This is a genomic window from Nocardioides sp. (assembly GCF_041393715.1).
GTDB lineage: Bacteria > Actinomycetota > Actinomycetes > Propionibacteriales > Nocardioidaceae > Nocardioides.
The window spans coordinates 1-57,209 of the sequence record NZ_JAWKJQ010000004.1 but is presented as its reverse complement, the minus strand read 5'-3'; the positions used below and the strand labels follow the sequence as shown (position 1 = coordinate 57,209).

Here is a 57,209-nt window from a genome sequence, read left to right as displayed (position 1 = left end):
AGCGCCGCCCGGTCGGCTCGCGACGGTGCCGAGCCGGTGGCGTCGGAGCGGCCGAGGTCGGACAACGGGCCGCCGCCCAGCGCGATGCCGGCGGCCAGCGCCAGGAACACCGCCACCAGGGAGACGACATGGAAACGAACGGGGATCACGGAAGCAGGCCTCGCAGCTGGTCGACGACGGACTGGAGCACGGGAACGGCGGCGTCGACCCACTCCTGGCCGACCGGGGTCACCGCGACCGCCGCGCCCAGGGCGGCCAGGCCGGCGAGCAGCACGGCGGCGAGGTGACGGGGCCGCACGGAGCCGGCGTACAGCTGCGGACGGCGGTCGCCGGCACCAGCCGGTGACCCACCCGCAGCCGGGTGAGGTAGGTGCTCGCCAGCCCGGGCCGGCGCCGGTCGAGCAGCTCCTCCAGGCCGGCGCCCATCCCCGCCGCCACGATCAGCGACGCGCCGGCGACGTCGGCCAGCACCAGGGCGGCGTCCTCCGGGGAGGTGCCGGTCTCGAGCCGGAGCGGGCGGACGCCGCGCCGCTCGAGGTGGTCGAGCGTGGTGCGGCTGGCGCCCCGCTCGACGCAGGCCACCACGTCGCGGGCGGCCTTGAGCGCCTTGGCCGAGGGGCCATCGGGGTCGGCCGGACCAGGGGCCAGGACCACGACCTCCGGGGCGGCGGCGACCTCGCGGACCACCTCGGCGGCGGTGCCCACGCCGATGACGACGGGTCGCTGCTCACGAAGGAACGGCCGGAGCGCCTTCAGCTCGGCGGCCAGGTCGGGACCGGCGGCGGCCACCACGACCGGGCGCCCCTGGAGGCGGGTCCGCAACGTGGGTAGCCCGAGGCCGTGCAGGAAGAGGTCCTGCTCGCGTCGCAGCAGCGCGCCGCTGTTGGCGACGAAGGTCTCGAGCTGCGTGGTCATGCCCGACCGGGCGTCCTCGAGCTCGGCGTCGACCGTCTCGGCGTCGACGACCCGCCCGGTGGCCAGCAGCAGGTCGCGGTCGTAGACGAGCCCGTCGAGGAGGCGCACCGTCTGCCCGTCGCGGAGGGCGGTGAAGCCCTCCCGGCCGAGACCGTCGACCACCGGGATGCCGGCCTCGATGAGGACCTGTGGCCCCAGGCTCGGGAACCGGCCGGAGAGCATCGGGGAGGCGTTGAGCACCGCGGCGACGCCGGCATCGACGAGGGCCACCGCGGTGGCTCGGTCCAGGTCGGCATGGTCGATCAGGGCGAGGTCGCCGGGTCGCACTCGCGCCAGCAGCGGAGAGGTACGGCGGTCGGCGCGGACCACGCCGACGAGACCGGGCGCGCCCGTGTCGGGGCGCGTGCGCAGGGGAAGCTTCATGACCGGTCCATGGTGGCACCGGGCGCCCTCCGGTCCGGGCAACCTCGTCGTGTCCGCGCGTCGTCGGCGCTGGGACCGGGCTCAGGCGTCGCGCGCCGACTCGAGGAGCTCACGGGCGTGCGCCACGGCGCTCTCGGACTCCTCCACCCCGGCCAGCATCCGGGACAGCTCACGGACCCGGGCCTCGTCATCGAGCACGGACAGCCCCGAGCTGGTCACCGAGCCGTCGGTGGCCTTCTCGACCACGACGTGACGGTCGGCGTAGGCCGCCACCTGGGGCAGATGGGTGACGACCAGCACCTGGGCGCTCCTGGCCAGCTGGGCGAGCCGGCGTCCGACCTCGATGGCCGCGCGGCCGCCGACGCCGGCGTCGACCTCGTCGAAGACGAAGATGGGCACCGGGCTGGTCTCGGCCAGCGACACCTCGAGGGCGAGCATCACCCGGCTCAGCTCTCCACCCGAGGCCCCCTTGGCCAGCGGGCGCGGGTCGGCGCCGGTGTTGGCCGCGAGCAGCAGCTCGACCTCATCGACCCCGGAGCTGCCGAACCGCAGCCACCGCTCCCCCACCTGGAGCGGGCCGCCGCCGTCTGCGTCGGCCGGTGCGGGCTGCTCCTGCTGTCGCACCTCCACCGTGAGCCGGGCGTGCGGCATGGCCAGCAGCCCGAGCTCGTCGGTCACCTGGTCACCCAGCCGGACAGCCGCGGCCACGCGGGTCGCGCTGAGGGCGGCCGCCCGGGCGGCCAGCTCCTCGCGAAGGGCCACCCGCCGGCCGCGCAGCTCCTCGATGCGGTCGTCGGTGCCGTCGAGGTCGAGCAGCCTGGCGGCGGCCTCGGCGGCCCAGGCCAGCACCTCGTCGACGGTCTGGCCGTACTTCCGGGTCAGTGCGACCAGCGCCGCGCGTCGCGCGGACACCGCCGCCAGCCGCGCCGGGTCGGACTCCAGGCCGGAGGCGTACGACGACACGTCGGCCGCGAGGTCGGACAGCAGATAGCTGATCTCGGCCAGCCGGTCGGCGAGCCCGGCGGCCTCCGGGTCGTGCTCGCGCACCCCCTCGAGCAGCGAGCGGGCCGTCGAGGCCGTCGCCAGCGCATCGGGTGCCCCCTCCTCGCTGGACAGCGCCTCGCGGGCCTGGAGCGCGGCGGTGCGCAACGTGTCGGCGTAGCCGAGGCGGGACTCCTCGGCCGCGAGCTCGGCCTCCTCGCCGGGCTGCGGGTCGACGGCCTCGACCTCGGCGAGACCGAACCGCAGCAGGTCGGCCTCGCGAGCCCGCTCCCGGGCCGAGGCGGTCACCTCGGCCAGCTCCTCCTCGACCGACGCCAGCTCGGCATGGAGGAGGCGATAGGACTCCACCCGCTGCTGGTGGTCAGGACCGGCGAACCGGTCGAGCGCCTCACGCTGCGCGCGTGGCGCCAGGAGGCGGTGCTGGTCGGACTGTCCGTGGACCGCGACCAGCGGCTCGGCGACGGTGGCCAGCGTGGACACCGGCACGGCGGCGCCGCCGACGAACGCCCGGGAGCGTCCCTCCGCGGAGATCGACCGGGCCAGCACGACCCGGTCGTCGTCGGCCTCCCCACCGCAGTCGTCCACGGCGTCGAGGAACCCCGGCAGCGACTCGGCACCCACGATGCCCTCGATGCGCGCCGACCGGGCGCCCGAGCGCACCGCGCCGCTGTCGGCCCGTCCCCCGAGCAGCAGGCCGAGCGCCGTCACCACCATCGTCTTGCCGGCGCCGGTCTCGCCGGTGATCACGGTCAGGCCGGGGCCGAGCTCGAGGACCGAGCTGTCGATGACCCCCAGCGAGGAGATGCGGATCTCCTCAAGCATCGACACCTCCCTGCCGCCGCCGCTCGGCGGCGCCCCGCCAGCCCTCCACCCGGAGCCCGAACTTGGCCACCAGCCGGTCGGTGAAGGGGCGCTGGTGCAGCCGGATCAGGCGGACCGGCTGGGCGGCGCGGCGTACCTCCACCTGCGCCCCGGCCGGCAGGTCGACCATCCGACGCCCGTCGCACCACAGCACGCCGGGGTAGGGGCTCGGGTGCCCGCTCTCGAGCAGCTCCACGGCCATGGAGGAGTCGGGGTTGACCACCATCGGCCGGGCGAACAGCGCGTGCGCGCTCAGGGGGACCATCAACAGCGCCTCGACGTTGGGCCACACGACGGGGCCGCCCGCGGAGAAGTTGTAGGCGGTCGAGCCGGTCGGGGTCGCGAACACGACGCCGTCGCATCCCCACCGCGACAGCGGGCGTCCGTCGATGCCGACCACGACCTCGAGCATCCGCTGGCGGGCGCCCTTCTCCACGCTCGCCTCGTTGAGCGCGAAGGTGCGCAGCAGCAGCTCGCGGCGGTGGGTCACGGTCACGTCGAGCGTCAGCCGGTCTTCGGCGACGTAGCGCCGGTCGACGACCGCGTCGATGACCGCCTCGGCGTGCTCGGGCTCGGCCTCCGCCAGGAACCCCACATGGCCGAGGTTGACGCCCAGCAGCGGGGTCGCGCTCTCGCGGGTCAGCTCGGCCGCCCGCAGGATGGTGCCGTCGCCTCCGAGGACGATGGCGAGCTCGCAGTCGCGCCCGGCGTCGTCGAGGGAGTCGGTGACCTCCACGTGGCCGCTGGTCTCCTGGCTGACGTCGACGGCGTCCTCACGGGGCAGGCGGACCCGGAGGCCCTGCGCGGTGAGCGCCGCCACGAACACGCCGGCGAGGTCGCGCACCTCGGGCTTGCCGAGGTGGGCGACCAGCAGCACGCGACGGCCGTCGACGTCGGGCTCGAGAGTCACGACTCCACCCTCTCACCCGCCGCCCCCCAGCCGGCGCTCCGCTCCACCTCGGTGTGGAGGGACGCCCGATCGAGCGCCACCGGGCCGTGCCGCAGCCACAGGAAGTACTCGATGTTGCCCGACGGCCCGGGCAGCGGGCTGGTGGTGACCGCCTGCGCCCCCCAGCCGCGCTCGGCGGCCGCCTCGACCACCGCGGCGACCGCCTCCTCCCGCAGCGCCGGGTCACGGACCACCCCGCCACGCCCCACCCGGTCCTTGCCCACCTCGAACTGCGGCTTGACCATCAGCGCCCAGTCACCGTCGGGCGCGGTCACCCGGGCGAACGCGTCCAGCACCAGCGACAGCGAGATGAAGGACAGGTCGGCGACGACCACCTCCACCGGCCCGTCGATCACCTCCGGCGTCAGCTCCCGGACGTTGCAGCGGTCATGGACCCGCACCCGAACGTGTTGGCGCAGCGACCAGGCGAGCTGTCCGTAGCCCACGTCGACCGCGACCACCTCCGCCGCCCCGGCGCGCACCAGGACGTCGGTGAAGCCGCCGGTGGACGCGCCCGCGTCCAGACAGCGCCGGCCTTCGACCCGCAGTCCCCGCGGACCGAAGGCCTCCAACGCCCCCGCCAGCTTGTGCCCGCCCCGGGAGACGTAGTCGGGTCGGTCGGGATCGGCCACCACGACCAGCGCGACGTCGGTGGTCACCGCCGTGGCCGGCTTGGTGGCCACCGCGCCGGCCACCTTCACCCGGCCGGCGGCGACCAGCTCGCTGGCCTGCTCACGCGAGCGCGCCAGCCCCCGGCGTACCAGCTCGGCATCGAGCCGCAGGCGACGCGGCGGCACCGGCGGGCCCTCAGGCGGGTGCCGCGTCGTCGGCGGGCGGCTCGTCGGCGGGTGCGTCGAGCGCCGCGCGGAGCTCCTCGTGGGCGCGCTCGAAGATCGGGACGTGCGTCTCCACCGGTGCCTCCCGGAGACCGTCCAGGGAGTCGAGCACCGCGTCGACGCGGGCCTCCCCGGTGCGCGGCTCGGCCTCCGCCCCTGGCGTGGCGCCGGCGTCGTCGAGGTGATCCTCGGCGGGCTCGGCGGCAGGGTCGGCGCTGGCGTCGGCGGGCTCGGGGAGGTCGGGCGGCTCCGGCAGCTCGGTCATGGACGTGAGACTAGCCGTCCGGTGGGCCGGCTCAGGCCCGTGGAGGGGTCAGGCCGGCCACGTCGGCCACCGTCCCCTCGGCGTCGAGGTGTGCCCACGACGCCGCGGCCGCGGCTCGCCACCAGTCGTCCGCTTCGCCGCCACCCCGCACCGTCAACGCTCCGGACGACACCTCGGCCACCCAACCACCACACCGGGCCGCCGGCCCCTCCACCGTCGGCGCGGGGTGCGGCCGGCCCAGCCCCTCGAGCGTCACCGAGAGGTACGTCGGTCGCTGCCCCGGTGCGGCCGCCACCAGCGCGGTCAGGTCGGTGACCCCGGTGAGGACCAGGAGCGAGTCCATCCCCGCGGCGTGCGCGCCCTCGATGTCGGTGTCCAGGCGGTCCCCGACCATCAGCGGGTGCCGGCCACCGGCCCGGCGCACGGCCTCGTCGAGCAGCGGCCGGTGCGGCTTGCCGGCCACCTCGGGCTCGACGCCGCTGAACTGGCTCAGCATCCGCACCATCACCCCGTGCCCCGGGGCCACGCCGTAGGACGTCGGCAACGACATGTCCGTGTTGGTCGCCACCCACGGCAGGCCCTCGCGCACCCGGACTGCGACCCGCATGACGTCGCGCCAGACCACGTCCGGCCCGAAGCCGGTCACCACGGCCCGCACCTCGGGATCGTCGGCCGCGGTCACCGGCACCAGCGCCTCCTCGACCAACGCGGTCGCCAGGCCCTCGGCACCGAGCATCAGCACCCTGCTCTCGACCGGGTGCGCGGCCGCCAGCATCCGGGCCGCCGCCTGGCTCGAGGTGACCACCTGGTCAGCGGTGGCGCCGACCCCGAGCCGCACCAGGTTCCCGGCCACCACCTCCGGCGTGCGTGAGGCGTTGTTGGTGACGAAGGCGACCCGGGCGCCGGCCTGACGCGCGGCGTCGATCGCCTCCGTGGCCCGCGGGACCGCATGGCCGCCGATGTAGACCACGCCGTCGAGGTCGAGCAGGACCAGGTCGTGAGCGGCCGTGAGGGGGCTCGGGGACTCCCTCAGCGTCGCCCCAGGGGCGGCCTCGTCGCCCATCGCGGTCTCCGTTCAGTCCGGCAGCGTTGGCCCAGGGGCCTACGATGCATCCGATGGACGAGCCCGCCGTCGTGACGCCGCCCCATCTCGGCCGGCCGCTGCGACTGACACCGTTCCGCGGGCTGACGCTGGCCCCCCGGTGGATCGGCGGTCCCGCAACGGCGCGGACCTTCGCCAGACCCTATCGCGAGGTCGCGCGCCGACTGACCCGATGGGAGCGAGCGGGCCGGGTCAGCGCCGACGTGGAACCCGCGGTCTACCTCCACGAGTACACCGTGGGTGACACGACGGTCCGCGGACTGGTCGGAGCCCTCGACCTCACCCACCGCTCCGAGGACCCCGGCCAACGCGCGGTGCTCCCCCACGAGGGAGTGCACCTCGGACAGGTCCAGGACCTCGCGGAGCGGATGCTGGAGATGCAGCTGAACCCGGCGCCGATCCTGCTCGTCCACCGTGGCCCCGCCGAGGTGCGCGGGCTGGTCACGGAGGTGGCCGGCCGACCTCCCACCCGCGCGTTCCTGGACGCGGCCGGCACTCGGCACCGACTCTGGGCGATCCGCGAGGCGGGCGAGCTGACGCGGTTGGCGGCCGGCCTCGCGGACGCCACCCCCGTGATCGCCGACGGGCACCACCGCTACGCGGCCTACCTCCGCCTGCAGGACGCGCACCCCGGCAGCCCCTGGGACCGCGGTCTGACGATGCTGGTCGACCAGGACGACACCCCGCTGCGGCTGGGCGCCATCCACCGGGTGGTGCCGCGGATGCGGATGGACGAGCTGGCCGCCCTCGCCGGCCGGGCGCCCGGCGGCCGCTGGCGCGAGCTGGCCGGCGCCGCGGAGGGCCGAGCGCTGGTCACCGGCCGTGACGGTGACGTCGCGAGCGTGGCCGTCACCGACGGGGGCGAGCGTTGGGTCGCGTGGGACCTGCCGCACCCCGCCGACGCCGCCACCGTCGAAGTCCTGCACCAGTCCGTGATGGCGGATCTGCCGCGTCGCCGGCGGGTGCGGTATGAGCACAGCGCGGACGACGCCTGCACCCGAGCCCGCGAGACCGTGGGGCTGGCGCTGCTGCTGCCGACCCCGTCGTTCGACCTCGTCGCGGCCGTCGTACGGGCCGACCGGCTGCTGCCGGAGAAGGCCACCTCCTTCCAGCCCAAGCCGGCGGTCGGGGTGCTCATGCGGTCGTTGCGCGACGAATCAGCCGACCCGAGCTGACCTCCACCTCGACCCTGGAGGCGGCCCCGGCCGGGGTCCGGAAGAAGCGGCGCCGGATCGCGCCGGTCACCTCCACCAGGTCACCCTCCCGCCAGACCTGCACCGAACGGCGCACTCGCCCGCCCCACACCGCGCAGTCCAGGGCGTCCACCTGCCCGGACCGTCCACGACCGACCGGGCGCGGCACCACGACGCGGAACGTCCACAGGCGGTCTCCGCTCGGCAGCACCCGCTCGGCCGGCGCCCGCGACACCTTCCCGACCAGCGTCACCTCGTTGACCGGCTCCGACTCGACCAGCTCCATCCACCTCACCTCCGACCACCAGCGTCGCCGGAAGACCGAGAGAGACCCAGGCTCAGCTGGCAGCCTGTGGAGAACGGCGCGCGGAGACGCACCCGGGATGAATCCCGGCACAGCCGACGTGGGTCATGACGCGCGGCCACTCGCCAACCGGCACACCGGGCCCGCGAAAGACGTGGTAAATGGCCGAGAGAGGCCACGGTGGGTGGCCTCTCTCGGGTGTGGTGTGTGTTCGGCGGCGTCCTACTCTCCCACAGCCTCTCGGTTGCAGTACCATCGGCGCTGGCAGGCTTAACTTCCGGGTTCGGGATGGGTCCGGGTGTTTCCCTGTCGCTATGGCCGCCGTAACTCTTGTGACCTGTTACTACCTGTCCCACACACTCTCTCGCGTGTGTGGGTGGTGTTTGTGGTCTCAGTTTTGCATGTGGACGCGGGCGTTCTCTTTGTGTGTGGCTTGTCGTGGGTTTTGGGTTCTGTTGTGTGGTGACAAGCCCTCGGCCTATTAGTACCGGTCGGCTGGGCATTGCTGCTGTACACCTCCGGCCTATCAACCCCATGTTCTGTGGGGGGCCTTACCCCATTGCTGGGTGGGAAACCTTATCTTGAAATGTGCTTCCCGCTTAGATGCATTCAGCGGTTATCACGTCCGAACGTAGCTAACCAGCGGTGCCCCGGGCGGGACAACTGGCACACCAGAGGTTCGTCCATCCCGGTCCTCTCGTACTAGGGACAGCTTTTCTCAAGTTTCCTGCGCGCGCGGCGGATAGGGACCGAACTGTCTCACGACGTTCTAAACCCAGCTCGCGTGCCGCTTTAATGGGCGAACAGCCCAACCCTTGGGACCTACTCCAGCCCCAGGATGCGACGAGCCGACATCGAGGTGCCAAACCATCCCGTCGATATGGACTCTTGGGGAAGATCAGCCTGTTATCCCCGGGGTACCTTTTATCCGTTGAGCGACCACGCTTCCACTTGCCGTGGCCGGATCACTAGTTCCGACTTTCGTCCCTGCTCGACATGTCTGTCTCACAGTCAAGCTCCCTTGTGCACTTACACTCGTCACCTGATTGCCAACCAGGCTGAGGGAACCTTTGAGCGCCTCCGTTACATTTTAGGAGGCAACCGCCCCAGTTAAACTACCCATCAGGCACTGTTCCTGATCCAGATCATGGACCTAGGTTAGATGTCTAGGACGACCAGAGTGGTATTTCAACGTTGACTCCACCCCCACTGGCGTGAGGGTTTCACAGTCTCCCACCTATCCTACACAAGCCGAACCAAACACCAATACCAAACTATAGTAAAGGTCCCGGGGTCTTTCCGTCCTGCCGCGCGTAACGAGCATCTTTACTCGTAGTGCAATTTCGCCGAGTCCATGGTTGAGACAGCGCCCAAGTCGTTACTCCATTCGTGCAGGTCGGAACTTACCCGACAAGGAATTTCGCTACCTTAGGATGGTTATAGTTACCACCGCCGTTTACTGGGGCTTAAATTCTCCGCTTCGAACTTGCGTTCTAACAGGTCCTCTTAACCTTCCAGCACCGGGCAGGAGTCAGTCCGTATACATCGTCTTACGACTTCGCACGGACCTGTGTTTTTAGTAAACAGTCGCTTGGGCCTGGTCTCTGCGACCCTCCCCGCTACCCACCGCAAGGGTGTTCACGGGTCGGGTCCCCCTTCTCCCGAAGTTACGGGGGCATTTTGCCGAGTTCCTTAACCATGGTTTGCTCGATCGCCTTGGTATTCTCTACCTGATCACCTGAGTCGGTTTGGGGTACGGGCGGCGCATAGCTCGCTAGAGGTTTTTCTCGACAGCATAGGATCACCCACTTCACCAAAAGTTGGCTCGGCATCAGATCTCACACTCCCCACTCAAGGGGGATGGCCCGGATTTGCCTAGGCCACGTGCTACATCCTTACCCGTGGACAACCATCGCCACGGTTGGGCTACCTTCCTGCGTCACCCCATCGCTTGACTACTACCCGGTCGGGTCCCACGCTCCACCACCAGCCCCACACCCCTCCGAAGAGGCATGCGGGTTGAAAGGTGGCTTCGGGTGGTTAGCATCACGGACCTCGTCAGGGTCGCTACGTTGCCGGTACCAGAATATCAACTGGTTGTCCATCGACTACGCCTGTCGGCCTCGCCTTAGGTCCCGACTTACCCAGGGCAGATTAGCTTGACCCTGGAACCCTTGATCATTCGGCGGAAGAGTTTCTCACTCTTCATTCGCTACTCATGCCTGCATTCTCACTCGTGTCGCCTCCACACCTGGATCACTCCGGCGCTTCACCGGCGACACGACGCTCCCCTACCCACCCACACACCTGAACCAGCCGGCAAACCGACTGACTGGGCTTACATGTGAGTGCCATAGCTTCGGCGGATGACTTGAGCCCCGCTACATTGTCGGCGCGGAATCACTTGACCAGTGAGCTATTACGCACTCTTTCAAGGGTGGCTGCTTCCAAGCCAACCTCCTGGTTGTCACTGCGACTCCACATCCTTTTCCACTTAGTCACCGCTTAGGGGCCTTAGCTGATGGTCTGGGCTGTTTCCCTCTCGACTACGGAGCTTATCCCCCGCAGTCTCACTGCTGCGCTCTCACTTACCGGCATTCGGAGTTTGGCTAACGTCAGTAACCTGGTCGGGCCCATCGGCTATCCAGTGCTCTACCTCCGGCAAGAAACACACAACGCTGCACCTAAATGCATTTCGGGAGAACCAGCTATCACGGAGTTTGATTGGCCTTTCACCCCTATCCACAGGTCATCCCCTCAGTTTTCAACCTAAGTGGGTTCGGTCCTCCACGCGGTCTTACCCGCGCTTCAACCTGCCCATGGATAGATCACTCCGCTTCGGGTCTTGATCATGCTACTCAACCGCCCTGTTCGGACTCGCTTTCGCTACGGCTACCCCACACGGGTTAACCTCGCAACACAACGCAAACTCGCAGGCTCATTCTTCAAAAGGCACGCCGTCACCCCACCCCAAAAGGCAAGGCTCCGACGGATTGTAGGCACACGGTTTCAGGTACTATTTCACTCCCCGCCAGGGGTACTTTTCACCTTTCCCTCACGGTACTGGTCCGCTATCGGTCATCAAGGAGTATTTAGGCTTAACGGGTGGTCCCGCCAGATTCACACAGAATTTCAGGAGTTCCGTGTTACTTGGGAAACACGATCACACAGCCACACACTTACACGTACGGGGCTCTCACCCTCTACGGCACCGCTTTCCAACGGACTTTCGCTTCATGCATGGTTTCTCACTGCGCACCCGCACGGCAGCACGGATAAAATCGCGTCCCACAACCCCACACCAACAACCCCTGCCGGGTATCACATCAGCGTGGTTTGGCCTCATCCGATTTCGCTCGCCACTACTCTCGGAATCACTATTGTTTTCTCTTCCTGTCGGTACTGAGATGTTTCACTTCCCGACGTTCCCTCCCAACACCCTATATATTCAGGTGCAGGTGACTGGACATGACTCCAGCCAGGTTTCCCCATTCGGACACCCCCGGATCACAGCTCGGTTGCCAACTCCCCAGGGCTTATCGCAGGCTCCAACGTCCTTCATCGGCTCTTGATGCCAAGGCATCCACCATGTGCCCTTCATAGCTTGTCACCAAACAACACAACTCAAACAAACACAACAAACTACAAAGATGCTCGCGTCCACTATGCAAAACTCAAACAACAAACCCCACCACCCCACACCACCCCACCACAGGAGCAGCACAGAGCCCAGGCCAAGACACCAACCCCACCCACCCCCACCCACCAGGCAAGGAACCCCACCCACAGGCAGGAACCCCACCCAGGGGGAACCCTGATCTCTCAGAACCCCAACAGCATGTGACCCCCACCAACCAGCCAGGCACCACCCTCACAGGCACTGCCCCGCCAACCGCCGGGGGACGTCGATGATTCCACTAGGACAGCAACCCACCCCCGACACCACATCCGGGCACCACCAGAACGGACCGCCCCACCACCCCCCCACGCCCACCCCACAGGGCAGGCACCAGAGCCAGCGGGTCAGATGAATTGCTCCTTAGAAAGGAGGTGATCCAGCCGCACCTTCCGGTACGGCTACCTTGTTACGACTTCGTCCCAATCGCCAGCCCCACCTTCGACAGCTCCCCCCACAAGGGTTAGGCCACCGGCTTCGGGTGTTGCCGACTTTCGTGACGTGACGGGCGGTGTGTACAAGGCCCGGGAACGTATTCACCGCAGCGTTGCTGATCTGCGATTACTAGCGACTCCGACTTCATGGGGTCGAGTTGCAGACCCCAATCCGAACTGAGACCGGCTTTTTCCGATTCGCTCCCCCTCACGGGATCGCAGCGGTCTGTACCGGCCATTGTAGCATGCGTGAAGCCCTGGACATAAGGGGCATGATGACTTGACGTCATCCCCACCTTCCTCCGAGTTGACCCCGGCAGTCTCCTATGAGTCCCCGGCATTACCCGCTGGCAACATAGGACGAGGGTTGCGCTCGTTGCGGGACTTAACCCAACATCTCACGACACGAGCTGACGACAGCCATGCACCACCTGTATAGGACCCTTACGGACCCCCCATCTCTGGAGGATTTCCCTATATGTCAAACCCAGGTAAGGTTCTTCGCGTTGCATCGAATTAAGCCGCATGCTCCGCCGCTTGTGCGGGCCCCCGTCAATTCCTTTGAGTTTTAGCCTTGCGGCCGTACTCCCCAGGCGGGGCGCTTAATGCGTTAGCTACGGCACGGAACCCGTGGAAAGGTCCCCACACCTAGCGCCCAACGTTTACGGCGTGGACTACCAGGGTATCTAATCCTGTTCGCTCCCCACACTTTCGCTCCTCAGCGTCAGGACATGCCCAGAGAACCGCCTTCGCCACCGGTGTTCCTCCTGATATCTGCGCATTTCACCGCTACACCAGGAATTCCATTCTCCCCTGCATGCCTCCAGTCTGCCCGTATCGAAAGCAAGCACCGAGTTAAGCCCGGTGTTTTCACTCCCGACGCAACAGACCGCCTACGAGCCCTTTACGCCCAATAATTCCGGACAACGCTCGCACCCTACGTATTACCGCGGCTGCTGGCACGTAGTTGGCCGGTGCTTCTTCTGCGCATACCGTCACCACCCAAAAGAGCAGCTTCGTCTGCGCTGAAAGAGGTTTACAACCCGAAGGCCGTCATCCCTCACGCGGCGTTGCTGGATCAGGCTTCCGCCCATTGTCCAATATTCCCCACTGCTGCCTCCCGTAGGAGTCTGGGCCGTGTCTCAGTCCCAGTGTGGCCGGTCACCCTCTCAGGCCGGCTACCCGTCAAAGCCATGGTAGGCCACTACCCCACCATCAAGCTGATAGGCCGCGAGCACATCCCACACCACCCAAAGGCTTTCCACCACACCCCATGCGGGGCAGTCCTATCCAGTATTAATCACCGTTTCCGGTGGCTATCCCAAAGTGCAGGGCAGATTACTCACGTGTTACTCACCCGTTCGCCGCTCGAGCACCCTCCGAAGAAGGCCTTTCCGCACGACTTGCATGTGTTAAGCACGCCGCCAGCGTTCGTCCTGAGCCAGGATCAAACTCTCCAAAGAAAATTCAAACCCTAACAACAAAACAAAAACCAACGATCAAACGTCAGTCCCAGAATCATTGCAAAACCACCAACCCAACCCCAAAACACAGGGAAAGATCGACAGGTAAACAAACAAATCAATTCATCGACTATCACACACTGTTGAGTTCTCAAAGATCAGACCGCACCGCGCAGAGCCTCTCGGCGCTGCCGCGGGGGCAACCTGAGAAAACTTACCGGGTGGGCGGGGGCGAGTCAACTTGGATCCGTGTGGGTGGCGTCACGTCAGCCCCGCGCGTCCGGGGCTCCACGCGGCGGCGCCGCCGGCCGGTACGCCGACACCCACGGCGACCCCGTCTCCCAGAACCTCCACGGCCGCTGCGCGGCGTGCCGGAGGCCGACCCGGGGTCCTCGGGAGACCCGCTCGTCGACCAGCCGCGTGGCGGGCAGCTCGAGGCGCAGCGACCCGCTCTCCAGCACGGCTCCGTCCTGGTCGCAGTCCAGCCCCAGCGCGGCGCACAGCCGGGCCGGCCCCCGGGCCAGGTCGCGGTCGCTGCTGCGGGGGCGCCGGGCCCGCGCGACGTCCAGCCCCGCGATCACCTCACCCGCACGCAGCAGCACCGCGCCGGCCTCGCCGACCGGTCCGCAGACCACGTTGGCGCAGTGATGCATGCCGTAGGTGAAGTAGACGTAGAGCCGGCCCGCGGGCCCGAACATCACCGCGTTGCGCGGCGTCCGGCCGCGGAACGCGTGCGAGCCAGGATCGTCGGCGCCGGCGTACGCCTCGACCTCGGTCAGCCGCACCGCCACGTCGTGGTGACGCAGCACCGCTCCCAGCAGCAGCGGCGCGACCTCGAGCGGCGACCCGCCGAGCAGTGCCTCCAGCTCAGCCGAGCCGCTCACCGTGCTCCCGCAGCCGGGTCCGCAGCTCGGCCAGCTGCTCGACGACCCGGTCCTGTGCGGTGCCGCCCCGGCCGGTGCGGGCGGCCACCGAGCCCTCCACCGTGAGCACCGACCGCACCTCCGGTCGCAAGGCGGGCGAGATCGCCGCGAGCTCCTCGTCGGGCAGCTCGTCGAGCTCACAGCCGAGCTCCTCGCACCGACGGACACAGGCTCCGGCCAGCTCGTGCGCCACCCGGAAGGGCACGCCGTCGCGGACCAGCCAGTCGGCCACGTCGGTGGCCAGCGAGAACCCCTGGGGGGCCAGGTCGGCCATCCGCGCGGTGTCGAACTCCAGCGTCGAGACCATGCCGGCGAGTGCGGGCAGCACCACCTCGAGGGTGTCGACGGAGTCGAAGGCCGGCTCCTTGTCCTCCTGGAGGTCGCGGTTGTAGGCCAGGGGCAGGCCCTTGAGCGTGGTGAGCACGGCGGTCAGGTTGCCGACCAGTCGCCCCGACTTGCCGCGAGCCAGCTCGGCGATGTCGGGGTTCTTCTTCTGCGGCATGATGCTCGACCCGGTCGACCACGAGTCGTGCAGCCGGACGAAGCCGAACTCCCGCGTCGACCACAGCACCAGCTCCTCGGCCAGCCGGCTCACGTCCACGCCCACCATCGCGGCGACGAAGGTCAGCTCGGCCACGAAGTCGCGCGCGGCGGTGCCGTCGATGGAGTTGGCCGCGGAGCCGTCGAAGCCCAGCTCGCGGGCCACCAGCTCGGGGTCCAGGCCCAGGCTGGAGCCGGCCAGCGCGCCGGCGCCGTACGGCGACTCCGAGGCGGTCCGCCGAGCCCACTCGGCCAGCCGGTCGAGGTCGCGCACCAACGGCCAGGCGTGCGCGAGGAGGTGGTGGGACAGCAGCACCGGCTGCGCGTGCTGCAGATGGGTGCGCCCCGGCATCACCGCGCCGAGATGCGCCTCGGCCTGCTCGGCCAGGGCGGTCGCCAGCCCCACGAGGGACCGACCGACGACGACGGCGCGGTCGAGGAGGTAGGCGCGCAGCAGCGTGGCGATCTGGTCGTTGCGGGACCGACCGGCGCGCAGCCGGCCGCCCACCTCGGGACCGACCTCCTCCAGCAGCAGCCGTTCGAGCGCGCCGTGGACGTCCTCGTCGGACGGATCGGGACGCAGCTCGCCCGACTCCAGACGCGCCCCCAACGCATCCAACCCGCGATGGAGCTCGGCCTCGTCGTCGGGGGTGAGGTAGCCCGCGGCGGCGAGCGCCTTGGCGTGCGCGTGCGAGCCCGCGAGATCGTAGGCCGCGAGCCGCCAGTCGAAGTGTGTGGAGCGGCTGAGCGCCTCGAGCTCGGGGCTCGGACCGCTGGCGAACCGGCCGCCCCACAGCGCGCCCGTGTTGGTCGTGCCCGAGGCATCCTCGGAGCTCATCAGACGTCACCCTCGGCCATCGCGACGAACCGCTGGGCCAGCGCGTCGCCTCCCGACGGGGCGCGCGAGATCACCAGCACGGTGTCGTCGCCGGCGATGGTGCCGAGGACGTCGGGCAGCTCGGCCTTGTCGAACGCGGAGGCCAGGAACTGGGCGGCTCCGGGCGGGGTGCGCAGCACCACCAGGTTGGCGCTCGCCTCGGCGCTCACCAGCAGCTCGGCGCAGAGCCGGCCGAGCCGCTGGGTGGCGGCGGCCGTCTCCCGGGGGGCGGCCGGCGAGCGGTCACCGCCCTCGCCGGGGACGGCGTACACCAGGGCGCCGGAGGCGCCGCGCACCTTGACCGCGTCGAGCTCGACCAGGTCGCGGGACAGGGTGGCCTGGGTGACGTGCAGGCCGCGCTCGGCGAGCAGGTCGGCCAGCTCGGTCTGGGACCGGAGCTCGTGGCTGGTCACCAGCTCGATGATCCGCTGCTGGCGAGCGTTCTTGGTGTGCGGCGCCGCGCCGAGGGGGACGTCCGTCATCGGTCCTCCTGCTGCCACAGCCAGGTCAGCACCGCCTTCTGGGCGTGCCGCCGGTTCTCCGCCTCGTCCCACACCACGCTCTGGGGGCCGTCGAGGACGTCGGCGGCGATCTCCTTGCCGCGGTAGGCCGGCAGGCAGTGCAGCACGATCGCCTCGGACGCGGCGAGAGCCAGCAGCTCGGCGGTGACCTGGTAGCCGATGAAGGCAGCGAGTCGCGCCTCCGCCTCGGTCTCCTTGCCCATCGACACCCAGGTGTCGGTGACCACGACGTCGGCACCGGCGACGGCCTCGCGCGGGTCGCGGACCAGCGCGGCGGAGCCGCCGGTGGCCGTGCCGATCGCCGCGGCCCGCTCCACCATGGCCCGCTCGGGCTCGTGCCCCTCGGGCGCGCTGACCCGCACGTGCATGCCGGCGGTCGCGCCGGCCAGCAGCCAGGAGTTGCCCATGTTGCAGGCGCCGTCGCCGACGAACGCCACGGTCAGCCCGGCCGTCCCCCCCTTGTGCTCGGCGACGGTCTGCAGGTCGGCCAGCAGCTGGCAGGGGTGGAACTCGTCGGTCAGCGCGTTGACGACCGGCACGCCGGAGAACTCCGCCATCAGCTCCAGGTTGGTCTGCGCATAGGTGCGCCAGACGATCATCGACGCCTGCCGGCCGAGCACCCGGGCGACGTCCTCGACGGACTCGCGCACGCCGATGCCGGCCAGCGACCCCTCGACCAGCATCGGGTGCCCACCGAGCTCGGCGATGCCGGCCGCGAAGGACGCCTGGGTGCGCAGGGTCGGCTTGTCGTAGATCGTGGCCACGGTGCGTGGGCCGGCCAGCGGCTTCGCCGAGTACGGCGACCGCTTCAGCTCGGCGGCCAGGGCGAGCACCTCGGCCTGCTCGGCGGGGCTCAGGTCGTCGTCGGCGAGGAAGTGCCGGGTCATGCGTCCTCCGTGGTCGGCTGGTCGGCTGCCCCGAGGATGCCAGCCCAGGCGTCGGCGAACTCCTGCAGGTCGGGTTCGCCGAGGGTGAGCGGCGGCGCGAAGCGCAGCCGCCCCGGCCCGGTGTTGTTGAGCAGGAAGCCGCGCTCCTGCGCGACGGCGACCACCCGGGCGGCGTTGTCGGCGGCCAGCTGGGCCCCGACGAAGAGACCCGCCGCGTCGACGGAGACCACCTGCTCGGGCTCTTCCACGACGTCGGCGAGGAGCTTGCCGAGCCGGGCGGACTCCTCCAGCAGGCCTTCGGCCTCGATGGTGTCGAGCACCGCCAGCGCGGCCGCGCACGCCACCGGGTTGCCGCCGAAGGTGGTGCCGTGGTTGCCCGGCTCCAGCAGCGTGGCGGCCTCGCCCAGGCCCACGCACGCGCCGATCGGGATGCCCCCGCCGAGCCCCTTGGCGAGGGTGACGACGTCGGCGCGCACCGGCTCGCTCAGCGCGGGGTTCTGGTGGGCGAACCAGGTGCCGGTCCGGCCGATGCCGGTCTGCACCTCGTCGAGCCAGAGCAGCGCGCCGTGCGCGTCGCAGGCCTCGCGAGCGGCGGTGAGGTAGCCGTGCGGCGGTACGACCACCCCCGCCTCGCCCTGCACCGGCTCGAGCACGACCGCGGCCGTCTCGTCGGTCACCGCGGCCGCGAGCGCCGCGCTGTCGCCGTAGGGGACGAAGGTGACGTGGCCCGGCAGCGGCTCGAACGGCGCGCGGTAGGCCTCCTTGGCGGTGAGCGCGAGCGCGCCCATGGTCCGGCCGTGGAAGGCGCCCTCGGTGGCCACCAGGTGGGTGCGGCCGGTGCGCCGGGTGAGCTTGAAGGCGGCCTCGTTGGCCTCGGTGCCGGAGTTGGTGAAGAAGACCCTGCCCTCGGCGCCGAGCAGGGCGAGAAGCCGCTCGGCGAGGGCCACCTGGGGCTCGGTGGCGAAGAAGTTGGACACGTGGCCCAGCGTCTCGAGCTGCTCGGTGACGGCTCGCACCAGCGCCGGGTGGCCGTGGCCCAGGGCGTTGACCGCGATGCCGCCGAACAGGTCGAGGTACTCCTTGCCGTCGGCGTCCCAGACCCGCGCGCCGCTCCCCCGGGCCAGCACCAGCCGCGGTGGGCCGAAGGTGTTCATCAGCGCGCCGGCGTAGCGGTCGCGCCACTGCTGCTGGTCGTTCATGGCGTCCCCTCCGCCGGGCGGATCTTGGTCTCGACGCCGGGCAGCACCTGGGTGCCGACGCCCTCGTCGGTGAAGATCTCCAGGAGCACGGCGTGCGGCTCCCGGCCGTCGACGACCGTCGCCTTGGGTACGCCGTCGCGCACGGCCATCAGGCAGGCACCCATCTTGGGCACCATGCCGCTGGCCAGCGTCGGCATCAGCTCGGCGAGCGAGTCGGGGCTGATCTCCTTGATGACGTCGTCGCTGTCGGGCCAGTCGCGGTAGAGGCCCTCGACGTCGGTGAGCACCAGCAGCTTCTCCGCACCCAGGGCGACCGCCAGCGCGGCGGCGGCGGTGTCGGCGTTGACGTTGTGGACCTGGCCGCTCGCGTCGGGCGCCACGCTGGACACCACGGGGATCCGGCCGGCCTCGATCAGGTCCAGCACCGCCTCGGGCCGGACATGGGCGACCTCGCCGACCAGGCCGAGGTCGACCTCCTCGCCGTCGACCACGGTGTTGGTGGCCTTGGCCGTGAACAGCCCGGCGTCCTCGCCCGAAAGACCGACCGCCAGGGGGCCGTGCTGGTTGATCAGCCCGACGAGCTCACGCTGCACCTGGCCGACGAGCACCATCCGGACCACGTCCATCGCCTCGGGCGTGGTCACCCGCAGGCCGCCGCGGAACTCCGACTCGATGCCGAGCCGGTCGAGCATGGAGGAGATCTGCGGGCCGCCGCCGTGGACGACCACGGGCTTGAAGCCGGCGAAGCGCAGGAACGCGATGTCGCGGGCGAACGCCTGCTTGAGGGTGTCGTCGGTCATCGCGTTGCCGCCGTACTTCACCACGATGATCTTGTCGTGGTAGGCGATCAGCCACGGCAGCGCCTCGGCGAGGGTGGCCGCCTTCTGCGGGTCGGGGGTCTTCATGGCGTCCTCAGGTGGAGTAGGCGCTGTTCTCGTGGACGTAGGCGTGGGTCAGGTCGTTGGTCCACACCGTCGCCCGCTCGGTGCCGGCCTTGAGGTCGATCGTCACGGTGACCTCCCGGCCGGCCAGGTCGATGCCGGCGGGGTCCTCAGCGGGCGTGGAGCTCCGGCAGACCCAGACGCCGTTCATCGCGACGTCGAGGTCGGCCGGGTCGAAGGCGGCCTGCGTGGTGCCGACGCTGGCCAGCACCCGCCCCCAGTTGGGGTCGTTGCCGAAGACGGCGGCCTTGAACAGGTTGGACCGCGCCACGCTGCGGGCGACCTCGACGGCATCGTCCTCCGAGGCGGCGTTGAGCGCGGTGATGGCGATGTCGTGGTCGGCACCCTCGGCGTCGCGGAGCAGCTGCATGGCCAGGTCGGTGCAGGCCTGGGTCAGCGCCTCGGTGAGGTCGGCCGTCGTCGGCGTGATGCCGCTGGCGCCGCTGGCCATCACCGTCACGGTGTCGTTGGTGGACATGCAGCCATCGGAGTCGAGCCGATCGAAGCTCACCCGGGTGGCCGCGCGCAGCGCCCGGTCGAGGTCGGCCGCGTCGACCACCGCGTCGGTGGTGAGCACCACCAGCATCGTCGCCAGCTGGGGGGCCAGCATGCCGGCGCCCTTGGCCATCCCCCCGATCGACCAGCCGGCGCCCTCGACCAGGGTCTGCTTCGGGACGGTGTCGGTCGTCATGATGGCGCGCGCGGCGTCCGGTCCGCCGCCGGGCGCGAGGGCGGCGTGGGCCGCGTCGGCGCCGGCCAGCACCTGGTCGCGGTCGTTGGCCAGACCGATCAGGCCGGTGGAGCAGACCACCACGTCGATCGCCCCGATGCCGAGGTGTCCGGCCACCCGCTCCGCGACCGCGTGGGTGGTCTGGAAGCCGTCGGGGCCGGTGTAGCAGTTGGCGCCGCCGGAGTTGAGGAACACCGCACGGACGACGCCGTCCTTGACGACCTGCTGGCTCCACAGGACCGGGTTGGCCAGGCAGCGGTTGGCGGTGAAGACGCTCGCCGAGTCGAAGCGCGGGCCCTGGTTGACGACGAGTGCGACGTCGGGCTTGCCGGAGGCCTTGAGGCCGGCGGTCACGCCGGCGGCCAGGAAGCCCCTCGGGCTGGTGACGGTCATGGTGCGACTCCGACGGTGGTCAGCCCGGTGGTCTCGGGGAGGCCGAGCGCGAGGTTGAGGCACTGGACGGCGGCGCCGGCGGTGCCCTTGGCGAGGTTGTCGATCGCGCCGACCGCGACCAGGCGACCGGCCGACTCGTCGACGGCGACCTGGAGATGGACCGCGTTGGAGCCGGCGACGGACTGGGTCTGCGGCCACCTGCCGGCCGGCAGGAGGTGGACGAACGGCTCGTCGGCGTACGCCGCGGCGTAGGCGTCGTAGGCCTGCTGCTGGGTGACCCCGGGCCGCAGCGGCGCGGAGCAGGTGGCCAGGATGCCGCGCGACATCGGCACCAGGAGCGGCGTGAAGCTGACACCGACCGGGGTGCCGGCGACCGCGGTCAGGTTCTGCACCATCTCCGGGGTGTGCCGGTGGACACCGCCCACGCCGTAGGCCGACGCGTTGCCCATCACCTCGCTGCCCAGCAGGTGCGGCTTGGCGGCCTTCCCCGCGCCCGAGGTGCCGCTGGCGGCGACGACGACGACCTCGGGCTCCACCAGGCCGGCCGCGACCGCCGGGGCCGTCGTCAGGGTGGCGATGGTCGGGTAGCACCCCGGCACCGCGATCCTCGTGGCGCCCTGCAGACGCTCTCGCTGGCCGGGCAGCTCGGGCAGTCCGTAGGGCCAGGTGCCGGCGTGCGGGCTGCCGTAGAACCGCTCCCAGGCCTGCCCGTCGGCCAGCCGGAAGTCGGCGCCGCAGTCGATGACGATGGTGTCGTCGCCGAGCTGCTGGGCGAGGGGGCCGGAGGCGCCGTGCGGCAGTCCGAGGATCACCACGTCGTGGCCGGCGAGGTGCTCGGCGTCGGTCGGCTCGAGGACCCGGTCGGCCAGCGGCAGCAGATGGGGCTGGAGCTCACCGAGGCGCTGACCGGCGTTGCTGCCAGCCGTGACCGCGCCGATCTCGACATCGGGATGGCCCAGGAGCAGCCGCAGCGCCTCGCCGCCGGCGTACCCGCTGGCGCCTGCGACCGCGACGGAGTAGGTGGTCATGATGCATGACTATACACACGAATGCATGACTAAGCAGGGGTGGTCGCATCGTGGACACCGGCCCAGGTCTCAGCACCAGCCGTCGTCGCCACGCCCGAGGACGTAGGGCTCCCCGTCGAGCAGCAGGCGGCCATCCTCCCACGAGGCGATCTCGCCGGGCTCGCAGCCGACGTCGTGGCCGTGGATCTCGAACCGGCCCCGCTCGGCGGGAGGCACGACCACGTCCAGCGACTCCCAGGTCACGTGCGCGTCGGCGTACGCCGGCACCCGGACGCTCACCGGGTCCGGTCCGGGGTTGACGACGTAGACCGAGACCACCGACTCGCCCTCGGGAGTCAGGCTGTGCATCCCCACGCTGACCGTCGGGGGGTGGGCGCACCACTCGCGGACGGCGGAGGCCAGGTCGAGCGGCTTCGACGGGAGGTAGCGATGCCGCTGCGCGGTGCCGTCGGTCTCGCGCTCGACGACGGACACGGCCGGCTCGGCCAGCGGCGCGCCGGGGGTGCAGTCGGGCAACACGCCACCACTGATCGACACCCGGTCGCCGGTCTCCACCGGGATGTCGTCGTACGGCGACTCCTCGTCCAGCCACAGGCTCCCCGTGTCCGATCGCGCCCCGTAGTGCACCCGCGCGTCGGACAGGGTGACGGCCCGGTCGAACCGCACCTCGGCGTCCCAGCCGACCCCGCCGTCGGTGACATACACCCGCATCGGCACGCGAGTGTTCGCGTCGACGGCCGCGGCCGCGTCGTTGCGGTCACGATGCGAGGCGGCCCAGCCGCCGGTCGCCACGAGGGCGCCGACTGCGAGGACGACACCCACGGGCAGCCATCGCCGCCCGGCCCCGCCGGCCTCCGTGCTCATCTGCCCCCGCCTCCGGCCCGAGGGCCTCGTTTCCGGACCGTTGCCGGGCCTCGTTGCCGCTCAGTATGAGACGGGAGGCGGTGCTCGGCCATGGCCTTCACCAGACCTCCACAGCAGGCTCGGGACCGGGGGTCTTTTCTGCCGAACCAGGACGGGTCTACGGTCGGAGACATGAGCTCACTCGACGCCCCCGACTACCTAGGGCACCTCCGGTCCGAGTCCACTCGGTTCCGCGAGGTGCTTTCCACATGTGCCCCCGACGCGCAGGTGCCGAGCTGTCCGGCGTGGACGGCCGCCGACCTGCTGTGGCACCTGGCCGAGGTGCAGCACTTCTGGGGCTGGGTGATCGCGAACCGGCCGGCTCATCCTCGCGACGGCTACGCCGATCCGGAGCGGCCGGCGTCGTACGACGAGATCCTGGCGGCGTTCGACGCCTCCCACGCGGCCTTCGTCGAGGCGCTCGCCGCCGCCGACCCCGCCGACAAGGCGTGGTCGTGGTCGGCCGAGCAGACGGTCGGCTTCACCTATCGCCGGCAGGCCCACGAGGCGCTCATCCACCGGGTCGACGCCGAGCAGACCGCCGGAGCCGTGACGCCGCTCGACCCGGCGCTGGCCGCCGACGGCACGCGGGAGTGCCTCGACGTCATGTACGGCGGCTGCCCCGAGTGGGGCGAGTTCTCACCGCTCCCCCACTACCTGCGCGTCGACCTCACCGACACCGGCGACCGGATCTGGGTGCAGCTGGGCCAGTTCCACGGCACCGACCCCGACGGGATCGACCACCACGAGGACGACATCCACGTCGTCGGCGACCCGGGCGTCGAGCCGGACGCCGTGGTCGAGGGCACCGCCGAGCAGCTCGACCTGCGGCTGTGGCGGCGCGGCGACGGCGACGACATCCACCTCCACGGCGACCTGTCCATCGTCGACCACTTCCGCCGGGCCATCCACGCGCCGATCGAGTAGGCCTGGCTGGTGGGCTGTGGAAATGTCGACGTTTGGCCCCAAACGTCGCGATTTCGCGGCCAGACCATGTCGTTTGTGCCCCATCGGTGAGGTTTCGCGACACCCAGCGACGGTGGGGGAACGCCCTGGCGGGTGGTGACGGGCCGTCGCGCCGAGTGGTGGGTACGACGTCGGCCGAGCTACCCCTGTGACGCCGGCCGCCAGCGGAACCGGCACATCACGATCCCGTGGTCGGTGGTGCCCTTCTCGCGGTGCACGTCGGCGGAGTCGTCGTTGAGGTGGTCGTTGGTGATAGCCAGCCCGTCGAACAGCCACTGCCGCCGATAGCTGTGGTCGTAGAACTGCTCGCTCACCATCACGTGGTCGAGCGACTCGCGCAGGTCCTCGTGGACGTGGGTGTAGTAGACGTCGCGGGTGTCGCGGTACTCCTGCAGGGTCTGTGCCGTGTAGAGCGCGATGTCACCGCCGCCACGGCTGTCGCCGACGAGGTAGCGGGGCTGCTCGCTGAGGATGTTGATGGTGTTGCTGTGCTGGCCGTCGTTGAGGTCGCCGAGCACGATCACCGGCGTCACGGTGCCCTTCATCACCTCGGTGAGCAGCACCCGCAGCGCGGCCGACTCGGCGGTGCGACGGATGGTCGAGAGCGCGCTGCCGATCGCGGTGCGGTGCGGCGCGTGGACGTCGGGGTCGTACCACGGCTCGCGGTGCACCTCGGCCGGCAGCTTGGACTTCAGGTGGGCGACGTAGACGCGGGTCAACGGCGGCGCGTCGCGCAGCGCCACCTCGAAGGTGAGCACCGGCCGTGAGAAGCCGGTGATGCCGACCTCGATGTCGGGTGCCTGCGGGTCGACGGTGTCCTCGAGGTGCAGGGCGGCGGGGAACGACGAGACCCACTCCGGGTCGCCGCGCAGCAGCCCCTTGCGGACGATCGCGGCACACACGATGCGGGTGCCGACAGCGGGCGCGGCCAGCAGGTCGTAGTCGTCGTCGAGGTTGGCCCGGTCGAGCGCCTCGGCCAGCGCGTCGGCGTGCCAGAGCTCCTGGAACCCGACGATGTCGGCTCGCAGGTCGCGCAGCCGGTCGGCGACGAAGGCCACCTTGCGGCGGTACTCCGCCTCGGTCCACACCCGCTGCCCGGGGTTCATCGACCGGTCCGGCAGCTGCATGTTGTAGAGGTTGAACGTCGCCACGCTGAAGCTGTCCAGGTCCATCTCGCCTCCGATGCCGGTGCGCACGCGAGAGCCATCATGCTCCCGCCCAGGAGGAGGCGGGAGAGCCTCAGCAGATACGGGTACGACGCCCCGTGCCCGCCCCGGACCGGTCAGACGCGCTGCACGGCCCCGCACCGCTCCGCGGCGACGGCGACGGCGGCGTCCCGGGCAGCCGAGGTCTCCTCGACCGTCAGCGTCCGGTCAGGAGCCCGGAAGCGCAGCCGGAAGGCCAGCGACTTGCGGCCCTCGCCGACCTGGTCGCCGTCGTAGAGGTCGAACAGCCGCACCGACTCGAGCAGGTCGCCGGCCCCCTCGCGCAGCGCCTGCTCCACCTCGGCGGCGGACACCGAGGAGGCCACGACGACCGCGACGTCCTCGCGGGCCACCGGGTACGACGAGAACGACGGCGCCGGGGCGACGTCGACAGCCAGCCGCAGCAGCGCGTCGAGGTCGACCTCCGCGGCCGCGGTGCGGGCGGGCACGCCGTAGGCACGGCACACCTTGGGGTGCAGCTCACCCGCGTGACCGACGACCAGGTCGCCGACCCGCAGCTCGGCACAGCGGCCGGGGTGCCAGGGTGCCCGGGTGGCGGCACGCACCTCGACGGCGACGCCGAGCGCGTCGCACACCCCACGCACCGCGGAGACGGCGTCCTGCCAGCCCGCGGCCCGCCCCTCGCCCCACCAGCCCGAGCGCTCACGCTCGCCGGCCACCACGAGGCCGAGGTGCAGCGGCTGGGCCGGCAGTGCCTTGGTGAGGTCGTCGTACTCCCCCTCGGTGGGGCGCCGGTCGACCGGCAGGATCGGGGTGCCGTCGCCCTCGTGCGGCAGCGTCACCGTCGCGGTCTCGAACAGCGCGACGTCGGCCTGGCCCCGCCCGGCGTTGCGGGCGGCCGCCTCGAGCAGCCCGGGCAGGAGCGTGGTGGTCATCGACGGCTGCTCGGCCGACAGCGGGTTGGCCAGCGTCAGCACGGTACGCCGGTCGTCGGCCGGGTCGAGCCCGAGCCGGTCGAGCTCGGCGATGCCGATGAACGGGAAGGCGAGCACCTCCACGAAGCCGGCGCCGGCCATGGTCCGGCCGACCCGGCGGCGCAGCCGCTGCTCACGGGTCAGCCCACGCCCGGCGGGGGCCGGCGGGAGCACCGAGGGCACCTGGTCGTAGCCGACGATCCGGACGACCTCCTCGACCAGGTCGTAGGGGTCGGTCAGGTCGGTGCGCCACGGTGGCACGATGGCGGTCAGCCGGTCGTCCTCCACGGTCACCGTGCACCCGACGGCCTCCAGGGCGCTGACCGTGGTCCCGGCCGCGATGTCGATGCCCGAGATCCGCGCCGGGAGGTCGCTCTCGATCGCGATCGTCCGCGGCGCGGGCGCCTGGCCGACCTTGGTGACCCCCGGGTGCGCGGTGCCGCCTCCGTGGGTGACCAGCAGCTCGACCACGCGGTCGGCCGCGGCCTCCGGGATGGTCGGGTCGACGCCGCGCTCGTTGCGCTTCCCGGCCTCGGAGGTGAGCTTGTGGCGGCGGCCGGTGCGGAACATCGAGACCGGGTCCCACGAGGCCACCTCGACGAGCACGTCGGTGGTGGTGTCGGACATCTCGGTGGTCGCTCCGCCCATCACGCCTCCGAGGCCGATCGGACCGGAGTCGTCGCAGACCACCAGGTCCTCGGCCGACAGCACCCGCTCGACGTCGTCGAGCGTGGTGAGATGCTCGCCCTCGGTGGCCCTCCGCACCCGGATCGGGCCGGCGAGCTTGGCGGTGTCGTAGCCGTGGATCGGATGCCCCATCTCGAGCATGACGTAGTTGGTGATGTCGACGGCCAGCGAGATCGGTCGCATGCCGGCCAGCTGGATCCGACGGGCCATCCAGTCCGGCGTGGGTGCGGCGGGGTCGACGCCGGTGACCCGGCGGGCCACGAACACCGGACAGCCGGCCTGGTCGTCGACGACTACGGGATAGCCGTCGGCATTCGGCTCGGGGGTCTCCCGCAGGGCGGGGTCGTGGAAGGTCGCGCCGTCGCCGTGGACGGCGTACTCCAGGGCCGCCTCGCGCGCCACACCCCGCAGCGACAGGGCGTAGGCGCGGTCGGGGTTGATCTCGAACTCGATCACCTCGTCGCGCAGCGGCAGCACGCCGAACGCGTCGTCGCCGGGCGTGCCGGCATCGGCGGGCAGCACCATGATCCCGTCGTGGTCCTCGCCCAGCCCGAGCTCGCGGGCCGAGCAGATCATGCCCGCGGAGACGTGGCCGTAGGTCTTGCGGGCGGAGATCTCGAAGCCGCCCGGGAGCACGCCGCCGGGCAGGATCACCACGACCAGGTCGCCGACGGCGAAGTTGAGGGCGCCGCAGACGATGCCCTGCGGCTCGCCGGTGCCGTTGGCGTCGGCGACGTCGACCTGGCACCAGCGGATGGTCTTGCCGTTGGACTGCGGCTCCTCGACGAGGTCGAGCACCCGACCGAGCACCAGCGGGCCGGTCATGTCGTGGCCGGGCCGCTCCAAGGCCTCCAGCTTGAGACCGAGCATGGTCAGCCGGTGGGCGAGCTCGTCGGCGGTGAGATCGACCGGCAGCTCGACGTAGTCACGGATCCAGGACAGGGGGGCGCGCATCAGATCTCCGTCCCGAACGCCGCGGCGAACCGCACGTCGCCCTCGAAGAAGTCGCGCAGGTCGGTGATGCCGTGGCGGAACATCAGCGTGCGGTCGATGCCCATGCCGAACGCGAAGCCGGTGTAGCGCTCCGGGTCGATGCCACAGGCGACCAGCACCCGCGGGTTGACCACGCCGCACCCACCCCACTCGATCCAGCCCTCACCCCTGCAGGTGCGGCACGACTCGACCGCCCCCTCGACGCCGCGGCACACGAAGCAGCGCAGGTCGACCTCGGCGGACGGCTCGGTGAACGGGAAGTACGACGGCCGGAAGCGGGTGTCGATCCCCTCGCCGAACATCGCGGTGGCGAAGTGGTCGAGCGATCCCTTGAGGTGGGCCATCGTGATGCCCTCGTCGACGACCAGGCCCTCGACCTGGTGGAACATCGGGCTGTGCGTGGCGTCGTACTCGTCGGTGCGGAAGACCCGGCCCGGGCAGACGACGTAGATCGGCGGGGTGCGGGTGAGCATGGTGCGCGCCTGCACCGGCGAGGTGTGGGTGCGCAGCACCACGTGGTGGTCGGCCGGCTCGGTCCAGAAGGTGTCCTGCATGGTGCGCGCCGGGTGGTCGGCGCCCAGGTTGAGCGCGTCGAAGTTGAGCCACTCGGCCTCGACCACCGGACCCTCGGCGACCTCCCAGCCCATCGCGACGAACACGTCGGCGATCAGCTCGGAGCCGGTGGTGATCGGGTGTCGCGCGCCGCGGGGGGCGCGGTCGACGGGCAGGGTGACGTCGACGGTCTCCTCGACCAGCATCCGCTCCTCGTGCTCGGCCTCGAGCACCGTGGTGCGGGCCGCGAGCGCCTGGTTGACGGCCCCGCGCGCCTGGCCGACGCGCTGCCCGGCCTCCTTGCGGGCCTGGGGCGGGAGCGCCCCGATCTCCCGGTTGGCCAGCGCCAGCGGCGAGCGGTCACCCGCGTGGGCGAGCCGCACCTCCTTGAGCTGGTCGAGGTCGGCGGCCGCGTCGATCGCCGCCAGGGCGGCGTCGCGCATCGCCTCCACCTCCTCGGCCTTCAGTGGGGTGACCTCGACGGGGTCGTAGTCGGAGTTGGGGCCGGACATGAGTCTCTCTCGTCGGGGGGCGTCGGGTGCAGCGCCGGGCGGGGCGGCTGCGGGGTCGCTCGGCTCGGCGGACGAGCGGCGACCCGTGGATTCTAGGGGCGGGACGGCGTCTGGTGGCATCGGGGACTCCTGGGTCGGACGGACGGGCCTGGTCTCCCCCGGGCCCGCCGCCAGGAGTCAGCCGCGGTGCCGGCAGGGCGGCAGCGACGAGCCTCCCGGACCGCTCACGGGCCCGGGGCTCGGAAATCGCTGTGCCGCCATGGCGTCAGCGTAGTCGCCCACCTCGACGAGCGCGCCCCCGTTTCCCCACTCCCCCTTGTCCCACTCCCGCGGTGCTGAGGGGACTCCTACGGTGGTCGACCACCGCGGAGGTGCCCACAGCGCCGCGGGAGTGGCAGCAGCGCCGCGGGGGTGGCAGCAGCACCGCGGGGGTCGGCGCCCGCGCGGGAGTCAGTCGGTGTCGGTCCCGCAGGAGGTGGCAGTCGCGGCCGCCGAGCCGCGCAGACCCGGGGACACCCCGACGAAGTCGTCGCCGAACGGCTCCGCCCGGGAGCGACCGAGGTTCCACGACAGCCAGTCGCCGTCGGTCTCCCGCGAGGGCAGGCAGGCGCGGGCGTCCGGGTCGTTCGCGAGGGCAGGGGTGGCGTCGTCGGAGAGCCCGGCCAGGTAGTACCAGTCGGCCCGGCCGGTGTCGGCGTACCGCGCCAGGTTGTGCTCGGCGATCCAGGCGTCCGGGTTGAGCAGCGCCAGCCCGAGCATCGCGGTGGCACCGGTGAGCAGGGCGGCCCGCGGCAGCCACGTCCCGCGCAGCCCCACGCCGGCGGCCAGGACCAGCAGCACCACCAGCCCGAGCCAGCCCTCGAAGACGTCGACGAGCAGCCGCAGCCGGGTGAAGCCGTAGGCCTGCTGGTAGACGTGCATGCGGTAGAGCGCCGAGGCCACCACCACGAGCGTCATCGCGCCCAGGGCTCCGAGCGCGGCGCGCAGCCAGAGCCGGTCGGCAGCCGTCTCCCGCGGCGCCTTGCGCGCGGCCGCCCAGACCACCGCCAGGGTCAGCAGGGTGGCGACGGTGAGCTGGCCGAAGCCCTGGTGGACGTACTCCGCATAGGTCAGCCCGGTGGTCCGCTGCAGGTAGGCGTGGCCGCCGAACGCCGCGGCCGCCTGGGCCAGGAGGAACACCACGAAGACGGCGTCGACCAGCAGCACCGGAGCCAGCCACTCGAAGCGGTGTCCGACCGGGCGTGGCGTGCGAGGCGTCTCGGGCTCGACGCGCGGCGGGTTCAGCGCGACGTACGCCGCGGCCAGCACGACGCCGCCGACGGCGACGGCGAGGAACGCCCGGGCGATCAGGGTGTCCGGCGTCCAGTCGGGCAGCAACGTGTCGACCCAGCTCGCGAACAGCGCGTCGGCGGACGCGAACAGCAGCCCGAAGACGAGCAGTCCCAGCACCGACCACGCGACGGTCCGCGCCATCGCCGTGGTGTTCGCCGACCCGGCCAGGCCCTTGGCGCTGCGCCCCAGCCAGGGCATCCCGCGCAGCCCGGCCAACGGCCAGGCCAGACCGGCGACCACGAAGCCGAGCATGGTCCGGCCCCGGGTCGCGCCGACCAGCATCGTCACCGCGCCGGTGAGCACGCAGAGGACCACCACCCAGTCCGCGTCGCGGAGCACCACCATGCCGGTGAGCAGCGCGCTCAGCGCCGCACAGGTGACCGTGAACCAGTCGCCCTTCGTCGACGACGCGACGGCGACGACGAACCCCGCGGCGGCGAGCACCAGGAACAGGCCGAGTCCGGGCGGCCGGAACGGCAGCACCGTGGCCGCCAGGACCCCGACCCCGAGCGAGGCCAGCAGCAGGTCGCGGCGACCGGCGAGCTCCCGCTCGGGCCAGAACGGCCCGAACAGCGCGTCCATGCCGCCGTCCGGGGCGGGGTGGGGCGGCTGCAGACCCGGGGCCCCCGGCGTGGTCGGCGCGGGCGCGGGCGAGGCCGCCGACGGGCCCGAAGCGGGTGGGACGGGCACAGGCACGGTGACCTCCTGGGTCGGAGCGGGCGTCGTCTGCATGGCGGCGGCGTGCGGCATCCGCAGCACGGCCCGGGCCCCGGGCTCTGCTGCCTCGGGATCCTCGAAGGAGAGGGTGCCGCCGTGCTGGGTCGCCACCGAGCGGGCGATCGCCAGTCCCAGGCCGGTGCCACCGGTGGTGGGGTCGAGGGTGCCGAAACGCTCGAAGACCCGCTCCCGGTGCTCGGGTGCCACCCCGGGCCCGGCGTCGCGGACCTCCAGCCGCCAGCCGCCGTTCGCGGTGGTCGCCGCGACGACCACCCGCCCCCCGGGCGGGCTGTGCCGGACGGCGTTCTCGACCAGGTTGGTGACCAGCTGCCGCAGTCGCTCGGCGTCGCCGACGACGACCAGGTCCTCGGGCACCTCGATGCCGACCACGACGTCGCGCCCGAGGTGCGCGACGTCCGCGACCGCCTCGCCGACCAGCGCGGACAGGGCGACGTCGCCGAGCCGGAGGGGGGCCGCCCCTGCCTCGCTGCGGGAGAGGTCGAGCAGGTCCCGCACCAGGGCCCCGAGCCGCCGGGTCTGGTCGAGCAGCTCGGCGAACGCCTCGGGGGTGGCCGGCTCCACGCCGTCGACCAGGTTCTCCAGCCGAGCGCCCAGCGCGGTGAGCGGCGTGCGCAGCTCGTGGGACACCATCGCCACCAGGTCGCGGCGCTCCCGGTCGACGACCGCCAGGTCGCGCGCCATCGTGTTGAACGCCGTCGCCAGCTGCCCCACCTCGTCGCTCGCGGAGGCGTCCACACGCACGTCGTAGTCGCCGCGCGCCATCCGCCCGGCCGCCTCGGTCATCTGCCGCAGCGGCGAGGTCATCCCCGTGGCCAGCAGCTGGGTGACACCGAGCGCCAGACCCACCGCGACCGGGATGGCCACCCACCACGAGACCCCGCCGGCCGAGGCCACCGTGCCGAGCACCGCCGCGACCAGCACGCTGGCCCCGACCAGCAGGGCGAGCTTGGCCTTGATCGTGGTCACCGGCCCGAGCGGCGGCCGGGAGGACGGCAGGCTCACGGCTGCTCCGGTGCCTCGAGCGCGTAGCCCACGCCATGAGCGGTGCGCACCCGGGCCGCGCCGATCTTCGCCCGCAGCGACTTCACGTGGCTGTCGACCGTGCGGGTGCCGGAGGCCTCCGGCCAGTCCCAGACCTCCGCCAGCAGCCGCTCCCGGGTCAGCACCTGTCCCGGGGCGGCCGCCAGGCAGGCGAGCAGGTCGAACTCCGTGGGCGTCAGGTGCACGAGCTCCCCCGCGGCCGTGCACCGGCGCGCCCCGGTGTCCACCACCAGATCGCCGACGCTGTGCACCGCCGGCGACTGCTGCGCGAGCTCGGCGGCCCGGTCGACCCGGCGCAGCAGCGCGGCCACCCGGGCCACCAGCTCACGCATCCCGAACGGCTTGGTGAGGTAGTCGTCGGCGCCGACCGCGAGCCCGGCGAGGATGTCGCTCTCGTCGTCGCGAGCGGTGAGCATCAGCACCGGCACCGGCCGCTCGGCCTGCACCCGGCGGCAGACCTCGAGGCCGTCGAAGCCGGGCAGCATCAGGTCCAGCACCAGGGCGTCGGGGCGCTGCTCGGTCGCCGCGCGCACGGCCGCCGGGCCGTCGGAGGCCCGGGCCACGGCGTACCCCTCCGCCTCCAGGCGGCGGCTCACCGTCTCGCTGATCACCGGGTCGTCCTCGACCACGAGGACCAGGCGGCGCACGGGCTGGGTCATGGCAGCAGCCTAGGAAGCCGAACCGCCGGGAAGCGGGTACGACCTGTGAAGGGTTCGTGCAGATCGGTCCACCGGTGCCCGTCGGGGCTAGTCGTCGCTCTCGGGCCAGGAGACCTGGATCCGCGCGCCGCCGGCGGGCGAGTCGTCGATCGCGACGTGGCCGCCGTGGGCCCGGGCCAGCCCGTTGACGATGTACATCCCGAGCCCGGACCCCCCTCGGACGCCGCCGGTCCAGAACTTCGTGAAGACCCGCCGACGCAGCTCCGGGGCGATGCCCTCCCCCTCGTCGTCGACGGTGAGCAACACCCCGGTGACGTCGGCCGGCGCCGGTCCCTCACCGGCGGAGAGCCGCTCCAGCGTCACGCGCACCGTCCCGTCGCCGTGCCGGACGGCGTTCTCGACCAGGTTGGTGACGACCTGGGTGAGCTTGTCCGGGTCGGCCTGGATCTCGGGCAGGTCACCGGCCAGCCGCAGCTCGATCGGCCGGGCGGTGCCCGCCTGCACCATGTCGACCACCCGCTGCACCAGCACCACGGCGTCGACGGGGCGGGGGTAGAGCGACAGCCTGCCGGTGTCGATCCGGGCCACGTCGAGCAGCTCCGCGATGAGCCGGCTGAGCCGGTCGGCGTCGGCGTTGACGGTGGTGAGCATCAGGACCTTCTGCTCGTCGTTGAGCTTGTCCCACCGGTTGAGCATCGCCTGGACGAAGCCCTTGACGCCGGTCAGGGGCGAGCGCAGCTCGTGGGCGACGGTGGCCACCAGGTCGGACCGTTCCCGGTCCAACCGCGCCCGGCCGCGCCCCGAGCGCAGGCCGATGCCGACCCGGACCACCTCGCCCCGCGGACGGTCGCGGTGCATGGTGGCGGCGACCAGCACCTCCTCGCCGCTGGGCAGCAGCCAGGACTGCTCGGGGATGCCGGTGCGGCTGTTGAGGCCGTCGTACGGCGAGGAGCAGGTCACCCAGTCGCGCCCCTCGCTGTCGACCAGCCGGAGCACCTCGCCCAGCGGCGCACCACGCCAGTCGTCACCGTCGAGCCCGAGCATCGCCAGCGCCGCCCGGTTGACCGCGACCACGGCGCCGGTCGCGTCGGCGACCACGGCGCCGTCGGGGAGCGCGTCGAGCAAAGCCAGCTCGTGGGGGCCGTCGTCCTGGCTCACCCGCCCACCCTACTGACGGCGCCGGGTGGCGGTGTGGATTGCCCACCAGAGCGTCGTAGCGCGCCGCACTTGCCACCGGTGCGGCCGGCCTGCACGCTACGCGGGTGCCCACCGACCCTCGCGGACTGCGCGCCGACGCGCCCCTGCTGGACGCATGGCTGCGGTTCCACGAGCAGGAGCTGACGCCGTTCACGATCCCCGGGCACAAGTACGACCTCGGCCTGCTCGGTGACGTGGTGGCCGGCGACGTCCCGCTCTACGGCGGACTGGCGAGCGTCAAGGACGCCGCGGCGCTGCTGGCCGCGGCCGAGGACCGCGCCGCCGCCCTGTGGGGCGTGGACCGCTGCCGCTTCTCGGTGGCCGGCTCGACCCACGGCAACCTGGCGACCGCCCTCGCGGTGGCGTCCCCCGGGCAGCGGGTCATCGTCGGCCGGACCCTGCACCGCTCGCTGCTCGTCGGTCTGGTGCTCGCCGGCCTGGAACCGGTCTGGGTGCGCCCCGAGGTCGACCCACGGCTGGGGGTGCCGCTGGGGCTGGCGCCGGCCGCGCTCGAGGAGGCGTTTTCCCGCGCGCCGGATGCCGCCGCGGTGCTCGTCGGCGACCCGTCGTACGTCGGCACGACGGGCGACGTCGCCGGGCTCGCCGAGGTGGCGCACCGGCACGACGTGCCGCTGGTCGTCGACGCGGCATGGGCGGCGTACTTCGGCTTCCACCCCAGCCTTCCGCGCCATGCGCTCGCCGCCGGAGCCGACATGCTCGTGACCAGCGCGCACAAGACGCTGCCGGCCTGGTCCCAGGGCGCCCTGGTGCTGGCTCGCACCGACCGGGTCGACCCGGCGCGGCTCGATGCGGCCTTCGACATCGCCCACACCACGAGCCCCAGCGGGACCATCCTCGCCAGCATCGACGCCAGCCGGGCGCTGCTGGAGCGCGATGGTCCGGAGGTGCTCGCACCCATCCTCGAGGCGGTGGCCGGGCTGCGGGCCCGACTGACCGCCGAGGTGCCCGGGTTGGTGGTCCTCGACGGACCCGGGGTCGACCCGATGAAGCTGACGCTGGTGCTGTCCGGCACCGGGGCCGACGGCAACGCGGTGGAGCGCGACCTGATCGCCGCCGGCTCACCGCTGGAGATGGCCGACCGGGACACTTTGGTGCCGATCGTGTCGCTCGCCGATGGCGCGGCGTCGCTGGCCGGCCTGGGCGACCTCCTGGTGAGGCTGCTGGAGCGCCATCGCGCGGACCCGCGCCCGGTCGTGGGCGCCGCTGCCTGGTCGCTGGTGCCCGAGCTGACCGTCCCGCCCCGGGAGGCGTTCTTCGCGCCCCGGGAGGCGGTGCCGCTGGCGGCGGCGGTGGGCCGGGTGAGCGCCGAGCTGGTCGCGCCGTACCCACCCGGAGTCCCGGTGCTGGCGCCGGGCGAACGGGTCACCGGGTCCGTGCTCGCCGCACTCGAGGCGGCGAAGGTCAGCGGTGTGCGGATCGCCTATGCCGCGGACCCGACGCTCGCGACGGTGCTCGTGGTCGGCTGAGGCGCCTCCGACGTCGGGCTAGGCTCACCGCATGAGCCTCGTGCGGCACGTCGGACGGATCACGCTCGGCGTGTTCATGGTGACGGCCGGCACGTTGCACCTCACCACCCAGCGTCAGGAGTTCCAGGCGCAGGTGCCGGCGTGGTTCCCGCTCGACGCGGACCTGACCGTGCTCGCCTCGGGCGTGGCGGAGATCGGTCTGGGCGCCGCCTTCGTGGCGCTGCCCGCGCGACGCCGGACCGTGGGTGCGCTGCTGGCGGCGTTCTTCGTCGCGATCTTCCCCGGCAACATCGCTCAGTACGTCGAAGGCACCGATGCCTTCGGCCTCGACACCGACCGCGCCCGGTTGATCCGGTTGTTCTTCCAGCCGGTGCTGGTGCTCTGGGCACTGTGGGCCGGCGGGCTGTGGCCCCGGGAGCGAGATCAAGCCCGCTGAGCTCGGGCGCTGGCGTAGAGGCACACCGCCGCGGCGGTGGCCAGGTTGAGGCTCTCGGCGGCGCCCAGGATCGGGATGCGGACCCGGTGGTCGGCCAGCTCGGCCAGCTCGGGGGCAGCCCCCACGCCTCGTTGCCGAAGAGCCAGGCCGTGGGCCGCGCGAGCAACGAGTCGGCGTCGAACAGGTCGACCTCTCCCCCGCCGTCGGCGGCCAGCACGGTCAGCCCGCGCTCCCGCAACCCGGCCACCGCGGCGGCCGGGTCGGGCTCGAGGGCCAGCGGCAGGTGGAAGAGCGACCCGGCGCTGGCGCGCACCGTCTTGGGGTTGTAGGCGTCCACGGAGTGGCCCGTCAGCACCACGGCGTCGGCGCCGGCCGCGTCGGCACAGCGGACCACCGTGCCCGCGTTGCCGGGGTCGCGTACGTCGGCGCACACGGCGACCAGCCGGGCGTCGGAGCCGAGGAGATGGGCCAGCGGGCGGTCGACCTGGCGACACACCGCCACCAGCCCCTGCGGGCTCACGGCATCGGCCAGGGAGGCCAGCGCGTCGTCGGCGACCGGGGTCCAGCGGGGAGCCCGCGCTCGCAGGTCGGCGTACTCCTGGGTGGCGGCGACGGTCGCGAAGACCTCGACCACACAGCCCTCGACGCCGAGCGCCTCGGTCACGGCGTTGCGGCCCTCGGCGAGGAACAACCGCAGGTCGGACCGGGACGCACGACGGGCGAGCTTCCGGGCCTGCTTGACCCGGTCGTTGCCCTTCGAGAGGGGGACCGGGTCGGGCCGGGAGCTCGCCACGTCGTGGGGTGCCTCGGTGAGGGTCAGGACGCCGCGGGGGCGTTGACGTCCTCGGGCAGGGCCGCCCGGGCGGTCTCGACCAGCGCCGCGAAGGCGGCCTCGTCGTTGACGGCCAGGTCGGCGAGGATCTTGCGGTCGACCTCGACGCCGGCCAGGTTGAGCCCCTGGATGAACCGGTTGTAGGTCATCCCGTGGGCCCGGGCGGCGGCGTTGATCCGCTGGATCCAGAGCCGGCGGAAGTTGCCCTTGTTCTTGCGCCGGTCGTTGTAGCTGTAGACCAGCGAGTGGGTGACCTGCTCCTTGGCCTTGCGGTAGAGGCGCGAGCGCTGGCCGCGGTAGCCGCTGGCCCGCTCGAGGGTGGTCCGACGCTTCTTCTGGGCGTTCACTGCCCGCTTGACGCGTGCCATGGTGTTACTCCTTGATCAGTTCTCGGGCAGGCTCAGAGGCCCAGCAGCTTCTTGGCGCGCTTGACGTCGGCCTTGGCGACCTCGGTGGTGCCGGACATCCGGCGGGTCACCTTGGAGGGCTTCTTCTCCAGGTTGTGGCGCAGACCGGCCTTCTGGCGGCGGATCTTGCCCGACCCGGTCACCCGGAACCGCTTGCTGGCACCGGAGTGGGTCTTGTTCTTCGGCATGGTGGATCTCTTCCTGTTCTCGGTCCGCGAGCCCGGTGGGCCTGGGATCAGACGTCGATGTCGGCGTCGAGGTTCTCGGAGCGACGCCGCTCCTTCTTGGCGGCGACCGGACCCGCCGCGTGGGCAGCGTCGCGCTCGGCGCGCTCGTCGGCCTCGGCGGCTGCCCGCTCGGCGGCCTTCTCGGCCTTCTCGGCCTGCATCTCCGCCTTGGCCTCTGCCTTCTTGCGGTGGGGCCCGAGCACCATGATCATGTTGCGTCCGTCCTGCTTCGGCGCGGACTCCACGAAGCCCAGCTCCTGGACGTCCTCGGCGAGCCGCTGGAGCAGCCGGAAGCCCAGCTCGGGCCGGTGCTGCTCACGACCGCGGAACATGATCGTGATCTTCACCTTGTCGCCGGCCCGGAGGAACCGGACGACGTGGCCCTTCTTGGTCTCGTAGTCGTGCTGGTCGATCTTGGGACGAAGCTTCATCTCCTTGATGATCACGTTCGTCTGGTTGCGGCGTGCCTCGCGGGCCTTCTGGGCGTTCTCGTACTTGAACTTCCCGTAGTCCATGAGCTTGCACACCGGCGGGCGTGCCGTCGGCGCCACCTCGACGAGGTCGAGGTCCGCCTCCTGGGCGAGCTTGAGCGCTTCGTACGTCGGCACGATGCCCACGGTCTCGCCGTTGGGTCCCACGAGCCGGACCTCGGGAACCCGGATCCGGTCGTTGATTCGCAGCTCGGTGCTGATGTGTCCTCCTGGTCGGTACGTCTCCCGGAGGTCCTCGTCTGGGCCCGCACGGGCCGGAGTACGACGAAGGCCTCCGCTTGTCCTCAAGCGGAGGCCAGTCACCTCGCGCGCTCGCAAGCACGCGCCGCCGGTGCGAGCTGGTGCGGCGTGGCCGCCCGGAACGCCCCGGGACCGGACCCGACGACCTGTGCCTGCCCGGGGGCCGGCGGCGGTCGGTGCGGGTGGGAGACGGATCTCCGCTTGAGGGATCTGCCACGCAGGACCCACCAGGGGGACCCGCGTGACGGATCGGTCAACGCACGATGCTACCGGAACATTCCGCCGCGCGACCAATCCGGCGGTCCCTCTCCGCGGACCCGTCCGGTTCGGGCCATATGGGAAGGTGGAGGAGTGGGACTCGCATACGTCAACCCGGCCACCTGGGCGCTCGCGCTGTCGCTGGCGATCCTGGCCGGCGTGTGGACGTTCTTCGCGGTCCGTCAGGGGCGGCACGCGGCCGCCGTCCGCGGCGCCGGGCTGGTGCTGCTGCCGTTCGGGCTGCTGCTGACGGGCACCCTGACGCTGGTGCTGCGGATCCTCGACGCGGTGTCGCTGTGGGCGACCCGGCTGGTGTTCAGCCCGTCGGTCTGGCTCGGTGCCGCCCTGGTGGTGGTGGCGCTGGCGCTGATCTTCGGCGGCCGCTCGCTGGAGCGCCGGCGCGGCGGCAAGGACGTCGGCCGCGGCGGCGACGCCCCCGACCGTGAGCTGACCGCGCCGAAGCGGGGCCGGGCCGCCGCCCCGGCGACGACGGGTGACCCCGAGCTCGACGAGATCGAGGCGATCCTGCGCCGCCGCGGGATCAGCTAGCCGGCCAGGCACCGATGGCACACGAGTTCGTCGAGCGCAACCGGTTGTGGGCCCGGCTCGGCGCGGCGGTGCGCGACACCTCCGTGCCGCTGACCCCGCCGATCTGCGTGGTCGACCTCGACGCCTTCGACGCCAACGCCGCCGACCTGGTCCGCCGGGCGGCCGGCAAGCCGGTGCGGGTGGCGTCGAAGTCCCTCCGGGTGCCGGCCCTGGTCCGCCGGGCACTGGCGACGCCCGGGTTCGCCGGCGTGCTGGCCTACTCCCTCGCCGAGGCGCTGTGGCTGCACGAGGAGGGCGTGACCGAGGACCTGCTGGTGGCCTATCCCAGCGTCGACCGGACGGCGCTGCGAGCGCTGGTCACCTCCCCGTCGGCGGCCGCCGCCATCACGGTGATGGTCGACTCCCTCGCCCAGCTCGACGTGGTCGACTCGGTGCGACACTCCAAGGCCGTGCCGGTGCGGGTGGCGCTCGACATCGACGCCGGGCTGCGGCTGGGCGGGCAGCACGTCGGCCCCAAGCGGTCACCGCTCTACGACCCCGGCGACGTGGTGGCGCTGGCCCGCGAGGTGCTTCGCCGACCCGGCTTCAGGCTGGTCGGCGTGATGACCTACGAGGGGCAGGTCGCGGGCGTCCCCGACGAGGTCCCCCACCAGCGCGCCCGCAGCGCCGTCGTACGCCGGATGAAGCGGGCCTCGCTCGCCCAGCTGGGCGTCCGGCGCCGCGAGATCGCCGACGCGCTGCACACCGCGCTGCGTGACGCCGTCACGCTGGAGCTCTGGAACGCGGGCGGCTCGGGCTCGGTGGCCGAGGCCGCTGCCGACCCCGTGGTGACCGAGGTGAGCGCCGGCTCGGGGCTGCTCGGACCGGCGTTGTTCGACCACTACCAGTCGTTCCAGCCGCAGCCGGCAGCCTTCTTCGCCGTCCCGGTGACCCGCCGGCCCTCCCCCGAGATCGCGACCGTCCACGGGGGTGGGCTGGTCGCCTCCGGCGCGGCCGGCGCCGACCGACTGCCGGTCCCATGGGCACCACCGGGGCTGCACCTCACCTCGCTCGAGGGCGCCGGCGAGGTGCAGACCCCGCTCACCGGGCACCCGGCCGCGCTGCTGCGGGTCGGTGACCTGGTGTGGTTCCGGCACGCCAAGTCCGGAGAGCTGTTCGAGCACGCCAACCAGGTCCACCTGCTGCGCGGGTCGGCCTTCGAGGAGTCGGTGGCGACCTATCGCGGCCTGGGCCATGTCTTCTGACCCGTCTGACAGCTCGGGCCAGCGTCCCTCGGACAGCGGCAGCCACCTCGAGCGCGCGGCCGCGCTGGTGCTCGACCACGCGCTCACCCACGACCCGACGCTCGGCGACGCGCGACTGGTCTGCGTCGATGGGCCGGCCGGGTCGGGCAAGACCACGCTGGCAGACCGGCTGCTCGCCGCGGCCCGGCGTCGGGTGCCCTCGACGGCGCTGGTCCACATGGACGACCTCTACGAGGGCTGGGACGGTCTCGGGCCGGAGCTGGTGGCGCGGGTCAAGGACACCATCCTGCTCCCGCTCGCCGCCGGAGAGACGGGCCACCACCGCCGCTGGGACTGGTACGCCGGCCGATGGGCCGAGGAGCTGATCGTCGACCCGGCGGCGCTGGTGGTCATGGAGGGCGTCGGGTCGGCCGCGCTCGCCTACGACGACCTGGTCACCACCCGGGTCTGGATCGACGCGCCCCGCGACCTGCGGCTGCAGCGGGGGCTCGACCGCGGCGACTACGGCGATCCCGCCCATTGGCTGCGCTGGCTCGACGCCGAGGCGGCATGGCTGGCCGCGGAGCGGACCCGTGAGCGGGCCGATGTCCTCGTCGACGGCACCGGCGCCTGTCCGCCCCGACTCGCCGGCTGAGGTCAGGCGTCGAGCACGAACGCGTCTCCGCGGGTGACCGGCACCACCGAGCCGTCGGCCCGGATGCCGTCGATCTGCACCTCCGGGCTGCCGATCACGATGTCCACGTGGGTGTTGGACTGGTTGAGGCCAGCGTCGATGCGCTCCTGCGGCGTCTGCCCGTCCGCGCCCTCGAAGGCGAAGGCGAAGCCCGCGCCCCAGGCGATGTGGGAGCCGGCGTTCTCGTCGAAGAGCATGTCCTTGTAGACCAGGCCGGTCTCTCGCACCTTGGAGTCGCGGTCGACGATCGCGATCTCGCCGAGGTGGCGAGAGCGCGGGATGAGCTCGAACTGCTGCTGCACCTCCGCCTCGCCCCGGTCGGCGCGGGCACCGGTGATGGTGCCGTCGCGCAGCTCGAGCTCGAGCCCCTCGACCATCGCCCCCATCGTCGCCAGGAAGAACGGCGCGGCGGTACGGACCGTGCCGTCGGCCCGCCGCCAGTCCGGCGACAGGAACACCTCCTCGGTCGGCATGTTGGGCACGAAGGCCACGCCGTCGGAGGACTCGCTCTCCGCGCTCTGCCACCGGGACTGCGGGGCCAGGCCGATGGTCACGTCGGTGCCGGGCCCCTGGTAGCGCACCCGGTCGAACGCGTGGCCGTTGAGCGCGTCGGCGCGCCCCTTCAGCTTGGCGATGTGGGCGCGCCAGGCTGCGACCGGGTCGTCCTCGTCGAGCCGCATCGCGGTGGCGACGGCGTCCCAGAGCTCGGCGACCGAGGCCACCCCCACGCTCGCGGCCCAGCCGGGGGTGGGGGCACCGACGATGGTCCAGGCCAGGTGGGAGGTGCTGATCAGCGGGAACAGCTCACCGATCCGGTCGGTGGGCGCCGACTTCGCCAGCCGCGCCGGGTCCAGGCCGTCCATCAGCCCGGGATGCGGGTTGCCGGTGAGCCGGATCAGCGCCGGCTTCGACTCGCGCCAGGAGCGCACCTCGTCCAGGTCGAACGGCGAGCTCACCCCCAGCGTCTCCTCGGGTGCGTGGAGGACCGCGGCCCGCTGCAGGTGCGGGTCGTCGTACTTGATCGCGACCGACCGTGCGCCGACCCGATAGGCCTCCTCGGCGAGCGCCCGCGCCACCGCCGCCTGCTCGGGCAGGCACTGGATGACGACCGGCTGTCCCGGCTGGACGTTCACCCCGAGCCTGATGACGAGGGTGGCGTACTTCTCCAGGAGGTGGTCGAACGGCTCGCTCATGCGGCCTTCCTACACCATCCAGCTGGTCTCGAAGTCGGGATCGGTGAGGCCGGGTCGGTCGAATCCCCAGGCGCCGATGTCGGAGCTCGTCTGTCCGGTCGCCGCGAGCTCGGCCAGGATCCGACCGAAGGTCGGTGCGAACTTGAAGCCGTGCGCGGCGCCCAGCCCGACCCAGACGTTCGGGTGACCCGGTACGGCGTCGATGAGGAAGTCGCGGTCGGGGGTCAGGGTGTACTGACACCGCAGCGAGCGCACCGGCGACCCGGACCCCGGGAGCATCGACCCCACGTGCGCAGCCAGGAGGTCCTGCATGCCCAGGTCGGGGTCGAACCCGCGGGTCTCCGGGTCGACCGGCGGGCCGCCGCAGTCCTGGGCCGCCTTGATCGTCGCCTCGCCATAGCTCGGGAAGCCGTAGAAGCACGGCTCGTCCATCCAGATCCACAGCGGCAGCCGACCGGGGGCGAACGCCGTGGGGTCAGGGGGCGCGAAGTAGGTCACCTGCTCGAGCGTCACGGTCAGCGGCAGCGAGACGCCGAGCCCGCCCAGCACGTCGTTGGTCCACGCGTCCGCACAGACGACCACGCTGCGGCAGAGGTACGTCGTGTCCCCGGCGACCACCTCGACCCCGTCCGCACCGCGGTCGCGCACCCGGCTCACCGGGCTCTCGTCGCGGAGCTCGGCCCCGTGCGCGACTGCTCTTCGCTGCATCGCCGCGGTGCCGCGGCCGGCCGGCACGATCGCCCCGCGTGACTGGTAGAGCCCGACGGTGCCCTCGGGCACGGACAGCTGGGGCCAGCGCTCGCCGAGCGCCCGCACGTCGAGCAGCTCGAAGTCGACGCCCTCCGCCGCGAGGCTGCCGGTGTAGTCGTCGAGCGCGATCACCCCACCGGGCGGGAAGAGGTCGAGCCCGCCCACCTCGGTCACGAACGACTCCCCCGCGTCGCGCTCCAGGGCCGCCCAGTCGGCGTAGGCCTCATGGGTGAGCCGGACGTAGGCGGGCGTGTGATAGCTGTGCCGCAGGATCCGGCTGGTGTCGTGGCTGGCGCCGCGGTCGTGCCCCAGGGCGAAGCGCTCCAGACCGACGACCTGGTGCCCCGCCTTCGCCAGGTGATAGGCCGTGGCCGAGCCGAGCGCGCCGAGCCCGATGACGGCGTAGTCCACCCGCTCGGCCATCAGCCGTCCTGCCGGGCCGCCACCAGGTGGCAGGCGACCTGGTGGCCGACGGTCTCCGCCGGCAGCACCGGCAGTGGACTCCCGGCGCACGCGGCCGCGACCCCCGCCGCCTCCGCCGACCCGTCGGCGAGTGCGGGACACCGCGGGTGGAAACGGCAGCCGCCGGGGATGCGGGTCGGGTCGGGGATCTCGCCGGTCAGCACCACCGGCTCGAGCTGCTCGATCTCGGGGACCACCGACAGCAGAGCCTGGGTGTAGGGATGCTGCGGGGCGGCCAGCACGTCCTCGGTGCGGCCGGACTCGACCACCCGGCCGAGGTACATCACCGCGATCCGGTCGGCGATGTTCCACGCCAGACCCAGGTCGTGCGTGACGACGAGGACGCCGAGCCCCATCTCCTCGCGCAGCTTGAGCAGCAGGGCGAGGATCTCCCCGCGGATCGAGGCGTCCAGGCTGGACACCGGCTCGTCGGCGATCAGCAGCTCGGGCTGGAGGGCCAACGCACCGGCGATCAGCACGCGCTGTCGTTGGCCACCCGAGAGCTCGTGCGGGTAGCGCAGGAACAGCGACTCTGGCGGCCGCAGGCCCGCCGAGGCGAGCGCCCGAGCAACCAGCTCGGCCTCGCTGCGCCCCTCGGGGTCGCGGTCGACGAGCCGGTGCAGCCGCAGCCCCTCGGCGACGGAGTCATAGACGGTGTGCCGCGGGTTGAGGGACGAGGAGGCGTCCTGGAGCACCATCTGCACCCGGCGGCGCAGCTCCTTGAGGCCGCGGGCGGAGTAGTCCAGCCCGGCACCGTCCCAGCGGACCTCGCCGGCGGCCGGCCGCTCCAGCCCGATCAGGGTGCGTGCCAGGGTGGTCTTGCCGGAGCCCGACTCCCCGACCAGCGCCAGGATCTCGCCGGGCCGGACGCTGACGTCGACATCGTCGAGGGCGCGCGCGACCGCCCCCGACCGGGTGGTGAACTCCACCGCGAGACCGTTGGCCTCCAGGGTCGGGCGCTGCTCCGTTGCGGGCGTGCCCGTCGGCGTGGCCGCGGTCATGGCTCCCCCACCCGCCAGCACGCGACGGACCGGCCGTCGCCGTGGTCCGCCAAGACGGGAACCTCCAGGGAGCACGCGTCGACCGCGCGGGGGCAGCGCGGCGCGAACGCGCAGCCGGGGGGCAGCGCCGCCGGGTCGGGCGGGTCACCGGGCAGGCCCGCCGGCGCGAACCGGGCCGCCGGGTCCCCGACCTTGGGGAAGGCCGCGGAGAGCGCCCCGCTGTAGGGGTGCAACGGTTGCTCGAAGACCCGGTCGGCCGGGCCGGACTCGACCACCCGGCCGGCGTACATCACGACGATGCGGTCGCACAGGTCGGCCAGCACCGACAGGTCGTGGCTGATGATCAGCATCCCGACCCCCAGGTCGTGCACCAGGCCCGACAGCAGGTCGAGCACCTGGGCCTGGACCATCACGTCCAGCGCGGTGGTCGGCTCGTCGGCGACGATCAGCGACGGGTTGCAGGCCAGGGCCATCGCGATCATGATCCGCTGCTTCTGCCCGCCGGACAGCTGGTGCGGGTAGGCCTGGGCCCGCTGGCGCGGCAGCCCCACCTGCTCCAGCAGGTCACCGACGCGGCGCCGTACGTCGTCGTCGGACACCTCGGGCTCGTGGGTCGTGATCGCCTCGCCGATCTGGCGGCCGATCCGGTGCACCGGGTTGAGGGAGTGCAGCGCGCCCTGGAACACGATCGAGGCCTCGCCCCAGCGCAGCGTTCGCAGGTCGCCCCAGCGCATGGTGAGCACGTCGGCGCCGTCGACCAGCACCTCGCCGCTGACCTGGGCGGAGGTGGGCTGCAGCCGGAGGATGGTGCTGGCCAGCGTCGACTTGCCGCAGCCGGACTCGCCGGCCAGGCCGACGATCTCGCCGCGGGCGACGTCGAGGTCGACCGTGCGGACGGCGGGGACGTCGCGGTCGTGGGCACGGTAGGTCAGCGAGACGCCGCGCATGCTGAGCAGCGGGGCGGGTGAGGTCGTGGCCGGCGTCGTCATCGGCGGGCCTTCAGCCGGGGGTTGACGACGTCCTCGAGCGCCTGACCGATCAGCGTGAAGCTGAGCACGACCAGGATCACGCAGATGCCCGGAGGCATGAAGAACCACCAGGAGCCGGTGGTGATGGCGCCGACGCTGTAGGCCTGGTCGAGCATGGTGCCCCACGAGACCCGGGTCGGGTCCCCGAGGCCGAGGAAGCTCAGGGTGGTCTCGGTGAGGATCGCGATGGCCACCGTCAGGGTGGTGTTGGCGAACACCATCGGCATCACGTTGGGAAGGATGTGCCGTCCGATCTGGTGGCTGCGCCCGGCGCCCAGCACCCGGGCCCGCTCGAGGTAGGGCCGCTCCTTGATCGACAGCGTCTGGCTGCGGATCAGCAGGGCCGTCGCCGGCCACGAGGTGATCCCGATGACCAGGATGATGTTGAACAGCGAGCGCCCCAGCACAGTGGCCAACACGATGGCGAGCGGGAGGAACGGGATCACCAGGAACCACTCGGTCACGCGGAACAGCAGCGCCCCGCCCCAGCCCTCGAAGTAGCCCGACATCAGCCCGACGAGCGTCCCGATCACCATCGAGATGACGGTGGCGGTGAGCCCGACGAGCAGCGAGATCCGGGCACCCCAGATGAGCAGGGACAGCACCGGGCGGCCGCTGTCGTCGGTGCCGAGCCAGTACGTCGACGACGGGTGCTCGAGCACGCCGCCCGGCGCCCGCGTCACCGAGATGTCGGTGCTGCTGGCCAGCAGCGGGGCCGCCAGGGCGACCACGACGAACACGACCAGGATGCCGAGGCCGACCAGGCCGGCGCGGTGCTGGCGGAACTCGGCCCAGCCGCGACGAAGCGTCTCCCGGCGCCGCCGCCAGGCGAGCTGGCGGGCGGAGACCGCGGCTCGGGGCGTCGTGCTGGCCGCGCTCATACCCGCACCCGCGGGTCGAGGAGGCCGTAGAGCAGGTTGGCCACCAGGTTGGCGAGGATGACGCCGGCCGACGCGACCAGGAAGGTGCCTTGGAGCAGCCAGAGGTCGGGGCCTCGGAGGCCTTCGACGGCGAGCAGCCCGAGACCCGGGATCGAGAACACCGTCTCCACGGTGATCGCACCGGCGACCACGAAGCCGAGGTTGAGCGCGATCAGCGTCGTGGTGGGGAGCAGCGCGTTGCGGGCGGCGTGCCGGTTGCGCACCTGCAGGTCGCGCAGTCCCTTGGCCCGCGCGGTGGTGAGGTAGTCCTCGCCGAGCTCGTCGAGCAGCGAGGACCGCATGATGAGGGAGTAGTCGGCGAGATAGGCCAGGGTCAGCGTGATCACCGGCAGGGTGAGGTGCCAGACCGTGTCGAGCACGGTGGGGTTGGCGGCGTCGGTATGCAGGCCGCCGGTCGGGAACCATCCCAGGAAGGGCCCCACGCCCGAGGCGAGCAGTGCGATCAGCACCATGCCGAGCCACCACTCCGGCATCGAGTAGAGCACCAGGGACGTCCAGGTGGTCGACTTGTCGAAGAAGCTGCCGCGCTTCCATGCCTGGTTCATGCCCAGCCAGACGCCCAGCAGCGTGGCCAGCACCGTCGAGGTCCCGACCAGCAGCAGGGTCGGCCACATCCGGTCCAGGATCAGCTGCGAGACCGGCGCCCGCGTGCTGATCGCGAGCCCCATGTCACCGTGCAGCAGGTTGCCGAGGTAGGTGACGAACTGCTGCGGCAGCGGCTGGTCCAGCCCGTAGGTCTTGTTGAACTCCGCGATCGCCTCCGGCGTGTTCAGCCGGCCCCGGCCGAGCGTGCGGGCCGGGTCACCCGGCAGCACCCGGAACAGGAAGAAGTTGAGCACCACCACGAAGGCGAGGCTGGCCGCCGAGCCAGCCACCTTGCCCAGGACGTAGCGCCCGTAGCTGCGACGCCCCCCGGACCGACGCGCCTCCGCCTCGGGGACGGCGGCGTCGGCCGTCGCGAGCGTGGTCACTCTCGGTCACCAGCGGTGGAACGACGACGGGCCATCACGAAGCCGATCGCGGCCAGCGCCGCCACCGCTGCGATGCCACCGCCCACGAGGACGCCGGTGCCCGGCCCGCTGCTGCTCTCCGTGGCGTCGGAGGCCTGGGTGACCCCGGCCTCCCCCTCGCACTGGTCGGCCTCGGCGGCCGGGCGCATGTGGAGGTAGTTGTAGACGCCGTACTGGAAGATGTAGATGCCCCCCGGGTCCGGCTGCGGGCGCATGCACGCGAACCGGTCGGTGCGGAAGGCCTCGCCGACGGTGTTGTAGGCGGTCACCAGGTAGGGCGAGTCGTCGAACACGATCTGCTGCATCTGCTTGACCTCCTCGACCCGCGCGGCGTCGTCGGTCTCACTGTGCTGCTGGTCGTAGAGGGCGTCGTACTCCTTGTTGCAGTACCACGAGTCCGACCAGTTCCCGAGCTGGCCGCAGGTCATGTAGGACAGCATCGAGTCGGGGTCGGGCTCGACGTACCAGCCCCACTCGAAGATGTCGAAGTCTCCGGAGAGGATCACGTCGGTGAGCTTGCCCTCCTCGATCGAGCTCACCTTGGAGTCGATGCCCAGCTCGCCGAGCCACTCGGAGAAGAACGTCAGCACCTTCAGCGAGGTCTCGGAGTCGGCGCGGGCCATCAGCCGCAGCGTCCCGATCGGCTTCCCGTCGGGGGTGGTGCGCTTGCCGTCGCTGCCCATCGTGTAGCCGGCCTCGTCGAGCAGCTGGCCGGCCTTGTCGAGGTCGAAGGTGAACGCCTGGTCGCCCTCGGGGGTCCACTTCCAGTTGGCGTACGCCGGCGGCACGATCGTGTCGCCCGGCTTGCCGGCGCCGTAGTAGGCCTTCTCGATGATCTCGTCGAGGTTGACGGCGTAGCCCAGGGCGTGCCGGAACTTCGGGTCCTTGAGCACCGCGTTGCCGTCACCGATCGGCTTGCCGGTCCCGGTGTCGATCGCGCCGGTGTTGAAGGCGATCTCGTCGAAGCCGGGTGAGTCGCCGTTGATCGCCTCGATGTTGGGTTCGTTCTGCAGGGCCTGGACCTGCAGCGCGTTGAGGTTCTCCGCGAAGTCGATCTCGCCCTTCTTCAGCGCCGCGATCATCGGGTCCTTGGCCTTGTAGACCTTGAACACGATCTCGTCGATGTGCGGCGCGCCCTTCCAGTAGTCGGGGTTGGCCTCGAAGCGGTACTCCGAGCCGCCAGCGGTGCCGGACACCATCCGGAACGGGCCGGAGCCGACGACCGCGGGGCTGCCCCCGGGCTCGTTGGCGAACGTCTTGACGGCCTTCTCGTCGATGTCCTTCCAGATGTGCTCGGGCACGATCGGCATCGGCAGCAGCGGCAGCACCGCGTTGGGCTGCTTCAGCTCCAGCACCACGGTGGTCGGGTCGGTGGCGGTGATCGTCTTGGTGCCCTTGAGATAGGAGCCCCAGGTGGCCGCCTCGGGACCGCCGTCCAGGATCCGGTTGAGGGTGAAGGCCACGTCGTCGGCCGTCAGCGGCTCACCGTCGGACCAGGTGACGTCGTCGCGGATCGTGAAGGTCCAGGTGAGCCCGTCGTCGGAGGTCTCCCACTTGGTGGCGAGTCCCGGCTCGGGCTGCATGTCGGACATCGAGTAGCCGATCAGGTAGTCGTACTCCAGCGCCCACATCTCGAACGACGGGGCCTCGATGCCCAGGAACGGGTTGAACGAGTCGACCTCGTTGTCGAGGCCGACGGTGAAGACGACCTTGTCCTCGGCGGCGCCCGCCGGCTGGCCGAGGGCCACCGCGGGGGCGAGCGCGGCCAGCAGGAGCCCCGCTGCCGCGGCCATCCGCACGCGAGTACGTTGACGCCCGTGACCCATGCCGCGCCCCCGACCCCCGCTGCCGCCGCGCAGCCGCCGCAGGCCCCCCAGGAGCCCTTCACGCACACCGAGCACGGCGTGCCGCGACCGGACCCCTTCCACTGGATGCGAGAGGCCGGCGACCCCCGAGTCCTGGCCCACCTGCGCGCCGAGCGCGCCTTCTTCGACTGGTCCTGCGCTCATCTTGACTCCCTGGTCTCGGCCCTGAAGGCCGAGATGCACTCGCGGCTGGCTCCGACCGAGATCTCTCCGACATGGCGTCGTACGCGCTTTTCCTACTACACGTTTCATCCGGCGGGAAGTCAGTACACGCAACTGTTACGAGAAATCCGTATGTCGGACGGCGTTCCGGCAACCGATCCTGAGGCGCATCTCGGGTCAGACGACGGAAATCGTTCGGTCGTGCTCGACCACAACCTGCTTGCGGAGGGCTCGGACTACCTCGACGTGGGCGTCTCCTCGGTGAGCCCCGACGAGGACTGGCTGGCCTACTCCGTCGACCTCTCCGGCGAGGAGGTCTTCGAGCTGCGCTTCCGCGACCTGCGCACCGGGGCCGACCTCGACGAGGTGGTGCCGCGGACCTACTACAGCGGCGCCTGGAGCGCCGACTCGGCGTGGTTCTTCTACACCGTGCACGACGAGGCCTACCGGCCGTTCCAGGTCTGGCGGCACCGGCTCGGGACGCCGGTGGCCGAGGACGTGCTCGTGCACGAGGAGCCGGACGAGCGCTTCGAGCTGCAGGTCCGGGCCACGCGCAGCGGCGACCTGGTGGTGCTCTGGTCGGCCAGCAACACCACCGCGGAGTGCTGGACCGTCGACGCCCATGACCTCGACCGCGGTCCGTGGTCGGTGGGCGGTCGCCGGGCCGGCGTGAAGTACCACGCCGAGCACCGGCGCGGCTACGGCGGTCCCGGCGACCTGCTGGTGGTGACCGACGACGACGCGGTCGAGCTCCGGCTGATGACCGCGCCGGTGCCCGACGGCGCGGACCAGGACCACACCAGCTGGCGGGAGGCGCGGCCGGAGGACCCGGCCGACCGGCTCGAGCGGGTCGACGCCTTCGACCGCGGCGTCGTGCTCAGCCTGCGCTCCGGCGGCGACCACGTGCTCCGGATGCTGCCCCACGACGACCTCGCCGGCCCCGGCCACGACGTCCGCTCGCGGTTCCCGGGCGGGGAGGCCTACCTGTTCACCACCCCGCTGTACGACGCCCCGGCGGTCGGCGTGGTCGACGAGGCCTACACCGAGCCGGCCGTCTGGTCGGAGGTGTCCTGGGCCACCGGCGAGACGGTCGACGTGCACCGGCAGGAGGCGCCGGGCCACGACCCCTCGGCGTACGTCACAGAGCGGCGGAGCTTCCCGTCGGCGGACGGCACGCTGGTCCCCGCGACGATCGTCCGGCACCACGACACCCCACTCGACGGGACGGCCGCCGCGCTGGTCTACGGCTACGGCTCCTACGAGGCCGTGTTCGAGCCCGAGTGGGACCCGGCGCTCCCGAGCTTCCTGGACCGCGGCGCCGTCTTCTGCTTCGCGCACCTGCGTGGCGGCGGCGAGATGGGCCGGGCGTGGTACCTCGACGGCAAGCTCGCCCACAAGCAGCACACCTTCGACGACCAGATCGCCGTCGCCGACGGGCTTGCCCGCGACGGCCTGGTCGACCCCGACCGGATCGCCAGCCGCGGCCTGTCGGCCGGCGGGCTGCTGCAGGGCGCGGTGTTCTCCCAGCGTCCCGACCGGTGGCGAGCGGTGGTGGCCGAGGTGCCGTTCGTCGACGTGGTCACCACGATGTTCGACGAGACGACGCCGCTGACGATCACGGAGTGGGAGGAGTGGGGCGACCCGCGGGTCCGCGAGCAGTTCGACTGGATGCTGGCCTACTCCCCCTACGAGAACCTCCCGCCCGCCGGCTCCCGTCCCGACCTGCTGGTCACCGGCGCCGTCCACGACCCGCGGGTGATGGTGCGCGAGCCGGCCAAGTGGGTGGCCGCGCTGCGCGCCAGCGACCCGCAGTGGTCGTCGCGCTGCCTGTTCCGCTGCGAGACGGGGGCCGGCGCCCACGTCGGCCCCTCCGGACGGTTCGGCCACCTCGACTACGAGGCCGACGTCTATGCCTGGCTGATCGACCGGCTGGGGCTGCCCCACACGGTGGCGCGATGAGCCCCGGCACCGACCTGCACGAGGAGGTGCTCCGGGTCGCCCGCGACCTGATCCGGATCGACACCACCAACGGCAACGAGACCGAGGCCGCGGCCTACCTCCGCGACTACCTGGCCGCGGCCGGCGTCGAGGCCGAGGTGGTCGCCCGCGACCCCGCCCGCGGCAACCTGGTGGCCCGGCTGCCGGGCACCGGCGAGGCCCCGTCGCTGGCGTTCGTGGGCCATCTCGACGTGGTCCCCGCGGACCCGCAGGACTGGACGCACCCGCCGTTCGAGGCCGTGGTCGAGGACGGCTGGCTGTTCGGGCGCGGGGCCGTCGACATGAAGGACGAGGTGGCCGCGCGCTGCGTGGCGTTCGCCGAGCTGGCGCGCTCCGGCTTCCGCCCACGCGGCGATCTCTGGCTGGTGATGGTGGCCGACGAGGAGGACGGCGCCGCCGACGTCGGCATGCGCTGGCTGCTCGAGCACCGTCCCGACCTCCGCCCCGACCTCGCGGTCAACGAGGGCGGCGGCCAACGGCTGGAGCTGGCCGACGGCCGGGTGCTGCTGATGCTGTCGGTCGGCGAGAAGGGCACCCAGCCGGTGCGCCTCACCGCGCTCGGCGAGGCCGGGCACGCCTCGATGCCCACGCTGGGCGACAACGCGGTGGTGAGGCTGGGCGAGCTGCTTCGGCGGATCGGTCCCGGGCTGGCGACACCGGGGCGCTCCCCCCTGCTCGACGCGACCCACGAGGTGCTGTTGGAGGAGCCCGCGACCTCGGTCGAGGACGGGCTGCGCCGCGCGACCCCGCTGCACCCGACCTTCGCCGACGGGCTGCCGCCGCTGGCGGGCACCACCATGGCGCCGACCCTGCTCGCGGGCTCGACGGCGCGCAACGTGATGCCGGCCCGGGCCTCGGTCGAGCTGGACTGCCGGATCCTGCCGGGGGTCGAGGCCGACGACGTGCTGGCGGCGGTGCGCACGCGGCTCGGCGACGACCTGACCGAGGGCGTCGACTACGAGCTGTCGCTGCCCGAGCCGCTGGTGCCCGGGAGCGCCTCGGCTCCGGACGGCGCGCTGCCGGCGGCCATCGCCGCGTGGCTGGCCGAGACCGACCCCGGCACCGGTGTGCTGCCGGTGCTCTGCACGGGCTACACCGACTCGTCCTTCCTGCGGGCGGCCGGTGACACGGCGGCGTACGGCTTCAGCCCGTTCCGCGCCACCCCCACCGAGGTGCTCGACGAGGGCGTCCACAACGCCGACGAGCGGATCCACGTCGACGACCTGCTGCTGTCGGTGGAGTTCCACCTCGACCTGGCGCGTCGGCTGCTCGGCTGAGTCCCCTGTCGGCGGCCGGCCCTAGAGTGCGCCCATGGCGTACGACGAGGAGCTGGCCGACCGGGTGCGGGGACATCTGGAGGGCCTGCCCGACCTGCGCGAGCAGCGGATGTTCGGCGGGCTGGCGTTCCTGGTCGGCGGCCACATGGCCGTCGCCGCCAGCGGCCAGGGCGGTCTGCTGCTGCGCTGCGACCCGGCCGACACCGATCGGCACACGGCCGAGCCGGGCGTGGACCGGTTCGTGATGCGCCACCGCGAGATGAACGGCTGGCTGGCCGTGGCGGCGTCCGCGGTCGCCACCGAGCCCGACCTCGAGCGCTGGGTCGGCGTCGGCCTCGCCTACGCCGCATCGCTCCCCCCGAAGTAGCCCTCAGCCCGTCAGGAAGCTGAACCGCACCTCGCGGACGGCGTTGTCGACGTTGAGGTCGACCAGGCACAGGCTCTGCCAGGTGCCGAGCGCCAGCCGGCCGCCGAGCACGGGCACGGTGGCGTAGGGCGGCACCAGCGCCGGCAGCACGTGGGAGCGTCCGTGGCCGGGGCTCCCGTGCCGGTGCCGCCAGCGATCGTCGGCCGGCAGCAGGTCGCGCAGCGCCGCGAGCAGGTCGTCGTCGCTGCCGGCGCCGGTCTCCAGGACGGCCAGCCCGGCCGTCGCGTGCGGCACGAACACGTGCAGCAGCCCGTCGCCGCGTCCCGCGGCGAACTCGGCCGCCTGTCGGGTGAGGTCGAGCACGACCTCGCGGTCGCCGGTGCGCACGGTCAGCGTCTGGGTGTCCACGCGTCCATCGTGCCAACCTCCGCGTCGGTCTCCAGGCGCAGGTCAGGCACCAGCTGTCGCAGCCTGGCCAGCGCCTCGCGGGCCTGCGACTTCACGGTGCCGACCGCGATGCCGAGGATCTCGGCGGTCTCGCGCTCGGTGAGGTCGTCGTAGTAGCGCAGCACGATCACCGCCCGCTGTCGCGGCGCCAGCGCGGCCAGCGCGCGCTCCAGCGCCAGCGCGCGGCCGACGTCGGGGTCGGCACTCCCCCGGTCGGGTGCCTGGTCGGTCAGCACCTCACGGCCGCGGTGCTTGCGCCATCGCGAGATCGAGTGGTTGACCATGATCCGGCGCAGGTAGCCGTCGGGGTTGGACTCGATCCGCTTCCAGGCGGGGACCGCCTTCACGAGCGCGGTCTGGACGAGGTCCTCCGCGTCGTGCCGGTTCGACGTCAGCAGGTACGCCGTCCGCAGCAGCGCGGCGTAGCGCGCCGCGACGTACTCGTCGAAGGACTCAGGCGCGGCCACGGCGCCACCTCCCCGCGACGACGACCAGCAGCAGGAGCAGCGCGACACCGCCGGTGACCAGGAGCTGGCGGGTGGAGGTGCTCATCGGCCACGCGGGCTCCACGGCCGTCACCACCGGCGCCGACCACGCATCGGCGGCCACCACCAGCCCCGCGCCGGTCTGCGTGCCGGGCAGCGTCGTCAACGGCTCGTCGGCGCCCGAGCCGATGTCGACGCCGACCACCGCGCCGTCCGCTTGGCGGAGGACGACCTCGTCGTCGCCACGCCAGCCGAGGACGTCGTAGGCAGTGGCCCCCGGGACCCGCTGGGTCGCGGTCCGGGGCTGCCCCTCGGCGACGTCGGCGACGAGCACCGAGTGGGCCGCGCCGTCCAGCTCCTTGCTCTGCGGGGCCCAGACACCGGCCAGGCGCGCGCCACCGGGGGCCGGCACCGGGGTCGTCTGGAAGCCTGCGTCGATCCGGGTCGTCAGCTGCGGACCGTCCGCCCCGACCACGGTGTAGCGCTTGCCGCTGGTGATCACCAACGCGTCGGCGCCGGCGGCGCCCATCCCGGTGAGGTCGACCGTCTGCCGCAGGTCGGTCTCCTCGGTCCAGCTGCCGGCTCGCGCGTCCCAGGTGAGCTGGCCCACGGTGCGCGAGCCCCATGAGTCCAGTCCCACGCCGCCGGTGTCGAAGGCGCCGTAGCCCATCCGGAGCACCGGGCCGGTCCAGGCTGCGCCCTCGGCCGCGACCCCGTGCTCGGTGGTCAGCGCGATCCGGGAGACCGCGCCGGTGACGGTGTCGTAGACGGCGGCCCCGCCGCTGGGCTGCGCGCTCCCGTCGAGCAGCAGCGGCTCGCCGGTGGTGCTCCCGGTCGTCCAGTAGGCGACGTAGCGCCCGTCGGGGCTCAGCGCCAGCTGCTGGGACTGGTCGGACCAACCGTGGTCACCGACGTACCCGGGCAGGTCGAGGAACCGGTAGGAGCCGTCGAGGCCGACGCCGACGACACCCGGCGCGACCGACGTCCACAGGCTGTCCCAGCCGGCTCGCTCGGCGCCCAGGAGCGCGACGTAGGGGCCGCCCGGTCCCAGGTCGTCGGTGCCCTGGAGCCACGGGCTGGGAGTGAAGATCCGGTCCGGCAGCCGCATCTCGGCCGGCGCCGGTTCGGCCGGTTGTGGGCTGGTGTCGACCCGGGCCCACAGGGCGGCGCCGCCGATCCCGGTCGCGAGCGCGACGGCCAGCCCCGCGACCGCTCCGGCCACGACCCGGCGGGCCTGACGTCGACGTCCGCGCCGCCACAGGTCGGCGGCCGGCGGGCCGGTCGGCGCCCGCCGGGCCAGCTCGTCCAGCCGCTCGTGCAGGTCGGTGCTCATGTCCTCGGTCCCCCTCGTGGCGACATTCTCACCCGGTCTGACGCAGAAGCCGCGCAGACGGAGGGGTCGACCTGCCGGGACGCGCCGCGGCCGCCGAGGCGTGCTCGGCGGCCGCGGGTGCGGTGTCAGGTCGTCGCGGGCCGTCCGGGGAGGATGCCCCGCGAGGAACGAGTCACCGCAGCACGGGGTACTTCTCGACCAGGCCCGTCCTGGCCCAGGCCTTGCCGGCACCCCAGGTGTCGCCGGCCAGCGTCAGCGCGAGCACCAGGACGCTGATCGCGCCGAGGATGTGCTCGTCGAGCACCGGGTTGTTCTCCGGGGGCAGCGCGACGGTCCACATCATCAGGTACATCACGAACCCCGCGATGCCCGCGACGCGCATGCCGATCCCGAACGTCAGCGCGAGCCCGATGCCGAGCAGGCCCAGCATGAACAGCCAGTTGACCCAGGCGTCGCCGGCCAGGCCGTTGTAGAAGCTCTTGAAGGGGCCCTTGGCTCCGAACTTCAGGAAGCCGAGGGTCGGGTTGCCGCCGTGGATCCAGGCGGCGTCACCGAAGCGGTCCACGGTCTCGGCGCCGGTGGCCTCGTCGACGGTCCGGCCGGTGCCGAACCCGAGGGCGAGCAGCTTGTCGAAGAAGGCCCACAAGAAGGTGAGCCCGAAGGCGATGCGCAGTGCGGCCAGTGCTTGGCGGGCCCACGCGTGGGTGACCACCTCGTCCTGGGTGACCACGTGGTGCGACTCGGTCGGAGTGGCGGTGTGGGTGTTCATGTCTTCCTCCAGGATGTCTGCCGGGATCGCCGGCTGGTTGACGCTTCCACGGTCCCGCCTGGCGGGACGGACCCGCCACCGTTTGACTCCTGGGTCACACGTGACGTCTGAGACAGCCGTCCCGCGCCGTTTGTGAATGGCTTCACGATGTCCGGACAGGCCTCGGCCCGCCCGTCGGGGTCAGCCCACCAGGGAGCGCACCAGCAGCACCAGCGCCGAGGCGGCGCACACCGCCAGGATCGCCGGGCGTACGACGGCTACCGGCAGCCGCGACCGGAGCGGCACCGCCACCCCGAAACCGACCAGCAGCGCCGGCGAGAGGAGCAGCGCCAGCCCGAGCCAGCGAAGGTGCAGCTGACCGCCGAGCCCGAGCCCGACCAGCGACATCGCGGCCCCGACCACGAAGTAGACCGCGAGCGTCGGACGCACCACCCGGGGTGGATGGTGCTGATAGAGCAGCGCCAGCGGCGGCCCCCCGATCGAGGTGGCCGTGCCGCTGACCCCCGACACCAGACCGGCCACCGGCAGCGTGGCCCGGTTGACGGGCAGGGCGACGGTCCGTGCGGTCAGCGCCACCGTCGCCAGCACCATCAGGGCGACCGCGATCCCGATCTCCCGCGGCGAGAGGGCCGCGACGGCCAGCACCCCGAGCACAGTGCCGACGATCCGGGCCGGCAGCGCCCACCACAGGCCGTCCCAGTCGACGCCCTCCCGCTCGTGCAGCAACGTGCCGCCCGCCATCGCCAGCGCCAGCCAGAGCAGCAGCTCGGGCACCGCGTGCGGCGCCACCAGCGCCGTCACCGGGGCCGCCCCCAGGCCGAGTCCCAGCCCGATGGTCCCCTGGACCGCCGCCCCGAGCGCCAGCGCCGCCGCGAGCGTCACCACGACGCCCAGCGACAGGCCGAGCACTCCGGTCAGCCGCGGAGCAGGTTGCGCAGCACGAACTGCATGATGCCGCCGTTGCGGTAGTAGCTCGCCTCACCGGGGGTGTCGATCCGCACCACGGCGTCGAACTCCACGTCGCCGGCGGTGACCTTGACCGTGCGCGGCGTGGTTCCGTCGTTGAGCGCGGTCACGCCGGAGATCGAGAACGTCTCCTCGCCGGTGAGCCCGAGGGACTCCGCGGTCTGGCCCTCGGGGAACTGCAGCGGCAGCACGCCCATGCCGATCAGGTTGGACCGGTGGATCCGCTCGTAGGACTCCGCGATCACGGCCTTCACCCCGAGCAGCGCCGTGCCCTTGGCCGCCCAGTCGCGCGAGGAGCCCGAGCCGTACTCCTTGCCGGCCAGCACCACCAGCGGGGTGCCGGCGGCGACGTAGGCCACCGAGGCGTCGTAGACCGAGGTGACCGGCGCGTCGGGCCGGGTGAAGTCGCGGGTGAACCCGCCCTCGGTGCCCGGCGCCAGCTGGTTGCGCAGCCGGATGTTGGCGAAGGTGCCGCGGATCATCACCTCGTGGTTGCCGCGCCGCGAGCCGTAGGAGTTGAAGTCGCGCTGCTCCACGCCGTGCTCGACCAGGTAGCGGCCAGCCGGGGAGTCCTTCTTGATGGCTCCGGCCGGGCTGATGTGGTCGGTGGTCACGGAGTCGCCCAGCTTGAGCAGCACCCGGGCACCCGCGATGTCGGTGACCGGCTCGGGGCTCTCGGGCATCCCGTCGAAGTACGGCGCCTTGCGGACGTAGGTCGAGCCGTCGTCCCAGGCGAAGGTGTCGCCCTCCGGGGTCGGCAGCGAGCGCCAGCGCTCGTCGCCGGCGAACACGTCGGCGTAGTCGCTGGCGAACATCTCCGCCGTGATCGCCTCGCCGATCACCCGCTCCACGTCGGCCGGCGAGGGCCAGATGTCGCTCAGGAAGACGTCGTGGCCGTCGGAGTCCTGGCCCAGCGGGTCGTGGAAGAGGTCGACGTCCATCGACCCGGCCAGCGCGTAGGCGACGACGAGCGGCGGCGACGCCAGGTAGTTCATCTTCACGTCGGGGTTGATGCGGCCCTCGAAGTTGCGGTTGCCCGACAGCACCGAGACGACGGAGAGGTCGCTCTCCTGCACGGCAGCCGACACCTCGGGGATGAGCGGGCCGGAGTTGCCGATGCAGGTGGTGC

At 72.0% G+C, this 57,209-nt stretch carries 50 protein-coding genes, 3 rRNA genes and 1 pseudogene (1 of these 54 running past the window's edge); 10 read left to right on the top strand and 44 right to left on the bottom strand.

What is annotated here, in order from left to right:
• The 8 genes from R2740_RS07360 to R2740_RS07325 form a co-directional block, all read right to left on the bottom strand.
• Positions 1-149, bottom strand: partial view of a copper transporter gene (locus R2740_RS07360; protein WP_371302044.1) — the beginning only. 766 nt of this gene lie to the left of the window's left edge; only the first 149 of its 915 coding nucleotides appear in the window; it begins with the start codon at positions 147-149; the stop codon falls past the left edge of the window.
• On the bottom strand, positions 146-274 hold the full coding sequence (locus R2740_RS07355) for a hypothetical protein (protein WP_371302043.1): 129 nt from the start codon (positions 272-274) through the stop codon (positions 146-148). Before R2740_RS07355 ends, R2740_RS07360 begins: the two co-directional genes overlap by 4 nt.
• Positions 229-1,338, bottom strand: a complete 1,110-nt coding sequence (steA, locus tag R2740_RS07350; protein ID WP_371302042.1) for a putative cytokinetic ring protein SteA — start codon at positions 1,336-1,338, stop codon at positions 229-231. Before steA ends, R2740_RS07355 begins: the two co-directional genes overlap by 46 nt.
• A gap of 81 nt (positions 1,339-1,419) precedes the next feature.
• Complete coding sequence (gene recN / locus R2740_RS07345; protein ID WP_371302041.1) at positions 1,420-3,162, bottom strand: DNA repair protein RecN; 1,743 nt, start codon at positions 3,160-3,162, stop codon at positions 1,420-1,422.
• Complete coding sequence (locus R2740_RS07340) at positions 3,155-4,111, bottom strand: NAD kinase (RefSeq protein ID WP_371302040.1); 957 nt, start codon at positions 4,109-4,111, stop codon at positions 3,155-3,157. The genes recN and R2740_RS07340 overlap by 8 nt, the downstream gene beginning before the upstream one ends.
• Positions 4,108-4,947, bottom strand: a complete 840-nt coding sequence (locus tag R2740_RS07335; RefSeq protein ID WP_371302039.1) for a TlyA family RNA methyltransferase — start codon at positions 4,945-4,947, stop codon at positions 4,108-4,110. Before R2740_RS07335 ends, R2740_RS07340 begins: the two co-directional genes overlap by 4 nt.
• Before the next feature lie 10 nt (positions 4,948-4,957).
• Positions 4,958-5,251, bottom strand: a complete 294-nt coding sequence (locus R2740_RS07330; protein ID WP_371302038.1) for a hypothetical protein — start codon at positions 5,249-5,251, stop codon at positions 4,958-4,960.
• Positions 5,252-5,282: 31 nt separating this feature from the next.
• The gene (locus R2740_RS07325) at positions 5,283-6,314 is read right to left on the bottom strand and encodes an HAD-IIA family hydrolase (protein WP_371302037.1); all 1,032 of its coding nucleotides are present in this window, start codon (positions 6,312-6,314) and stop codon (positions 5,283-5,285) included.
• Positions 6,315-6,367: 53 nt separating this feature from the next.
• Between R2740_RS07325 and R2740_RS07320 the strand changes: the two genes are divergently transcribed.
• Entirely contained in the window at positions 6,368-7,528 is a 1,161-nt protein-coding gene (locus R2740_RS07320; RefSeq protein WP_371302036.1) for a DUF1015 family protein, read from the top strand.
• Here the strand turns inward: R2740_RS07320 and R2740_RS07315 are convergent.
• The 13 genes from R2740_RS07315 to R2740_RS07255 form a co-directional block, all read right to left on the bottom strand.
• On the bottom strand, positions 7,488-7,832 hold the full coding sequence (locus R2740_RS07315; RefSeq protein ID WP_371302035.1) for a single-stranded DNA-binding protein: 345 nt from the start codon (positions 7,830-7,832) through the stop codon (positions 7,488-7,490). The two genes, R2740_RS07320 and R2740_RS07315, sit on opposite strands and share 41 nt — an antisense overlap.
• Before the next feature lie 227 nt (positions 7,833-8,059).
• Positions 8,060-8,176, bottom strand: a 5S ribosomal RNA gene (rrf, locus tag R2740_RS07310).
• A 135-nt stretch (positions 8,177-8,311) separates the two neighbouring features.
• Positions 8,312-11,460 (bottom strand): 23S ribosomal RNA (locus R2740_RS07305).
• A 433-nt stretch (positions 11,461-11,893) separates the two neighbouring features.
• Positions 11,894-13,423 (bottom strand): 16S ribosomal RNA (locus tag R2740_RS07300).
• Together the 16S, 23S and 5S rRNA genes form the textbook arrangement of a ribosomal RNA operon.
• A 266-nt stretch (positions 13,424-13,689) precedes the next feature.
• A complete protein-coding gene (locus R2740_RS07295) occupies positions 13,690-14,307 on the bottom strand; it encodes a DNA-3-methyladenine glycosylase (RefSeq protein WP_371302034.1) in 618 nt (205 codons plus the stop codon).
• Complete coding sequence (argH, locus tag R2740_RS07290) at positions 14,291-15,724, bottom strand: argininosuccinate lyase (protein WP_371302033.1); 1,434 nt, start codon at positions 15,722-15,724, stop codon at positions 14,291-14,293. The genes R2740_RS07295 and argH overlap by 17 nt, the downstream gene beginning before the upstream one ends.
• Positions 15,724-16,245: an arginine repressor gene (locus R2740_RS07285; RefSeq protein ID WP_371302032.1), complete on the bottom strand. Its 522-nt coding sequence runs from the start codon at positions 16,243-16,245 to the stop codon at positions 15,724-15,726. Before R2740_RS07285 ends, argH begins: the two co-directional genes overlap by 1 nt.
• Positions 16,242-17,171, bottom strand: a complete 930-nt coding sequence (gene argF / locus R2740_RS07280; RefSeq protein WP_371302031.1) for an ornithine carbamoyltransferase — start codon at positions 17,169-17,171, stop codon at positions 16,242-16,244. The genes R2740_RS07285 and argF overlap by 4 nt, the downstream gene beginning before the upstream one ends.
• Entirely contained in the window at positions 17,168-18,370 is a 1,203-nt protein-coding gene (locus R2740_RS07275) for an acetylornithine transaminase (RefSeq protein WP_371302030.1), read from the bottom strand. Before R2740_RS07275 ends, argF begins: the two co-directional genes overlap by 4 nt.
• Positions 18,367-19,275: an acetylglutamate kinase gene (gene argB / locus R2740_RS07270; RefSeq protein WP_371302029.1), complete on the bottom strand. Its 909-nt coding sequence runs from the start codon at positions 19,273-19,275 to the stop codon at positions 18,367-18,369. The genes R2740_RS07275 and argB overlap by 4 nt, the downstream gene beginning before the upstream one ends.
• A 7-nt stretch (positions 19,276-19,282) precedes the next feature.
• Positions 19,283-20,434 (bottom strand): bifunctional glutamate N-acetyltransferase/amino-acid acetyltransferase ArgJ, encoded by a 1,152-nt coding sequence (argJ, locus tag R2740_RS07265; protein WP_371302028.1) that lies wholly within the window; start codon positions 20,432-20,434, stop codon positions 19,283-19,285.
• The gene (argC, locus tag R2740_RS07260; RefSeq protein WP_371302027.1) at positions 20,431-21,462 is read right to left on the bottom strand and encodes an N-acetyl-gamma-glutamyl-phosphate reductase; all 1,032 of its coding nucleotides are present in this window, start codon (positions 21,460-21,462) and stop codon (positions 20,431-20,433) included. The genes argJ and argC overlap by 4 nt, the downstream gene beginning before the upstream one ends.
• A 69-nt stretch (positions 21,463-21,531) precedes the next feature.
• A complete protein-coding gene (locus tag R2740_RS07255) occupies positions 21,532-22,326 on the bottom strand; it encodes a hypothetical protein (RefSeq protein ID WP_371302026.1) in 795 nt (264 codons plus the stop codon).
• 171 nt (positions 22,327-22,497) lie between these two features.
• Here R2740_RS07255 and R2740_RS07250 point away from each other — a divergent pair, with 171 nt between their 5' ends.
• On the top strand, positions 22,498-23,292 hold the full coding sequence (locus R2740_RS07250; RefSeq protein ID WP_371302025.1) for a maleylpyruvate isomerase family mycothiol-dependent enzyme: 795 nt from the start codon (positions 22,498-22,500) through the stop codon (positions 23,290-23,292).
• A 179-nt stretch (positions 23,293-23,471) separates the two neighbouring features.
• Here R2740_RS07250 and R2740_RS07245 read toward each other — a convergent pair whose 3' ends face one another.
• The 6 genes from R2740_RS07245 to R2740_RS07220 all read right to left on the bottom strand — a co-directional run bounded on the left by R2740_RS07245 (position 23,472) and on the right by R2740_RS07220 (position 33,143).
• Positions 23,472-24,527 (bottom strand): endonuclease/exonuclease/phosphatase family protein, encoded by a 1,056-nt coding sequence (locus tag R2740_RS07245; protein ID WP_371302024.1) that lies wholly within the window; start codon positions 24,525-24,527, stop codon positions 23,472-23,474.
• Positions 24,528-24,613: 86 nt separating this feature from the next.
• Positions 24,614-27,112 (bottom strand): phenylalanine--tRNA ligase subunit beta, encoded by a 2,499-nt coding sequence (gene pheT / locus R2740_RS07240; RefSeq protein WP_371302023.1) that lies wholly within the window; start codon positions 27,110-27,112, stop codon positions 24,614-24,616.
• Complete coding sequence (gene pheS / locus R2740_RS07235) at positions 27,112-28,215, bottom strand: phenylalanine--tRNA ligase subunit alpha (protein ID WP_371302022.1); 1,104 nt, start codon at positions 28,213-28,215, stop codon at positions 27,112-27,114. Before pheS ends, pheT begins: the two co-directional genes overlap by 1 nt.
• 450 nt (positions 28,216-28,665) lie before the next feature.
• Complete coding sequence (locus R2740_RS07230; RefSeq protein ID WP_371302021.1) at positions 28,666-31,287, bottom strand: DUF4153 domain-containing protein; 2,622 nt, start codon at positions 31,285-31,287, stop codon at positions 28,666-28,668.
• Positions 31,284-31,985, bottom strand: coding sequence for a response regulator transcription factor (locus R2740_RS07225; RefSeq protein ID WP_371302020.1), 702 nt, complete (start codon positions 31,983-31,985; stop codon positions 31,284-31,286). Before R2740_RS07225 ends, R2740_RS07230 begins: the two co-directional genes overlap by 4 nt.
• 87 nt (positions 31,986-32,072) lie before the next feature.
• Positions 32,073-33,143 (bottom strand): ATP-binding protein, encoded by a 1,071-nt coding sequence (locus tag R2740_RS07220; protein WP_371302019.1) that lies wholly within the window; start codon positions 33,141-33,143, stop codon positions 32,073-32,075.
• Positions 33,144-33,247: 104 nt separating this feature from the next.
• On the opposite strand from R2740_RS07220, the gene R2740_RS07215 reads away from it, so the two are divergent.
• Together R2740_RS07215 and R2740_RS07210 are read left to right on the top strand one after the other, a co-directional pair.
• Positions 33,248-34,669, top strand: a complete 1,422-nt coding sequence (locus tag R2740_RS07215; RefSeq protein ID WP_371302018.1) for an aminotransferase class I/II-fold pyridoxal phosphate-dependent enzyme — start codon at positions 33,248-33,250, stop codon at positions 34,667-34,669.
• A gap of 31 nt (positions 34,670-34,700) precedes the next feature.
• Positions 34,701-35,105, top strand: a complete 405-nt coding sequence (locus R2740_RS07210; protein ID WP_371302017.1) for a hypothetical protein — start codon at positions 34,701-34,703, stop codon at positions 35,103-35,105.
• On the opposite strand, the pseudogene R2740_RS07205 reads toward R2740_RS07210, so the two are convergent.
• From R2740_RS07205 to infC, 4 genes and pseudogenes are all read right to left on the bottom strand, one after another.
• Positions 35,093-35,898: pseudogene (locus R2740_RS07205) on the bottom strand (TrmH family RNA methyltransferase). The gene R2740_RS07210 and the pseudogene R2740_RS07205 overlap by 13 nt on opposite strands.
• A gap of 23 nt (positions 35,899-35,921) precedes the next feature.
• The gene (gene rplT / locus R2740_RS07200; RefSeq protein ID WP_371302016.1) at positions 35,922-36,305 is read right to left on the bottom strand and encodes a 50S ribosomal protein L20; all 384 of its coding nucleotides are present in this window, start codon (positions 36,303-36,305) and stop codon (positions 35,922-35,924) included.
• A 32-nt stretch (positions 36,306-36,337) separates the two neighbouring features.
• Positions 36,338-36,532, bottom strand: coding sequence for a 50S ribosomal protein L35 (gene rpmI, locus R2740_RS07195; protein WP_371302015.1), 195 nt, complete (start codon positions 36,530-36,532; stop codon positions 36,338-36,340).
• 47 nt (positions 36,533-36,579) lie between these two features.
• Positions 36,580-37,263 carry a translation initiation factor IF-3 gene (infC, locus tag R2740_RS07190; protein WP_371302313.1) on the bottom strand — a complete coding sequence of 228 codons (684 nt, stop codon included), beginning with the start codon at positions 37,261-37,263 and terminating at the stop codon, positions 36,580-36,582.
• A gap of 390 nt (positions 37,264-37,653) precedes the next feature.
• On the opposite strand from infC, the gene R2740_RS07185 reads away from it, so the two are divergent.
• From R2740_RS07185 to R2740_RS07175, 3 genes are read left to right on the top strand one after another with little or no spacing between them, the layout of a single operon-like run.
• Positions 37,654-38,109, top strand: a complete 456-nt coding sequence (locus tag R2740_RS07185) for a hypothetical protein (RefSeq protein ID WP_371302014.1) — start codon at positions 37,654-37,656, stop codon at positions 38,107-38,109.
• 14 nt (positions 38,110-38,123) lie between these two features.
• Positions 38,124-39,353 carry an amino acid deaminase/aldolase gene (locus tag R2740_RS07180; protein ID WP_371302013.1) on the top strand — a complete coding sequence of 410 codons (1,230 nt, stop codon included), beginning with the start codon at positions 38,124-38,126 and terminating at the stop codon, positions 39,351-39,353.
• Complete coding sequence (locus R2740_RS07175; protein WP_371302012.1) at positions 39,343-39,987, top strand: uridine kinase; 645 nt, start codon at positions 39,343-39,345, stop codon at positions 39,985-39,987. The genes R2740_RS07180 and R2740_RS07175 overlap by 11 nt, the downstream gene beginning before the upstream one ends.
• A 2-nt stretch (positions 39,988-39,989) precedes the next feature.
• Here the strand turns inward: R2740_RS07175 and R2740_RS07170 are convergent, their stop codons facing one another.
• The 7 genes from R2740_RS07170 to R2740_RS07140 are packed head-to-tail and all read right to left on the bottom strand — an operon-like array spanning position 39,990 to position 48,204.
• A complete protein-coding gene (locus R2740_RS07170) occupies positions 39,990-41,219 on the bottom strand; it encodes an aminopeptidase (protein WP_371302011.1) in 1,230 nt (409 codons plus the stop codon).
• Positions 41,220-41,228: 9 nt separating this feature from the next.
• Positions 41,229-42,392: an N-methyl-L-tryptophan oxidase gene (gene solA, locus R2740_RS07165; RefSeq protein WP_371302010.1), complete on the bottom strand. Its 1,164-nt coding sequence runs from the start codon at positions 42,390-42,392 to the stop codon at positions 41,229-41,231.
• Positions 42,392-43,432: an ABC transporter ATP-binding protein gene (locus tag R2740_RS07160; RefSeq protein WP_371302009.1), complete on the bottom strand. Its 1,041-nt coding sequence runs from the start codon at positions 43,430-43,432 to the stop codon at positions 42,392-42,394. The genes solA and R2740_RS07160 overlap by 1 nt, the downstream gene beginning before the upstream one ends.
• Positions 43,429-44,421, bottom strand: coding sequence for an ABC transporter ATP-binding protein (locus R2740_RS07155; protein WP_371302008.1), 993 nt, complete (start codon positions 44,419-44,421; stop codon positions 43,429-43,431). Before R2740_RS07155 ends, R2740_RS07160 begins: the two co-directional genes overlap by 4 nt.
• Positions 44,418-45,341: an ABC transporter permease gene (locus tag R2740_RS07150; RefSeq protein ID WP_371302007.1), complete on the bottom strand. Its 924-nt coding sequence runs from the start codon at positions 45,339-45,341 to the stop codon at positions 44,418-44,420. Before R2740_RS07150 ends, R2740_RS07155 begins: the two co-directional genes overlap by 4 nt.
• Positions 45,338-46,372 carry an ABC transporter permease gene (locus R2740_RS07145; RefSeq protein WP_371302006.1) on the bottom strand — a complete coding sequence of 345 codons (1,035 nt, stop codon included), beginning with the start codon at positions 46,370-46,372 and terminating at the stop codon, positions 45,338-45,340. Before R2740_RS07145 ends, R2740_RS07150 begins: the two co-directional genes overlap by 4 nt.
• Positions 46,369-48,204, bottom strand: coding sequence for an ABC transporter substrate-binding protein (locus R2740_RS07140; RefSeq protein ID WP_371302005.1), 1,836 nt, complete (start codon positions 48,202-48,204; stop codon positions 46,369-46,371). The genes R2740_RS07145 and R2740_RS07140 overlap by 4 nt, the downstream gene beginning before the upstream one ends.
• Positions 48,205-48,228: 24 nt before the next feature.
• On the opposite strand from R2740_RS07140, the gene R2740_RS07135 reads away from it, so the two are divergent.
• From R2740_RS07135 to R2740_RS07125, 3 genes are read left to right on the top strand one after another with little or no spacing between them, the layout of a single operon-like run.
• On the top strand, positions 48,229-50,397 hold the full coding sequence (locus R2740_RS07135) for a prolyl oligopeptidase family serine peptidase (RefSeq protein ID WP_371302004.1): 2,169 nt from the start codon (positions 48,229-48,231) through the stop codon (positions 50,395-50,397).
• The gene (locus tag R2740_RS07130; RefSeq protein ID WP_371302003.1) at positions 50,394-51,713 is read left to right on the top strand and encodes a M20/M25/M40 family metallo-hydrolase; all 1,320 of its coding nucleotides are present in this window, start codon (positions 50,394-50,396) and stop codon (positions 51,711-51,713) included. Before R2740_RS07135 ends, R2740_RS07130 begins: the two co-directional genes overlap by 4 nt.
• A gap of 34 nt (positions 51,714-51,747) precedes the next feature.
• Positions 51,748-52,080, top strand: a complete 333-nt coding sequence (locus R2740_RS07125) for a TfoX/Sxy family protein (protein ID WP_371302002.1) — start codon at positions 51,748-51,750, stop codon at positions 52,078-52,080.
• A gap of 3 nt (positions 52,081-52,083) precedes the next feature.
• Here the strand turns inward: R2740_RS07125 and R2740_RS07120 are convergent, their stop codons facing one another.
• The 6 genes from R2740_RS07120 to R2740_RS07095 form a co-directional block, all read right to left on the bottom strand.
• A complete protein-coding gene (locus R2740_RS07120) occupies positions 52,084-52,488 on the bottom strand; it encodes a YjbQ family protein (RefSeq protein ID WP_371302001.1) in 405 nt (134 codons plus the stop codon).
• The gene (locus R2740_RS07115) at positions 52,470-52,994 is read right to left on the bottom strand and encodes a SigE family RNA polymerase sigma factor (protein ID WP_371302000.1); all 525 of its coding nucleotides are present in this window, start codon (positions 52,992-52,994) and stop codon (positions 52,470-52,472) included. Before R2740_RS07115 ends, R2740_RS07120 begins: the two co-directional genes overlap by 19 nt.
• On the bottom strand, positions 52,981-54,345 hold the full coding sequence (locus R2740_RS07110; protein ID WP_371301999.1) for a hypothetical protein: 1,365 nt from the start codon (positions 54,343-54,345) through the stop codon (positions 52,981-52,983). The genes R2740_RS07115 and R2740_RS07110 overlap by 14 nt, the downstream gene beginning before the upstream one ends.
• A 172-nt stretch (positions 54,346-54,517) precedes the next feature.
• Complete coding sequence (locus tag R2740_RS07105) at positions 54,518-55,114, bottom strand: hypothetical protein (protein ID WP_371301998.1); 597 nt, start codon at positions 55,112-55,114, stop codon at positions 54,518-54,520.
• Positions 55,115-55,294: 180 nt separating this feature from the next.
• The gene (locus R2740_RS07100; protein WP_371301997.1) at positions 55,295-56,023 is read right to left on the bottom strand and encodes a TSUP family transporter; all 729 of its coding nucleotides are present in this window, start codon (positions 56,021-56,023) and stop codon (positions 55,295-55,297) included.
• Positions 56,024-56,028: 5 nt separating this feature from the next.
• Positions 56,029-57,209: aconitase family protein (locus tag R2740_RS07095; RefSeq protein WP_371301996.1), on the bottom strand; the 1,181-nt coding region annotated here is incomplete at its 5' end.

Coding starts and splice junctions, on each gene's coding strand:
- R2740_RS07130 (WP_371302003.1), top strand. CDS start 50,394: ATGAGCCCCGGCACCGACCTGCACGAGGAGGTGCTCCGGGTCGCCCGC.
- R2740_RS07285 (WP_371302032.1), bottom strand. CDS start 16,245: ATGACGGACGTCCCCCTCGGCGCGGCGCCGCACACCAAGAACGCTCGC.
- R2740_RS07325 (WP_371302037.1), bottom strand. CDS start 6,314: ATGGGCGACGAGGCCGCCCCTGGGGCGACGCTGAGGGAGTCCCCGAGC.
- R2740_RS07255 (WP_371302026.1), bottom strand. CDS start 22,326: ATGAGCACGGAGGCCGGCGGGGCCGGGCGGCGATGGCTGCCCGTGGGT.
- R2740_RS07210 (WP_371302017.1), top strand. CDS start 34,701: ATGAGCCTCGTGCGGCACGTCGGACGGATCACGCTCGGCGTGTTCATG.
- R2740_RS07320 (WP_371302036.1), top strand. CDS start 6,368: ATGGACGAGCCCGCCGTCGTGACGCCGCCCCATCTCGGCCGGCCGCTG.
- R2740_RS07330 (WP_371302038.1), bottom strand. CDS start 5,251: ATGACCGAGCTGCCGGAGCCGCCCGACCTCCCCGAGCCCGCCGACGCC.
- rplT (WP_371302016.1), bottom strand. CDS start 36,305: ATGGCACGCGTCAAGCGGGCAGTGAACGCCCAGAAGAAGCGTCGGACC.
- R2740_RS07180 (WP_371302013.1), top strand. CDS start 38,124: ATGGCACACGAGTTCGTCGAGCGCAACCGGTTGTGGGCCCGGCTCGGC.
- R2740_RS07105 (WP_371301998.1), bottom strand. CDS start 55,114: ATGAACACCCACACCGCCACTCCGACCGAGTCGCACCACGTGGTCACC.
- recN (WP_371302041.1), bottom strand. CDS start 3,162: ATGCTTGAGGAGATCCGCATCTCCTCGCTGGGGGTCATCGACAGCTCG.
- solA (WP_371302010.1), bottom strand. CDS start 42,392: ATGGCCGAGCGGGTGGACTACGCCGTCATCGGGCTCGGCGCGCTCGGC.
- argJ (WP_371302028.1), bottom strand. CDS start 20,434: ATGACCGTCACCAGCCCGAGGGGCTTCCTGGCCGCCGGCGTGACCGCC.
- R2740_RS07125 (WP_371302002.1), top strand. CDS start 51,748: ATGGCGTACGACGAGGAGCTGGCCGACCGGGTGCGGGGACATCTGGAG.
- pheT (WP_371302023.1), bottom strand. CDS start 27,112: ATGCGCGCCCCCCTGTCCTGGATCCGTGACTACGTCGAGCTGCCGGTC.
- pheS (WP_371302022.1), bottom strand. CDS start 28,215: ATGTCCGGCCCCAACTCCGACTACGACCCCGTCGAGGTCACCCCACTG.
- steA (WP_371302042.1), bottom strand. CDS start 1,338: ATGAAGCTTCCCCTGCGCACGCGCCCCGACACGGGCGCGCCCGGTCTC.
- argC (WP_371302027.1), bottom strand. CDS start 21,462: ATGACCACCTACTCCGTCGCGGTCGCAGGCGCCAGCGGGTACGCCGGC.
- argB (WP_371302029.1), bottom strand. CDS start 19,275: ATGAAGACCCCCGACCCGCAGAAGGCGGCCACCCTCGCCGAGGCGCTG.
- R2740_RS07140 (WP_371302005.1), bottom strand. CDS start 48,204: ATGGCCGCGGCAGCGGGGCTCCTGCTGGCCGCGCTCGCCCCCGCGGTG.
- rpmI (WP_371302015.1), bottom strand. CDS start 36,532: ATGCCGAAGAACAAGACCCACTCCGGTGCCAGCAAGCGGTTCCGGGTG.
- R2740_RS07150 (WP_371302007.1), bottom strand. CDS start 45,341: ATGAGCGCGGCCAGCACGACGCCCCGAGCCGCGGTCTCCGCCCGCCAG.
- R2740_RS07315 (WP_371302035.1), bottom strand. CDS start 7,832: ATGGAGCTGGTCGAGTCGGAGCCGGTCAACGAGGTGACGCTGGTCGGG.
- R2740_RS07160 (WP_371302009.1), bottom strand. CDS start 43,432: ATGACCGCGGCCACGCCGACGGGCACGCCCGCAACGGAGCAGCGCCCG.
- argH (WP_371302033.1), bottom strand. CDS start 15,724: ATGAGCTCCGAGGATGCCTCGGGCACGACCAACACGGGCGCGCTGTGG.
- R2740_RS07110 (WP_371301999.1), bottom strand. CDS start 54,345: ATGAGCACCGACCTGCACGAGCGGCTGGACGAGCTGGCCCGGCGGGCG.
- R2740_RS07155 (WP_371302008.1), bottom strand. CDS start 44,421: ATGACGACGCCGGCCACGACCTCACCCGCCCCGCTGCTCAGCATGCGC.
- argF (WP_371302031.1), bottom strand. CDS start 17,171: ATGACCCGGCACTTCCTCGCCGACGACGACCTGAGCCCCGCCGAGCAG.
- R2740_RS07250 (WP_371302025.1), top strand. CDS start 22,498: ATGAGCTCACTCGACGCCCCCGACTACCTAGGGCACCTCCGGTCCGAG.
- R2740_RS07225 (WP_371302020.1), bottom strand. CDS start 31,985: ATGACCCAGCCCGTGCGCCGCCTGGTCCTCGTGGTCGAGGACGACCCG.
- R2740_RS07170 (WP_371302011.1), bottom strand. CDS start 41,219: ATGAGCGAGCCGTTCGACCACCTCCTGGAGAAGTACGCCACCCTCGTC.
- R2740_RS07175 (WP_371302012.1), top strand. CDS start 39,343: ATGTCTTCTGACCCGTCTGACAGCTCGGGCCAGCGTCCCTCGGACAGC.
- R2740_RS07275 (WP_371302030.1), bottom strand. CDS start 18,370: ATGAACGACCAGCAGCAGTGGCGCGACCGCTACGCCGGCGCGCTGATG.